The sequence below is a fragment of the Alterinioella sp. genome, assembly GCF_058343375.1.
Window position 1 is genome coordinate 1 of record NZ_JBTUJH010000106.1, and the last position, 56188, is coordinate 56188.

Sequence of the window (56188 nt, forward strand, 5' to 3'; positions counted from 1 at the left end):
GCAGCTTGGCGATGAAGTCACATCCTATTTTGAGCTGCGCTATCTGGCCGAGGGCGCGCCGGGCGGTTGGGATGATGCGACGGTGTTGAGCGCCTATGTTGCGGCCAATCACATCACCTTGCCTGGCGTAAACGGGCGATATTTCATCAAAGCGGTTTCGGTTTTTGGTATCTTGAGCGTCACAGATGCAGAGATTCTTGTGGTGAACGCGGAAGTGATCGGCGGGGTTTTGGGTCTTTCCATCGATGCTGCGCAAACTGCTGCCGATAGCGCCGCCGCCGACGCCACACAGGCTCTGGCGGATGCTGTGACGGTGCAGACCAATCTGGCACAAGAGGTCGTGGACCGCGCTGCCGCCGTGCAATTGGCTCGCGATGAATTGGGGGTTGATATTACGGCGGCGGCTGGCTCTGCCACTGCTGACGTTGTGGCCGCGCAGGACGCACGCGACATCGCACTCGGGGCGGCCTCCTCCGCGACGACCTCAGAGGGCGTCGTGGTAACCGCTCAGGATGCGATCCACTACGAGATCAACACTCTTGGACCATCAAAACTCCGTGCCCCTGAGACTGCCTGGACAGGAAACTCTACCACACAATCCGATCCGGCCTCGAAACCCAGTATCGCAGCGACTTCGCTAAAAACCGGAGATGCGGATTTCGGCGATTGTTTCGAGTTTCCAACCGCGGTCAATACTATTGTTGGACCCGCCAAAATCTACGAGTGGGACTCTGACAAAGTCTATGAGGTGACCGTCACATTCAAAACTATCGATAATGGTGTGGGGGTGTCCAATAATCAGCTCGGAATGACCCTGTATCAAGGGCCTCTGCGTGATGGCACAGTAACCAATAAACAAGCCTCAGTTGGAAGCCACGTGGTGGCTGATGGGGTGCAGAGAAAAACAGTCTGGTTCTACGCAAGCACTCATGAGATTAATGGGTTGGCAATCGAACCGGCTTATGTGGATGTGTCCTATGGGGTCGTGGTGTCGTCCGCCACGAACGCCAACAATAACGGAGCCATGTTTCACCTACGCCAAAACGCTGGCACGGGAAACACCACCCTGCAGCGGGTTTCCTCGTTTGAAGTCAAAGACGTAACCGCCTTGGCCTTGGCCCTGGTTGCTGAACAGGCTGCTTCCGGTAGCGCATTGGCATCCGCCACGTCCGAGACAAACGCTGGAGCCTCCGCCACGACAGCCAGTCAGCAAGCCGCCATAGCCACAACCGAACGTATCGCTGCACAAACTGCACAGGGGGGTGCCGAAACGGCGCAGTCAGCCGCCGCTGCCTCAGTAACAACCGCGGCGGGCCACGCTGCCTCCGCCGGCACACAGGCCACGAACTCAGCCAACAGCGCCACAGCCTCAGGTAACTCTGCTACTGCTTCTGCTGCCAGCGAAGCAGTTGCAACAACCAAGGCTGGAGAAGCCGGTGTATCCGCCGCGGCATCACAAACCTCTGCGGATCTATCGTCACAGATTTCGTCACAAGGGGCAGGCGTTCTCGCCTTCCCGAACCTGACAGTGTCTGATGCCAATAACTGGAACCGATGGGCTGGTGGGGGCACTCTGACTATCACAGATAACCAGGTCTTCCCCTCGGGCAAGAGCTGGCGTTTCAATGTTGCCACTGGTGAAGATACTGGGATTTATACAGCGAGTGACCGCACTGGATGGATCGGTGTAGAGAACGCAGCAGCCTATGCCATCGAGGTCGTGTTTACATTACACTCTGGTTCTTTGACAGGTTCTGGTTTGCGCCTGGATTGGGACAAAACGGGCTCTGTTGATGACGTAAGACATCAAATGAAACTCATAGACATGAACCTGTCGGGGAACACAGGCGGCGTTCAAACTGCCACACATGTTCTGAAGAAGCCCCCAACCGGCAACACATTTTCACGTCATAGTCTTTGGGTTTTTGTAAACTACCAAAACAACTTTGGCACCTCGAGCGCAAAGGATATAGAATTCCATCGAATATTCCTGCGACCCGCTACAGCCGAGGAGCTTGGTAGTGGCGAAGTCGGGGCGGCTGTCCAGGCGACGCTGGATCAAAGTTACTACACGTCCGCGCAGGCAGATAGCGCCATTTCGAACGCAACCACGACGCTTCAATCTACAATGGAAGGCACAGGTGGATCGGTAGAGGCCGCGCAGGATGCTGCACAAGCCGCCCAAGGAACGGCTGATACTGTGACTGCTGATCTGGCCAGTAATTATTTCACCATTGCACAAACCGGTAGCGAGATTGCTGCCGCTTCCGGTGTGTCGCTCGATCTGGCCGCGAAAAGCGCGGCGGCGGGCGTTTCATCGCTACAAACCATTCCTTTGTCAGATGTCGACGCAAATGCGTGGTCGGTCTGGGGCGGTCAAGGCATCCGAACCGTATCCGACAATTCACTGTATCCCTCTGGCAAAGAATGGCGCTTCAACCTGACTGCCCTTGAATTACATGCCATAGAGATGAGATCCAACAGACCGTTCTGGGTCGGTCCAGCAGGAGAACAAGATTATTACATCGAGGTAGAGTTCACCCTACACTCGGGCGTCTTGGATGGTGCCGGAGTTTACATAGCAAACTACAATACCGATGGCAGCATTGTCAGCGGCGCTGTATTTAATACTTTTGCGACCATGGACACCTTGTCTGGAAAAACTGGCGAGGTTCAGAAAGCCACTCACATTCAGAAAGCCCCGCCGCCTTTGGCTGAAACTTATGCCTACACCCGGTGCCTTGTGTTCCTGAATTGGAATTGGTTTCCAAACGATGACATGTCGGCAAAAGATATCACTATTCATTCGGTGATCATCCGTCCAGCCTCACAAACAGGTTTGCTGGATGCTCGTCTGAATGAGCTGCGCAAAGTATCCACAGGTAGTGGTTCGGCCTTCGCCAGCCTGATGTCACAGATGGAAGTCAGCGCTGGTGGAGTGTCCGCGAAGATCACTGATTTCTCCGCGACAAAGGCTGATGTGGATGGCTACGCTGCCGCCTTCACTGGTATGTCAGCGCAGGTCTCAGGTGGCCAGGTAGCAGCCATTAAGTTGACAAGTTGGGCCGACCCGGATGGATCAGGTGGTGCGGTCATTGACATGTCTGGGGATGTTATCGCCCCTGGCACGCTGTCAACAAATCGCCTGACTGTCGGGTTGCAACAGAACCTTATTCAGAATGCTGATTTCGCGGATGGTAAACTCGGGTGGTCCTTCGGTGGACCAGGGGGAGTAGCGGCAGAGAGTAGTCTTAATGTTCGCACCCCACCACAGACCTATTCGGGGCCGAATTATCAGACACTGGGCATGTATCAGAATGGCACAGCAACTGATGGCTATACGGATTGCAATAACTCAGGCTTTGACGCCACCGGGTCTACGGGTTTTGGTATCAGCGTTACGCCGGGGGAGTGGATCTCGGCCTCACTCCGCGCCGCAACAATCCGCTGCAGTGGGCATATCCACCTGCTTTGGTATGACGTCACTGGTGCTTATATCGGCACGTCGGCAACCACAGCTATTCCAGGCCCTACCGTTGGTTCCTCGACCGATCCACGTAGCTGGCCGTCTTTTTCAGTTCCCGCACACCAAGCCCCAGCTGGTGCGGCCTATGTAAAATTGAACATCCGCAAGTTTGGCACGCTATCCTCCACCAGTAGCTGGCTGTTTTGGGTGGAGCCGATGCTGGCCCGGTCGCACGCGGATGCCACCGGGTTCATGCCGTATTCACCACCCGGCACGACCTATATCAATGGTGCCCGTATCATCACCGGGTCGATTACCGCCGATCATATTATGGTTGAGAATCTCGCTGCGCTGAATATTCAGGTTGTCTCCGCTGATATCGCCAATGGGGCTATCACCAATGCCAAGATCGGGTCAGCCGCCATTGATACGGCTAAGATCGCAGATGCTGCCATCACGAATGCAAAGATCGCAGACATACTTCAGTCTGACAATTTTGTGGCAAACACTTCCGGCTGGAATATCAATTACAATGGCGACGCCGAATTCAATAGTCTAGTCGTGCGTGAGTCAAATATTGAGGATGGAGCGGTAACGGAGGCCGACAGCGACACTCGTGCTGATGGCTTATTTAATACAACCATTTGGACCACATTGATGTCTGTGACCATTTTGAGTGACAATCTCTTGACATCAATCATGGCCCAATTCTCAATGGACGTATCTGGTGGGGGAGGCGCTGGTGACTCGGTTTTGGAGGTGAGGGTTTTAGAAGGGGCGAATGTTATTACTCAACCAGAGACCTTCACTGCAACCGATGCCAGTGGAGCCTTATTCTTCCGGATCCGGGGGGATTATATTGGCGCAGGGACTTTTCATTTCCAAATGAAATTTACCAGCGGCCCATCAGCCGATCTTTCGAACACAAAAATGTTCGCCCAAGTGAACAAGAAATAAGTAGGGGAAATAATTTGAAACGCCTGAATATCTACGCAATATCGACCGGCATTATCTAGGCCCATTTGCCTCAAAATGATCCGACTATTCATTGGCTGGAAATCACGGTCATTCTTGCCATGTGGGTATCACAGAATGAAGCAGAAGACGGAAACAGTTAGAAGGGGCAGGCGATGACAGACCCGAAAAGCAATTTTACTCAGGACGAACGCGCGACCCTTCATTCATTGGCCGAGATGTTCCAGGATAAGGAAAGCCGGGACGAACTGCGCAAGCTGGTGCAGTCAGGAACCACCCTGCGCGAGCTGGTGCTGGCCTATAAAGTCAATCGCCGGATGATGATGCTGTTGAAAGCATCTGGCGGATTGATCGTTCTGGTGGCGGCTGTGGTGGCGGCGGTGCGGGGGATGAGTATCTGGCTCTGGCCGCGATAAACATCACGAGAATCAGAATACAGATGCCGCCCCCTGAGGCGGTTTTTTCTTTGAAAGAGAGGAAGGCCTCAAATGAAGATGGTAAAAAACTGGCAGGGCATCCTGCTGCACAGCTTTGCGCTGCACCTGACCTATTGGGGGCTGGTTATCTTGCTGGCGGCCGTGATCGCTGGCCTGGGGTTCGGTCGTCATCTGATCAACCCCGAGGCGCTGCTTTATCTCAGCACCATTCTGCTGGTCCTGACGCCGTTTGGTCGCGTCATCGCGCAAGGGCTTGGCGATGGCACCGCGCGCCCGCGCATCTGGAAAAGCATCATGTTGTCCGGGGGCGTGGTCGCTGTGATCCTTGCGCTCAGCACCGCTGTTGCGCGGGCCCAGGAACCGACCCTGCTGGCAATGTCGGAGTATCCAAGGGGCGACCCTGTGATCTCGCAGGAAATCACATGGGAGGTAACGGCCCCGCTTGCCATCCCGCTGGTCGCCCGGTGGGAAGGGCTGCGAACAACGGCTTATCTCGACACCATTGCAAGCCCGCCGGTCTGGACCATCTGCTACGGCGAAACCGACAACGTGACCCCGAATGAAGTGCGAACCGTCGCCGAATGTGAGGCGGGGCTGAGCACCGGCCTGCGTCAGTATTGGCGCGGCTGGATGAACTCTGTTTCCGAGATTGCGGCCACGCAATATCTGACACCACATCGCAGTGCATCATTTGCGTCGTGGACCTGGAACATCGGCATAGGTGCCGCGCAAAGATCGACTGCCACCCGTCGCCTGAATGCTGGCCGGATCCGTGGGGCCTGTGAGGCCATGACATGGTTCAACCGCGCCGGGGGCATTGTTATTCGTGGCCTCGTAAATCGGCGCGGATTTGAACAGGAATATTGTCTGGTTGGGCTGGCCTGATGTTCGGCCTGAACCTGAAAATCCTTGGCCTTGGCGCAGTCATTGCCGCCGCAGGCTTCGGCTACGGGGCTTTCAAGGACGGGCAGACCCAACGCGCCTTACGCGACAGGGATGCCGCTCAGGCAAGCCTGCTGGCCGTCAGGGGCGAGCTGCGCAACTGCGCGATCCGAATGCTGGATATTAGGGAGGATGCTGCCAGTGACCTTGAGATTGATCAAATCCCCGATGAGCGTCTTTCTGACCGCGTTCCTCCTCACTGGCTGCGCGACCCCGCCGCCGGTGGTCCCGCCAGCGATTGATGGTGTATTCTTCTGCGATGTGGAAGAGCCGCGCCGGTTCAGCCAGGAAGAGATCGACTGGCGGGCAGCCAATGCTGCATGGAATCTGAGGCGGGATTTTCAAACGAACGTGACATGGGACCGTGAATGTGTCGCTGAAACGCCGGAGTGATGCAATGAAAGCTCTGATCCTCGCCATCGCCATCGCATTGGCAACTGCGACCGTATCCAACGCCCAGATCACCCGAACCATCTGCGGCGATCGCGATCAGATCGTTGACACCCTGACGGGCCGGTTTGGCGAGGTGCGGCAAAGCTGGGGCATGGGGCCGAACAATCGCATCGTGGAGGTCTTCGCCTCGGAAGAAACCGGCACCTGGACCATCACCATAACGTCGCCCAATGGCACCACGTGTCTGGTTGCGGCGGGCCAGTTCTGGGAAAACTTGGCGCGGGTTCCGGCGGGGGATCCGCTGTAGATAAATTGGCAAGGTGTCCCACGCCCGAAATTTCGTGGGACACCTTTCACTGTAGCACGTTGAATAATAACGGAAAATTTAGACGGTTGGTAGGCCCGGCAGGACTTGAACCCGCAACCAAAGCGTTATGAGCGCTCTGCTCTAACCAATTGAGCTACAGGCCCGCCTGGGCGGCAGGGATAACAGGATGGCAACCCGGGTCAAGCCGGGAACCGCGGGACCGGAGCCGGAAACAGGATGGGATCGCCCGAAAATTCGGTTCTCACCGGGGCGGTGGCGGTATTGTCCATTGCGGGTTTTTTGCCGCGCGCCCCTTATGGACAGGCTCGCGCCGCGCTGTTAGCAGGGCGCGACAAGGATGGAGCGCGCCATGACACAGAAAACCGACGGGCTGACCTATGCGCAGGCAGGGGTCGATATTGATGCCGGCAACGCGTTGGTGGAGCGCATCAAACCGGCCGCAAAAGCCACCATGCGCCCGGGCGTGATGGCCGGGCTTGGCGGCTTCGGGGCGCTGTTCGATCTCAGGGATGCCGGCTATTCCGATCCGGTTCTGGTGGCCGCGACCGACGGGGTCGGCACCAAGCTGCGGATCGCGATTGATACCGGAAACTATGACACGATCGGCATTGATCTGGTCGCCATGTGTGTCAACGATCTGATCTGCCAGGGGGCAGAGCCTCTGTTTTTCCTCGACTATTTCGCAACCGGAAAGCTGGAACTCGACAGTGCCGCCCGGATCATCGAGGGCATCGCAGAGGGCTGCAAGCTCTCGGCTGTGGCCCTGATCGGTGGTGAGACGGCGGAAATGCCGGGCATGTATGCCAAGGGCGATTTCGACCTTGCGGGCTTTGCCGTGGGCGCGATGGAACGCGGCCAGCATCTGCCGCGCGATATTGGCGCAGGCGATATTCTGCTCGGGCTGGCCTCGGACGGGGTGCATTCCAACGGCTTTTCGCTGGTGCGCCGGATCGTCGAACGCTCGGGGCTGGGCTGGGATGCGGACTGCCCGTTTGGCCCCGGCACGCTTGGCCAGGCCTTGCTGACACCGACGCGGCTCTATGTGACCTCGACATTGGCGGCGCTGCGGGCGGGGGCGGTCAACGGGTTGGCCCATATCACCGGCGGCGGCCTGACCGAGAACCTGCCACGCGTTCTGCCGCAGGGGCTGCGGGCTGAGATCGACCTGGATGGCTGGGATCTGCCGCCGGTATTTGGCTGGCTGGCCAAAACCGGTGCCATGGCCGAGGCCGAGTTGCTGAAAACCTTCAATGCCGGTATCGGCATGGTCGCGGTGGTGCCGGCCGCGCGCGCCGAGCAGGCCGCGGCCATCTTGCGCGAAGGCGGCGAGACGGTCCATGTCATCGGCCGGATCGGCACGGGCGAGGGTCTGACCTACCGGGGCGCGCTTTTGTGACAAAACGGGTCGCCATCCTGATCTCGGGCGGCGGCTCCAACATGGCGGCGCTGGTCGACAGCATGGTGGGCGACCACCCGGCGCGGCCATGCCTGGTGCTGGCCAATTCGGATATGGCGGGGGGGCTGGAAAAGGCCCGCGCGCGCGCCATCCCGACGGCTGTTGTTGACCATCGGCCCTATCGTGGTGACCGCGAGGCATTTCAGGCCGCGCTGGCCCGCGCCCTGGATGCGGCCCGCCCCGATATCATCTGCCTGGCCGGGTTCATGCGTGTCCTGACGGCCAGTTTCACAACCCGCTATGGCGGTCGGATGCTGAATATCCACCCCTCTTTGCTGCCAAAATATCGCGGCCTCGATACCCATGCCCGTGTCTTGCAGGCCGGTGATACGGTCCATGGCTGCACGGTTCATGAGGTGACCGCGGAATTGGATGAGGGCCCCATTCTGGGCCAGGCGCAGGTGCCGGTTCTGCCGGGCGATAGCCCCGAGGATCTGGCGGCGCGGGTTCTGGTTGCCGAACACCGCCTTTACCCCGCCGTGCTGCGCCGTTTTGCGCGCGGGGACAGGAGGCCGGTGATCCTGCCCGTCTGAGCCAAGCCTTTTCATTCCGGCGTGGCTGGCCTATGACGTAAAACCACAGGCCGCAGACACCCCAAGCGTGGCCCAAGAACACCAACAAACACAGGTCCATCCTTCCCGTGCCAAAGACCCTTACAACCACCGACGCGCTGGCCGAGTTTTGCGCCCGTGCAGCCGATGTTCCCTATGTCACCGTCGATACCGAGTTTCTGCGCGAACGCACCTATTATGCGCAGCTCTGCCTGGTGCAACTGGCGCTGCCGGGCACCGATGATGCCGATGCCGTGCTGGTCGATCCGCTGGCCGATACGTTGTCGCTTGATCCGCTGTTTGACCTGTTTCGCAATGAAAACGTGGTCAAGGTGTTCCATGCCGCCCGGCAGGATCTGGAGATCTTCCATGTCGATGGCGATGTGATGCCGACCCCGATATTCGATACCCAGGTTGCGGCCATGGTCTGCGGGTTTGGCGAACAGGTGGGATATGAGACATTGGTGCGCAAGATCGCCAAGGCGGGTCTGGATAAGTCCTCGCGCTTTACCGATTGGTCGCGCAGGCCGCTATCGGATGCGCAGAAAATCTATGCGCTGGCCGATGTCACGCATCTGCGCCAGATCTACGAATATCTCGCGGCCGAACTGGCGCGCACCGGGCGCACGCCCTGGGTTGAGGAAGAGCTGAAAAATCTCACCAATCGCGACGCCTATGTGGTGGAGCCTGAAAACGCCTGGAAACGGCTGAAAACGCGCACCAATTCCGGCAAGTTTCTGGCCATCCTGCGCGAATTGGCACGCTATCGTGAGGAAACCGCGCAAAGCCGCAATGTGCCGCGCAGCCGGATCATGAAAGATGACCTGCTGATGGAGCTGGCCTCGACCAAACCGCGCACCGTGCAGGATCTGGGAAAATCCCGGCTGTTGCAGCGCGAGGGGCGCAAGGGCGATGCGGCCGAGGCGATATTGGCCGCCGTCCGGCGCGGCATGGAGATCGCGCCCGAGGATATGCCGAAAGCGCCCGCGATGCGGGATAAATCACAGCTGAACCCGGCGCTGGCCGATCTGTTACGGGTGCTGTTGAAGGCCAAGGCCGAAAATGCGGGCGTGGCGCAAAAGCTGATCGCCTCCAGCGCCGATCTGGATGATATCGCCTGCGGCGGGCGCGATGGGCTCTGGGCGCATGGCTGGCGCCACGAGGTTTTCGGGGCCGATGCGCTGCGCCTGTGCGACGGTCAGATTGCGCTGTCGGCCAAGGGCCAGAAGGTCACGGTCATTCCGCTGTGATGGTGGGTTACTGACGCCGCACACTGCGCCGGTTCTGCTGCGCAATCACGGTAATGGAGCGGATGCCGGCCAGATCGAATTGCGACAGGGCGGTGCCGGCCAGAATTTCACGCGATCTTTGGGTGCTGACCCGGGTATTGGGCTCGACCGGCTGGTAGACGCGAAACTCGAACACCAATTCGCCATTTTCGCGGCTGACCTCGACCAGATCGGCCTCCCAATAGCCTTGCCGTGGCGGCAGGCCGATGGCGCTGATCACGGCACCGCCGGGATTGGGCACGACATCGAGGCTGACAATTTCGGCGACCAGCGACCGCCCGTCGATCTCTGCCACCGTTTCGACAACCGCGATGCGCTGTTCGCGGTCACCGCCAAACCAGTTCAACGGGTTCAGGCGTGACGCGCAACCGGCCAGGCCAAGCACCACCAGAAGGGGGATCAAAATCCGAAAATTCATCAACGCTCTCCGCATCATTCCCTCATTGCCTAGCGCATTGGCCGGGCGAAGAAAAGCGCCTCTGGACCTTTGCCGCGCCTCATCCTACCTAAAGCGCATTGCGTTTGATGTGAATCATCTTTGCCGCCCGAACGCGATCGGAATCGCGATCGCTGCCTCAGCGGCAAGATGATGCAGTGTCTCGGATAAAACGCAAAACGCTGTAGATTGGCGAATGACGGGAGAGAGCAATGGCCACCGAAGCCTTTGAGGAAATCGCCGAGACCTTTGAATTCCTGGACGATTGGGAAGACCGCTATCGCCATGTGATCGAGTTGGGCAAGGCCATGGCCCCGCTGGAGGAGGCCTTTCGGGTGCCCGCCACCAAGGTCGATGGCTGCGCCTCGCAGGTCTGGCTGTTGCCCGAGATCGAGGGCCGGGGCCCCGAGGCCAGGTTTCGCTTTCGCGGCGAAAGCGATGCCATGATCGTGCGCGGGCTGATCGCGGTGCTGGCCGCACTTTATAACGGGCTCAGCGTGTCTGAAGTGCTGCGGGTGGATGCGGGCGGCGAATTGGCGCGGCTTGGGCTGAACGACCATCTGTCGGCGCAACGCTCCAACGGGCTGCGCGCGATGGTGGAACGGATCCGGGCTTTGGCCGGGCAGGCGGCCGCGGCTTAAGTTTTGGCACGCATCTGGGCGACATCTTCAAGCTCGGTTGCCAGATCCCCGTATCCGGTGTGGCGCAGCTCGAAATCCAACTTCAAGAACGCCGCGCAAGCCTTTGCTTTTTCGATTAAATCCGGATTGTCCGTCTGTGCCTCATAGACCAGTTTGGTGTAGTTTCCAAAATACATGTCACGCAGATCCGGGTGCCGATCAAGCCCCAGGGGTCTGGTCACGAATGCATCAAACTGACGGACCAGAAAATCGGTCAGATAAAAGGCCGTGATCTCATCATCATGGGCGGCAAAGGCGTCATTGCCCTCAAAAAATGAATAACAATGCGGGCCGCGCATCATCGTCACGCCCAGGGCATCGCAACGCGCCTGCAACAGCCCGCCAGTGCCGCAATCGGCGTAGACGACAAAGATATCATCATATCCGGCGCGGTGTTTTCTGACGGTGGCCTCAACCAGATCAGGGATTTTTTCGGGGCTGTTATGCAGGATTGCAGGCAGGCAGTGCAGGTCAAGATGATCCCAGCCGTTCAACCGTTTCAGGGCCAGAATCTCATGCGCCAGCGCGCCGCAGGCCAATAGCAATATCCGCCCCTGGCCAGATGCTGCCAGGCCATCGCCGGTCAGAATGGCGGGGTTAGGCGAACAGGCCATGTTCAGCGCCTCCGCCCGCGCTGCGCAAGCAACAGCACCAGGGCAGCGGCCAGCAGAACGGGGGCCACCAATGATGGGCCGATAATTTGCGGCACGATCAGCGCCGCGATCAGGATCGTGCCCGAAGCAGCCGCAATAACGCCCGCAATCAGGATGAAAATGCGCGTGTTCATGCGCGCAATATGGGCCCGGAGCGCGGGTTTGCCTAGGGTCGGGACCCATTAATCCTGCATCACTGGTTTGACAGATTTTTTCTCTGACAAGGCGCGGGGTGCATGTCAATCTGGTTGATTTTCAAAGCCCTGGAACGCGGTCAGGGGGAAAATCCGTCAAATCCGAAAGGAGGCTGATTTGCCCTCATCTCAGTGTCTCGGCGCGCTTGAAAATGGAGCCACCATTACCGGCGCGCGCCAAACCACTGATGTTTCGGCAAGTAAGGAGGATAAGAAATTGATCCGGGGGATCAATTTCCCGACGAACGCGCCAGTGGCGCAGGATTAATGGGTCCTGACCCTTGGGCTGCGGCGACCCGATCCGGCCCGTGGCCGACTCTCTTGAAACTCGAGCCGGTCATGGTAGGGTTTGCTCAGTTTCACGATGCTCATTCAGGGACAGGAGATATTAATGGAGCGTTTTACGACATTTGACGGGCGCATCGGGCGTCAGGATTGGTGGATTGGCATTGGTATTCTGGTTGTCATCGCGATCGGTCTGGCGCTGATCACCGGCTTTATCTTTGGAGACGGATTTTTCGGACGTCTGATTCAGCTGATTATTTCGCTGGTCCTGTTGGCGCTGTTTGCCGGGCTGTCGGTTCGTCGCCTGCATGATCGCAACAAAGCGGCCAATCCCTGGCTGATCATCTTTGTCGCGCCGTCGCTTTTGTATAATGTGATGAACCTGTTCGGCATCGGATTTACGCGCGTTGAATTCATGGGCGAAAGTCTGATGATGCCGGGATTTCTGGCGCGCGTGGTGATGTTTGCCTCAGCCGTGGTCGGTATCTGGGCGTTGGTTGAGCTTGGTATTCTGAAAGGCTCCGACGGCGAAAATGATTTTGGCCCCGATCCGCTGCAATAACGCCTAGCGCGTCCGCCGCGGCGGAATTTGGGTCAATGCAAGACCGGCAAGAATGATGGCCCCGCCGACCAGATCGCGCGGGGTCAGGCTTTCGCCCAGAACGACCGCCGCCACCGCCATGCCGACAACCGGAATCAGCAAGGCGAAAGGCGTGACCGATGCGGCCGGGTGGCGGGCCAGCAGCGCGCCCCAGATCGAATAGCCCAGAACGGTCGAGGCCAGCGCCACATAGATCACCGCCAGCCAGCCCTGCACCGAGATCGCCGCGATGGTTGCGAAGGGGGAGGGCGATTCCAGCAATAGCGACAGGGCCAGCATCGGAATTGGCGGCACCAGGCTGGCCCAGATGAACAGCGCCAGCGTGTCGAGCCGGCCCACCCGTTTCAGCACCAGATTGCCAAGCGCCCAGGACAGTGCAGCCATCAAGATAAGAAACAGCCCCAGCCCGGTAACCGCGCCGCCCGTAGAGGTGGCAAAAACGCCAAGCCCGGCCAGCGCCATGACAAGGCCCGCAGCCTGCAGGGGCCGCAACCATTCGCCAAGGATAATCAGCGACAGCAGGATCGTCAGCGGCACCTGGATCTGAATCAGCAACGAGGCCAGCCCGGCACTGGCGTCAGACCTGAGGGCGGCGAACAGGAAGGCAAACTGCGCCATATTGATCAGGGCCCCAACGGCGAGGATCTTGCCCCAGCCGATTGCGGGGCGTTTCAGGACCGCCAGCAGCGGCAGCAGGATGGCAAAGCGCAGGGCGACGAACAAAAATGGCGGCACCTCCTCCAAGGCCAGTTTCATGGCGGTGAAATTGCTGCCCCAGGCCAGAATGACCAGCCCAATCAGGGCCAGATCACGCCCCGGCATCGGGGATGATTTCCTGGCGGCCCGCATGCGTCAGCAGCCAGACGCGCCGGCCTTCGATCACCACCGCAGACAAGGCCCCGCCATAGGCCGCCCCGGTGTCGATCGCCAGCCGGTTGCCGTGATGTTCAACCCTGTCCACCGGTGTGTGGCCATGCACGACAAGGGGTCCGTGATCGCGGGTATCATCCAGAAACTCGGCCCGGATCCAGTAGAGATCTTCCGGGTCCTGCCGGTCAAGCGCCACACCGGGGCGGATTCCGGCGTGAACGAACAGGCACTCATCCTGCGCGAAGCTTAGCGGCAGGCCTGCCAGGAAGGTCAGGTGTCGCTCTGGCACCAGCGCCATTGCCTGGGCATGGATATCGGGCAGGGGGGTGTCGATATCGACCCCGTAAGAGGTGAGCGTCTCCTGACCGCCAAGGCGCGGGTTGAGCCATGTCAGATCGGGCCGCAGGCGCCGATCTCGTTGCGGCGGGCTCTGCATGAAGTGCACAAACATGTTGTCATGATTGCCTCGCAGCACGGTGATGCGCGGGTCGGAGCGGGTGAGTTCAATGAAGCGCTCGACGGTGGCGGCACTTTCCGGGCCACGATCAATCAGATCACCGATCTGGACCAGCGGCGCGGTCTGGTCGCGGGTCCGCGCCCGATCTTCCTCGATCAGCGCCAGCGCGGTTTCCAGCTTGGATAGCTGGCCGTGAACGTCTCCGATGGCATAGATTCGCATGTGCGCAGATGACCGGGCGGAGTGTGCAAAGGCAAGGGCGGCATTGGGGGCGCTGCCCCCCGCCGCCTTTGGCGACGCCCCCCGGAGTATTTTCACAAAGAAGAAGGGGGGCGGGGGCGTTAACCTTAATATGTGGCAAACGGCACCCGCCCGGTGGCTGTATCGGGCCAGCGGGCGGGCAAATCGTGGATGGTGATGGGGCTCAGGCCTCGATGGCCATCTGGTTGTGTTTGCGCGCGATGAATTCTTTGGCCGTTTCCACCGCGACGGCGGCGTCCCGGCAATAGGCGTCGGCCCCGATGGCTTTGCCAAATTCCTCGTTCAGCGGCGCGCCGCCAACCAGAACGATGTAATCCCCGCGAATGCCCTGTTCGACCATCGTGTCGATAACGACCTTCATGTAGGGCATCGTTGTCGTCAGCAGCGCCGACATGCCCAAAATGTCGGGCTGTTCGGTTTCCAGCGCCTCCAGATAGCTTTCGACGGCGTTGTTGATGCCCAGATCGACCACTTCAAAACCGGCACCCTCCATCATCATCGACACCAGGTTCTTGCCGATATCGTGGATGTCGCCCTTGACCGTGCCAATTACCATCTTGCCGACGCGCGGCGCGCCGGTTGCGATCAGCAGCGGTTTCAGGATGAACATGCCGCCCTTCATCGCATTGGCCGCAAGCAGCACTTCGGGGACGAAGAGGATACCATCGCGGAAATCCTGACCCACAATGGTCATGCCACCGACCAGGGCTTCGGTCAGGACCCTGTAGGGGGCCCAACCGCGCCCCAGCAGGATGTTCACGCCCTCCTCGATCTCTTCCTTCAACCCGTCATAAAGGTCGTCGAACATTTGCTGCACAAGCTCTTCATCGTCGAGCTCGGACAGGATGATTTCATCTTCGTCAGACATTGTTCATGGCTCCCTGACCTCAGCGGGGTGGTGTGTTGTTGGATGATCATTGGACCTGCGCGGAGCATATGACGCGCCGGATAACGACGCGGTTCCGGTCGGTTCCGACCTTGGCTTGATAATGTTCCATGTTTGTCTCGCATTGGTGGCATGCGCATGGATGATACGATATCGCGGCCCAAGGCGCGCCGGCGCGGGGTGGGGTATGACCCGGCGAACCGGTTCCCTGATCTTGGATTTGACCGTTCCATCAACCCTTCCGGGGGGTGTGAACATGGTTGTATCGACCGTTTCGTGCGGCCGAGCCACGCCTATCTTTGCCTGTCGCTGGAAGTGGTGCCTTTGTTTCGCGACTGGCTGCAGACCCATATGCCGGATCGGGCGGCCGGGTTGGGCCGCGAATTGCCACCGCTCAGATGCGATCTGTTCGCGGTGCCGGCGGGGCCGGGCGAGCAGTTGAGCCTGTTCTGAGCTCACTTTCGGCACCTTGCGCATCAGCTCCGCGCGCGGCGGCGGCTCTGGCGGGTGCGGGTGGGGCCCGCGCCATCGGTGCCGTCGCTGTCCGAGGAAAACCCGCCAAGCGCGCCGGTGATGACATCGAGGGTCGGGGCGGGGCCGCGCGGCGTGGTCTCCAATGCCTGGCGCATGGCGCGCAGATGATCGGTCTGCGTGCCGCAGCAGCCGCCGATGATCTTTGCGCCGCAATCGCGCGCCAATACGGCATAGCGGGCCATCAGTTCGGGCGTGCCGTCATAATGGATATGGCCGTCAACGAATTTCGGGATGCCGGCATTGCCCTTGGCGATGATCGGCAGTTCGGCACCTGCGGCTCGAAACCCCAGGATGGTGCGCAAAAGATCCGACGCCCCGACGCCGCAATTGGCCCCGAAGGCCAGCGGCGGATGATCCAGCCCTGCCACCATCGCAACCATTTCGGCCGAGGTCAGCCCCATCATGGTGCGCCCGGCGGTGTCAAAGCTCATGGTGCCGCACCAGGGCATGCCGGCCAGATGCGCGGCCTCGGCGGCAGCCTTGTATTCCTCGGCTGCCGAAATGGTTTCAACCCAGAGCACATCGGCCCCGCCCGCCTTCAACCCCTCGGCCTGTTCGTGAAACATCTCGACTGCGCCCGAATAGGTCAGCGTGCCCATCGGCTCCATGATTTCGCCGGTCGGGCCCACGGAGCCCGCCACAACAACTTCGCGCCCCGCCTTGTCAGCGACATCGCGGCCGATTTCGGCGGCGGCCCGGTTCAGTTCGAACACGCGGTCCTGGGCGTCATGCAGTTTCAGCCGCGCGGCGGTGCCGCCAAAACTATTGGTCAGAAAGATATCCGAGCCTGCATCGACCGCGCCCTGATAGAGTCTGGCGACGCGATCGGGGTGGTCGGTATTCCAGATTTCGGGCGAGTCGCCCGAGCTGAGCCCCATATTGAACAGCGTTGTGCCGGTGGCCCCATCGGCCATCAGCCAGTCGCGGGTTTCCATGAGACGGGACAGAAGATCGGACATGGGCGCACATGGTCCTTATATTGCACAGCAGAGTCGCCGCCCGGGTGTGATCCGTCCGGCACCATGAGGCAAGCGCATAATCCGCATAATCATCATGAATGCAGCGTGAATTCCGATGCGGAGCGCCAGGGCAGCAAAAAGCCGCTCAAGCAGCCCCCCGGACGGCCGGTTTCGGCGTGGGTCAATGCGATTCAGGCTTCGTCCATCAACTGGCGCTTGGCCTCGATCATCAGTTCGGCCATCTTGGCGCGGATCTGGTCTTGGCCGGCCTTGTCACCCAGGTCGCCCGCGACCTTGCGCACCACATCTTCGTGGCCGGCCTCCTCGAAATCGGATTTCACCACCTCGACGGCGTAAGCCTTGGCATCGTCACCCGATTTGCCCAGAAGCTCCGCCGCCCACAGGCCAAGCAGCTTGTTTCGGCGTGCTTCGGCCTTGAACTGCATCTCGGCGTCATGGGCGAATTTCGATTCAAAGGCGTTTTCGCGATCTTCGAATGTGGTCATTATGGATGTCTCCCTTTGGGCGCAAATTCTCGGCTCCCCCTCAGATACCGCGCCATATGGCCCGGCTGCAAGCCAAACCGGCCCAAAGCCTTGCGACATGGCGCGCTTTCCCCTATAGCGCGCCCAAGTGGCAGTGTGCCGCCGCGAAGGCAGGCCCATTTCATCCCTGGAGAAAACATGGCACGGCGCAAGAAGGTCTATGAAGGCAAGGCCAAGATTTTGTATGAAGGCCCGGAGCCGGGCACGCTTGTTCAATATTTCAAGGATGACACCACCGCCTTCAACGCCGAAAAGCGCGAAGTGATCGAAGGCAAGGGCGTGCTGAACAACCGGCTGTCCGAATATTTCATGACCGGGTTGGGCAATATCGGCGTGCCGACGCATTTCATCCGCCGCCTGAACATGCGCGAACAATTGATCCGCGCCGTCGATATCATCCCGCTGGAAGTCATCGTGCGCAACTATGCCGCCGGATCCATATCAAAGCGTCTGGGGCTGGAGGAGGGCATGCAACTGCCCCGTCCGATCATCGAATTTTCCTACAAGAACGATGAGCTTGGCGACCCGCTGGTGCCTGAGGAATATATCATCGCCTTTGGATGGGCGTCGCAGCAGGATCTCGATGACATCGTGGCGCTGGCGCTGCGGGTCAATGATTTCATGTCCGGGTTGATGATGGGTGTTGGCATCAAGCTGGTTGATTTCAAGATCGAGGTCGGGCGCGTTTTCGACGGTGATTTCATGCGGCTCATCGTGGCCGATGAAATCAGCCCCGATAGCTGCCGATTGTGGGATATCGAAAGCGGCCGCAAGCTGGACAAGGACGTGTTCCGCCGTGATCTGGGCGACCTGAGCGATGCCTATACGGAAGTGGCACGGCGGTTCGGCGTGCTGCCGACCAATAATGCTCCGGTGACGAAGCCGACGCTGATCAACTGAGACCCCGGCGCAGGATGACGCGGAGTTTTTTTGAGTATTTGGACAAAGAAGAAGGGGCCAGGGATGCGCGCCAAAGTGACCGTGATGCTGAAACAGGGTGTTCTGGACCCGCAGGGCGAGGCCGTGCGTCACGCGCTTGGCAATCTGGGTTTTGACGGCGTCAAGGGCGTCCGCCAGGGCAAGGTGATCGAGCTTGAACTGGCCGATGGCACGCCTGAGGCAGAAGTGACCGAGATGTGCGAAAAGCTGCTGGCCAATACGGTGATCGAAAGCTACCGGGTGGAGATGGGCGCGTGAAAGCCGCCGTCATCGTCTTTCCCGGATCAAATTGCGACCGCGATCTGGCGGTGGCCTTCGGCGGTGCCGGGTTTCAGGTCGATATGGTCTGGCACAAGGATCACACCTTGCCGGAAAATGTTGATATCGTTGGAATTCCCGGCGGGTTTTCCTTTGGAGACTATCTGCGTTGCGGGGCCATTGCGGGGCAGTCGCCGGTTATGAAAGCGGTCGCGGCGCATGTGACCCGGGGCGGCTATGCGATTGGCATCTGCAATGGGTTTCAGGTGCTGTGCGAAACCGGCCTGCTGCCTGGTGCGCTGATGCGCAATGCCGGGCTGAAATTCATCTGCCGGATGCAGGCGCTGAATGTCACGACAACCGACAGCGCCTTTACCAGCGGGTATGCGGCCGGAACCGAGATCACCGTGCCACTTGCCCATCATGACGGCAATTACGTCATTGATGATGCCGGTCTGGCTGTCCTGAAGGATCACGATCGCATCGCGTTTCGCTATCAGGGCAACCCCAATGGCGCGGTCGATGGCATCGCGGGCATCCTGTCGGAAAACCGGCGCGTGCTTGGCTTGATGCCACATCCCGAGCGGGTTGTTGACCCGGCCCATGGCGGCACGGATGGCAAGGCGCTGTTTGATGGCTTGGCCTCGGCGCTGGTTGCCGCCTGACGGGCTTGAGCCGGGCGCGCCAACCCCCTAGCATTACATCATGAACCTGCCTTTCATTCCCCCGGCGGCCCTGCGATCGTCACACGGGCGGCGCGCCTGGGTTTTGCGTGCCCTGATGGTCTTGTTCCTGGCCATTGCGGGCGGTGTTATCTGGGTGTCCAACATCTGGCTGACCGAACGGTTTACCGAAAGCACGCGCAACCGGGCCGAATTGCGGCTGGCGCTTTATTCGGGCTCCATCATCTCGGAATTGCAGCGTAATTCGGTGGTGCCGCTTTTGCTGTCGCGTGATCCGACATTGACGCGCGCGCTGTTGGTGAATGATTTCAGCCTGACCTCGCAGCAGCTGATTTCCTACCGCGAAGAGATTGGCGCGGAATCCATCATGCTGCTGAGCCGCGACGGGCGTGTCGTGGCCGCGACCGACCGGGCCCAGATTGGAGAGCTGCACCGGAACGAGCCTTATTTCGTGCAGGCGCTGCGCACGAATGACACGGTGTTTACCACCACCGAGCTGGAAACCGGGGCGTTCAACTTCACCTTCGCCCGCCGGATCGAGGCCGATAACCAACTGGTGGGCGTGATTCTGGTCAAGGTCGATCTGGGTCGGCTGGAGGATCGCTGGCGCGGCACATCCGAGGCCGTTTTCGTGACCAATTCCGAAGGCCGCATCATCTTGTCGACCGAACCGCGCTGGCGCGGCCACGAGGAAGCCGAGGCCATTGCACTGCAATCGCCGCCCTCGGCGATTCAGCGCGTAATCGAGGCCACCGGCGATTGGGCCTTTGCCACGCCGGGGCCGTTCTTTTCCGGCAACTCGACCCTGCGCCTGGAAAGCCGGATCCCATTTCGTGGCTGGCAGCTGGTGTCTTTTACCGCCTTTGCATCCATCCGCGAACGGGTGAACGGCGTTCTGGCACTGGAGATCATGGGATTCGCGCTGCTTTTGGCCGGGGCGTTCTATGTGTTGAGCCGACGGGCGCGGATGCAGTCGGTGTTCTTTCAGCGCGAATCGGCGGAGCTTCGCCGCCTGAACGTGCGCCTGCAGCGGGAAATCGCCGAACGTCAAAGGGTCGAGCGCAACCTGGAAGAGGCCGAGGCAAGCCTTGCGCAAAGCTCGAAACTGGCGGCAATGGGCGAGATGTCGGCGGCCGTCAGTCATGAACTCAATCAGCCGCTGGCGGCGATGAAAACCTATCTGGCCGGCGCGCGGCTGCTGCTGCATCGCAAACGCCCCGAAGAAGCGCTGTCCTCGTTTCAGCGTATCGACGATCTGCTGGAGCGGATGGGAGCCATCACCCGGCAGCTGAAATCCTATGCCAGAAAGGGTGGCGAGGCCTTTGCGCAGGTCGATTTGCGCAGCTCGCTTTCGGCCTCTTTGTCGATGATGGAACCGCAGCTTCGGCAGATGACGGTCGAGATTACCCAGACCATGCCGCGCAACCCGGTCATGGTGATGGCCGACCGGCTGCGGCTGGAACAGGTGATCATCAACCTGTTGCGCAATGCGCTGGATGCGATGAAGTCTGAGCCGCACCGCGAACTGGACCTGATCATTGCCGAGGGCGATGAGGTGGTTCTGACCGTGCGCGACAATGGTCGGGGGATTGACGATCTCGACGCATTGTTCGAGCCATTCTACACCACAAAGAAACCTGGCGAAGGCGTCGGGCTTGGTTTGGCGATCTCGTCGGGGATTGTGAAAGATCTGGGTGGACGGCTGACGGCACGCAATAGCGAAAGAGGCGGTGCGGTATTCGAGATCCGGTTGCCGCGCGCCGATCAAAGCAGTGCTGCGGCAGAGTGAGCAGGTGAAGGGAACGATATGAGAATCGCGATCATTGATGACGAGCAGGATATGCGCCAGTCGATCAGCCAATGGCTGGCGCTGAGCGGGTTCGAGACCGAGACCTATGCCAGCGCCGAAGAGGCATTGAAACATATCGGCGCAGATTACTCCGGCGTCGTGGTCACCGACATCAAGATGCCGGGCATGGATGGGATGGCGTTTCTGAAACGTCTGATGGGCATGGACAGCGCGCTGCCCGTGATCCTGATCACCGGTCACGGCGATGTGCCGATGGCGGTCGAGGCGATGCGGCTCGGGGCCTATGATTTTCTGGAGAAGCCCTTCAACCCTGATCGGATGACCGAGCTTGCCAAACGGGCCGGACAGACCCGGCGGCTGACGCTGGACAACCGCGCATTGCGGCGCGAGCTTTCCGATGGCACCGTCTTGATGCGCAAACTGATCGGGTCATCGCCCGTGATGGAACGGCTGCGCGAGGATATTCTCGATCTGGGCCAGGCTGACGGCCATGTTCTGATCACCGGCGAAACCGGAACCGGCAAGACGCTGGTGGCCCACGCGCTGCATGCGGTGGGGCCGCGCGCGGGCAAGCCTCTGGTCTCGGTCGCCTGCGCCGCGCATGAGCAAAGCGCGCTTTCGGCGATGCTGTTCGGCCCGGTGGGCGAGGGTCAGGATCTGCCGCTGGTGGAACAGGCGCGCGGTGGTTCGCTGCTGCTGGAAGGGGTCGAGGCATTGCCGCAGGCCTTGCAGGCGCGGCTTCTGACCATGATCAACGATATGGGCAACCCGGCCGAAACCCGGGTGGTGGCGATCTGCAATGCGCCCGAGCCGGATACCGGATGCGAAGCGGCGCTGCGCCCGGATCTGTTTTACCGGTTGGCGGCGATGCGGATCGACCTGCCACCGCTCAGGGCACGGGGCGAAGATATCCTGACGCTGTTCAACCGGTTCGGCGAACAATTTGCCGAGGAATACGGCACCGAAAGCCCGCAGGTCACGGCGCAGGAGGCGGCGCAGCTGTTGCAGGCCCCATGGCCCGGCAATGTGCGCCAGCTGATCAACATCTCCGAACGCGCAATTTTGCAGCAACGGCGCGGCTCAGGCTCCATCGCGTCGCTATTGATGAGCGAAGGTGAGGATACCAGCCAGACCCAGGTCGGCGAAGGCAAACCCCTGAAGGAATATGTCGAAGCGTTCGAGCGAATGCTGATTGACAACACCATGCGCAGACATCGCGGCTCGATCGCCAATGTGATGGAGGAGCTGTGCCTGCCACGCCGGACATTGAACGAGAAAATGGCGAAATACGGGCTCAGCCGGTCAGATTATCTTTGACGCCCCGGTGGGCCCGGTGCCCGCATTTCCGAAGCCAGGAAAAGGCCTGAGGGGGCATTGCCAGCCTTCCCTCACCCATTCAAGGGCATTGGGTATATGCAGCGGAGAATGGATATTTGAAGCGCAAAGAAGCGAAGGGTGTTGGCCACCCACCCCGAGCCGATGCGGCACCGGGGCAGGGGCCTTCTTCGCGCACGGTCATCGGCTTCCCAGCCTGTACCGTGCAAAGATGCTACCATCACCGGGGTTACCCTATGGTTAATGTTTCACGCATTAACCATAATGGCCTTCTTTGCGCATCCAAATATCCTGGGGGAGTCGCCTCTGGCGACGGGGGCAAGGCCCCCGGACACGCCCGCCCCGTGTCCGTGGGGTCAGCGGTATTTGCGCCATTCGTTAAGCGAATTGCCATTGTAATCGGTGCGAAACTGCCCTTAATGTCACCTTAGCGGTGCAAAGTGAGAAACTTCGCCGCGAAAAACAGTTTCTCTGACCGACTTCTGGCGCGCAAACGACTGATGCCGCGCGGATATCGGAAAGGTCACGTGGGTCCCAATCATGACCCCAACAGCATTGCTTCCGTAATCGGAGGCTGACGAACGGATGGCGGGCCAGACCTGTCATCGGAGATAAACCGCGATGCAACGCGAGCGCAGATTTGAGGTTCGGCACGGCAGGGCAATTGCCCGCGCCTTGCGTCCCTACGCTCCGCACATCGCCTTTTCAGGATATCATGGCCTTGCTGACGGTGCCCCCCCGGGGCGTTCCATTTCAGGGTCATGCGCAAGGAAAACATGGCAAAGAAAATGCTTATCGACGCCACACATGCGGAAGAGACCCGCGTTGTCGTGGCCGACGGAAATAAGGTCGAGGAATTTGACTTTGAGTCGCTGAACAAGCGGCAATTGGCGGGAAACATCTATCTGGCAAAAGTGACGCGGGTCGAACCGTCGTTGCAGGCGGCCTTTATAGATTACGGCGGCAATCGCCACGGGTTCCTGGCTTTCTCGGAAATTCACCCCGACTATTACCAGATCCCCACAGCCGATCGCGAGGCACTGCTGGCCGAGGAACTGGAATATGCGCGCGCCCAGGCGGAAGCCGAGGCCGAGGCTGAAGCCAAGCCGAAACGCGGGCGTCGCCGGCGCAAGAAACCGGCTGACACGCAGGCAGCGGACAGCAATGGCGATGCAGTTGCAACCGGATCGGTTCAGGGCGACGCTCCTGTCAGCATGCCCGGTTCGATGGATGTGGTCGATCTTGCGGCAGAGGCCGATTCACCGGCTTTGGTAACCGATGCCGCTGATGTTGGCCCTGCCGATGAGGCTGCCGAGGCAAGCGCCGCGGTTGAGGCGGAGGGCATCACCGCCGAGGCGACGTCCAAGGTTGCCGAAACAGCTACTGATAAGGCCGCAGAGCCGGGACAGGACGACACCGCAGAGGAAACCGACACTGCACCCGATCAGCCCGAAGACCCCGATATCTCGACCGTCGCCGATGATGACGATCAGGAAGATATCCGGCCTGTGCGCAAACCCCGCCCGCGCCGCTACAAGATCCAGGAAGTCATAAAAGTTCGCCAGGTCATGCTGGTGCAGGTCGTCAAGGAAGAACGCGGCAACAAGGGGGCCGCGCTGACAACCTATCTCAGCCTTGCCGGTCGCTATTGCGTGCTGATGCCCAATACCGCGCGTGGCGGTGGCATCAGCCGCAAGATCACCAATGCGCCCGACCGCAAGAAGCTCAAGGAGATTGCCACCGCGCTTGATGTGCCGCAGGGCGCGGGGCTGATTGTGCGCACCGCCGGGGCCAAGCGCACCAAATCCGAGATCAAGCGCGACTATGAATATCTGCAACGGCAATGGGAACAGATCCGCGATCTGACGCTGAAATCCAACGCGCCTGCCCCTGTCTATCAGGAAGGCGACCTTATTCACCGTTCGATCCGCGATCTCTATAATCGCGAGATTGACGAGGTGCTGGTCGAAGGCGAGGCCGGCTATCGGCATGCCAAGGACTTCATGAAGATGATCATGCCGTCGCATGCCAAGAACGTGAAGCATTACACCGATCCGATGCCGCTTTTCGCGCGTCATCAGGTCGAGGGGTATCTGGCGGACATGTTCAACCCGGTCGTGCAGCTGAAATCGGGTGGCTACATCGTGATCGGTGTCACCGAGGCGCTGATTGCCATTGACGTGAACTCGGGCCGGTCCACCAAGGAAGGCTCGATCGAGGAGACCGCGACCAAGACCAATCTGGAAGCGTCCGATGAAGTGGCGCGCCAGTTGCGTCTGCGTGACCTGGCCGGCCTCATTGTGATCGACTATATCGACATGGATGAGCGGCGCAATAATGCCGCTGTCGAAAAGCGCCTGAAGGAAAAGCTGAAATCGGATCGTGCCCGCATTCAGGTGGGTCGTATCTCGGGCTTTGGCCTGATGGAGATGAGCCGCCAGCGCCTGCGCCCCGGCATGCTGGAGGCGACGACGCAGCCCTGCCATGCCTGCCACGGCACCGGTCTGGTGCGTTCCGATGACAGTCTGGCGCTGTCCATCCTGCGCCAGCTGGAAGAGGAAGGCACCCGCCGCCGGTCCCGCGAAGTGCTGCTGACGGCCCCCGTCGGCATCGTCAATTTCATCATGAATTCCAAGCGTGAATATCTGGCGGCGATCGAGGCGCGCTATGGTATCTCGATCCGGATCGAGGCCGATCCGATGCTGGTCTCGCCCGATTACAAGGTCGAGAAATTCAAGACAGCGACCCGCCGTGTGCAGGCCGCGGCCCCGGTGATTTCGATGGACAGCGCCTTGATGGACAGCATCGAGGCAGAGACCGAAGAGGCCGAGGCAGAAGCCGCATCGGTTGTGGATTCGCCCGCAGCCATTGTCGCTGCTGACGGCAGCGAAGAGGATGCGCCCCGCAAAAAGCGTCGTCGCAGGCGTGGCGGGCGTGGTCGTCGCAAACCCGAAGGCACGGCTGTGGATGGAAACGGCGCTGCTGAATCCGATAGCAATTCCGAGACCCGGAAAGAGGCGGCCCCGGCATCGGAAACACTGACCCCGGCATCGGAAACAGATGCCGATACGGCCGCCCCTGCCGAGGCCGATATTGCGACGGAACCGGCCCCTGAGCCCGTGGCCGAGATTGCCCCCAGGCCGAAACGCAAACGGGCCAGCCGGGCGCGGAAAAAGCCTGTTGTGGTTGAGGCCGAAGCGCCCGCAGAGGTCACGGCCAACGACGGCTCTGCCTCTGCGGAACAGACCGCCGATCCGGCCCCTGCCGGGGTGCCAGAAGTTGCCGCCCCGGTTGCGCAGGAGGCTGTTCCGGCCGAGGATGCGCCCGTCGAGGAGGTTGTCGTCGCTACGGAGCAAGCCGCGCCGATTGTGGACGCCCCCGCCGAGGTGGTCACGCCGGACCCGGAGCCCGAACCAGAGCCCGAACCCGAACCGGAGCGCGAACCGGCCCTGGTCGAGGAAGCCCCGGCACCCAATGAGCCGGACCGCCCCAAGAAACGCGGCTGGTGGTCAATCGGCTGACGGCAGCAAAATCAGACAGATAAAAAACGCCCCTGATTTCCGGTCGGGGGCGTTTTTTGGTTCGAGAACGCGACACGCTCACGTCAGGCGCGCGGCCGGGGCTTGCGTTTCACCGGCCCCGCCTGCTCAGAGCGGTTTCCGAGACGTCCAGCACATCCTGTGCCCGCAGCCATCCCGGGCTGCCATGTGGCAGCAGGTCGATGGCGCGCGTGGCCAGGTCTTGCGCATCGTCAAACCGCCCGATCAGGGCGTAGCGTTCGGCGGTCGCGGTTGCCGCCAGCCCGGGCTGGCCAAGACGGGCATGGGCCAGCGCCAGATCCCGCAACATGCGTGGATCGAACGGGTCGCGGGCGCGGGCGCGGGTCAGCACGCTCAACGCCTCGCGGTTGCCCGACGCGGTATCGGCGGCCAAGAGCGCCCGGCCATAGCCGGCCAGGATCAGCGCATTGCGCGGGGCCATCGCCACGGCGCGCCCATAGGCCTGCACGGCCCCCCGGTAATTGCGCGCCCCGAACAGGATCTGACCGCGCAATTCCTGATAATAGGGATCATTCGGGCGCATCTGCAGCAATGCGTCAATCTCGGCCATGGCGCGGCCGGTATCGGGCAACCGGTGATAGGCGATGGCGCGGCGCAGGCGGGCAATCTCGGAGCTGTCATTGCGCTCCACACGGCGCAGGGTCCAGCCTGGTGCGCGCTGAAAGGCGGTCAGCTTGGCGATCATGCGTTGATACCAGTAAAGCGTGGTGGCATCGGGTTCCGGCTGGCCTGCCCCCGCGACCAGGGCCCGGATGGATCGCAGCCGGTCCCGGGTCAGCGGGTGGGTGCGCAGATAAGGATCCTGCCGCCCGGCCGAGAGCGCCTCCTGACCGCGGAAAATTTCCAGCACGTCCAGCATCGCGGAAGGGTCGGCACCGGCCGCGATCATATAGCGCAAACCGGCCGCATCGGCGCTGGCCTCTTCGGCGCGACTATGGGCAAAAAGCGCGCGCTGCGCCGAACTGGCCGTGCCCACAGCCACGCCAAGCCCCGCGCCCGGATTATCCGCCGCCACGGCCGCCGCCAGCCCCAATAGCAGGCCAAGCCGGGCCACCGTGTTTGCCTGACCGATATTGGCCGCGCGCCTGGTGTAATGGCCGTTGGCGATATGGGCGGCCTCATGGGCGATGACGGCTTGCAGGGCGGCGGGGTCCTCAAGCTGCATGATCAGGCCCGAATGGATGAAAATGTTGCGCGAATCGACAATGAACGCATTCAGCGACCTGTCATCGACGACGATGATACGCAGCGATGCGGGCAGGCCCGCCGCCTGCAGGATGGGGGCGGCCACGGCGCGAAGCGCCTGTTCGATCTCGGCGTCACGGAGGATGGCCTGCGCCGTCGCGGCCCCGCTCATCATCACAAACCAGGCCAGAAAAGCCCGGGCAAATTGCATCATTGACCTGTCCTTCGCGGGCTGGTTCATGTGGCCTCAGGTTAAGGAGAAGGCGATGCGCGTTTCAAGACGGTCCGAGGTCGATGCCTTTATCGTGATGGATGTGATGGAGGCCGCGCGGGCCGCCGAAGAGGCTGGCCGCCACATCATCCACATGGAAGTGGGCCAGCCCGGCACCGGTGCCCCAAAGGCGGCGCGGGCGCGCCTGGCGGCAGAAATGGAGGCCGGGCCGCTTGGCTATACCGTCGCCCTTGGCCGCCCCGATCTGCGTGCCGCAATCGCCGCAGTTTATGACGAATGGTATGGCATCGATCTTGATCCGGCCCGGGTGGTGGTGACCGCCGGGGCCTCGGGCGCGTTTCTGCTGGCGTTCACGGCGCTTTTTGATGCCGGGGACAAGGTCGGCCTGGGCGAACCCTGCTACCCGAGCTACCGCCAGATCCTGCGCGCCCTCAGCCTTGATCCGGTCGGGTTTCAGACCACCGCCGCGACCCGGTTCCAGCCGGTTGCGGGTGATCTGAGCGATGATCTGGCGGGGCTTGTCGTGGCGTCCCCGGCCAACCCGTCGGGCACCATGCTGGACCGGGATGCCATGACGGCGCTGGTCGAGACCTGCGCGGCGCGCGGCATATCGTTGATTTCAGACGAAATTTACCACGGGCTGCAATATGATGGCCCGGCGGTTTCGGCGCTGGAAATTTCCGATGACCTTTATGTCATCAATTCCTTTTCAAAATATTTCTCCATGACCGGCTGGCGGTTGGGCTGGATGGTGGTGCCCGAGGCTCATATCCGCGTGGTTGAGAGGCTGGCGCAGAACATGTTCATCTGTCCGCCGCATGCCGCCCAGGTCGCCGCGCTTGGGGCGCTGTCGCCTGAGGGCCGGGCCGAGCTGGACCGGCACCGCGAAACCTATGCCGCCAATCGGGAACTGATGCTGGCCGGGCTGGCGCGGGCCGGATTCGACAAGGTGGCCCCGGCGGATGGCGCATTCTATGTCTATGCCGATGCCTCGGACCATACTGATGACAGCCTCGCCTTTGCAGCGGAAATTCTCGAAAAAGCAGGCGTTTCGGTCACGCCCGGTCTCGATTTCGATCCCGTTCGCGGCCACAGCACGCTGCGGTTTTCCTATGCCCGCGCCACGGCTGATATCGAGGAAGGGCTGGCGCGGCTGCAACGCTTCATGGCCGCGCGCTGATGGCTTGGGCTTTGACCCGCAACCTGCTAGCATCCGGCGATCTCAATTTCGGCGGAAGACCGATGATCCGGGCAGGTCTGGCACTTACTTTGACACTCTTTTTTTCCCTGCCCGCGCTGGCGCAGGATTTTCGCGCCATGGCGCGGGTCGAAGCCTCTGAAAGCCACCTGATTGATCAGGGCGATGGGGCGGAATTGCTGCTGGCGCTGACCCAGGCCGTGCCCTTCCGGGTGTTCACATTGCAGGACCCGGACCGGGTGGTGATTGATTTCCGCGAAGTGGCCTGGGGCGATCTGGCGGAGGCGATCGACGAGTCAAACGCGATTTCATCGGTGGCAACGGGCGGGGCCGGGGCCGGGTGGTCGCGCATGGTTTTGACGCTGGCCGCGCCGATGGCGGTGGTCGAGGCCGGGATGGAAACCGAAGCCGGCGATGGCTCGGCCCTGGTTCGGCTGCGCCTTGACCCGGTTGACCGCGCCACATTCGCCGCCAATGCCGGTGCGCCGGCCGCGGCCGGTTTGCCGCCCGAACCTGTGCTGGCCGCGCCCGCGCCGCCACCTGGCACGGATCTGATCATGGTGGCGCTGGATCCGGGTCATGGCGGCGTCGATCCCGGCGCGCAGCGCGATGGCATGGATGAGGCCGAACTGATGCTGGTCTTTGCGCTGGAATTGCGTGAAGTGCTGTTGCGCACGGGGCGGTTCGATGTGGTGCTGACCCGCGAGGGCGATTGGTTCGTGTCGCTGCCGGAACGCGTGACCATCGCGCGTGGGGCCGGGGCCGATGTCTTCGTGTCGCTGCATGCCGATGCGCTGACCGAGGGCCGGGCGCGCGGGGCCACCGTCTACACCCTGTCCGATACCGCCAGCGATGCCGCCTCTGCCGCTCTGGCCGAAGCGCATGACCGCGCCGATCTGCTGGCGGGTGTCGATCTGGCGGGCAATGATGATGAGGTGGCCGGGGTGCTGATCGACCTGGCGCGGCTGGAAACCGCGCCGCGATCAAGCGCTTTGGCCGATCATTTGGTGGCGGGGCTGACCGCCGCCGGGGCCACGCTTTATAATCAGCCCCGTCTCCAGGCCGGGTTTTCCGTGCTCAAGGCCGCCGATATCCCGTCGATCCTGCTGGAGCTTGGCTTCCTGTCCGATTCCGACGATCTGGAGAATCTGCGAAACCCTGACTGGCGTGCCCGCGTGCATGAAGGCATCCGCGACGCGTTGCTGAACTGGGCACTTGAGGATGCCGCGATTTCCGCCCTGCTGCGGCGCTGACGCGGGGCCGGGGGGGGCGATTTTTCTGTTGGTCGGGGCCGTGATCCGGCCCGGCACGTTTGCATCGTGCAAATTCGGGTGACTGGGCAGCGCTGCGTTTTGCCGTGCGTCTGCCTGTGAACGGTCAAGCGAGCTTTGCGGTTTTCGCGGCGGTGAGGCCGCGTCTTCCGGACAATTCACCTGAACAAATCAGTGCATGATTTATGGGGTAAAATAATACCTCTTTTGTAACTGATTGAATTTCAACAAATAACTTAAATTCGATACCCTTGACCTCGGCCAACAATAGGGTAGAACACGCATATCGACGGAGGGCCTGCGCCCTCTGCTTTTTTTCTGATGTCCCGGTGCCACCCTGGCCCGGCAGCCCAAGGAAGCCTGAGATGAAGACCTTCTCTGCCACGCCGGCGGATATCGACAAAGACTGGATCCTGATCGACGCCGAAGGCGTGGTTCTGGGGCGTCTGGCCTCGATCATCGCCATGCGGCTGCGCGGTAAGCACAAGCCGTCCTTCACGCCCCATATGGATATGGGCGACAATGTCATCGTCATCAACGCCGAAAAGGTGCAGGTGACGGGCAACAAGCGCAACAAGCCCAATTACTGGCATACCGGCTATCCGGGCGGCATCAAATCCCGCACCACCGGCCAGATTCTGGAAGGCAAATATCCTGAACGCGTGCTGACACAGGCCGTCAAGCGGATGCTGCCCGGCGGGCCGCTCAGCCGCCAGCAGATGACCAACCTGCGCGTTTATGCAGGGGCCGAGCACCCGCATGAAGCCCAATCGCCCACCGTTCTGGATGTCGCATCCATGAACCCGAAAAACACCCGGAGCGCATGATCATGGCCGAGACTATTTCCTCACTCGATGAGCTGAAAGCCGTGGCTGGTGATGATAGCGCACCCGTCGTTCTGAATATGGGCGAGCCGCGCGAACAGATCCGCGACGCGCTTGGCCGATCCTATGCCACCGGCAAACGGAAAGATGCGGTTGCCCGCGTCTGGATCAAACCGGGGTCTGGTAAAGTGATCGTGAATGGCAAGGACATGTCCGTGTATTTCGCACGGCCCGTGTTGCAGATGATCCTGCGCCAGCCCTTCACTGTTGCAGGGCGCGAAGGCGAGTTCGACGTGATGGCCACCGTCAAGGGTGGCGGTCTGTCGGGGCAGGCCGGTGCCGTCAAGCATGGCATCTCCGTGGCCTTGCAGCGCTATGAGCCGTCTTTGCGTGGCGCGCTGAAAGCGGCGGGTTTCCTGACCCGTGACAGCCGCGTCGTGGAACGCAAGAAATTTGGTCGGGCAAAAGCGCGCAAGAGCTTCCAGTTCTCCAAGCGTTAAGCTTTCCAGAGACCAGACGAGCAAGGGCTGCCCTATTTTGGGCGGCCCTTTTTCGTTGCAGGGAAATTGCGCTGCCTGCGGCATCGCCCGGCGCGGCCATCGCAGACATCGTTCGTTTGGCTCCGGCTATCTGACGGTGCAATTGAGTATTTTTGCAAAGAAGAAGATGGGCAAGGGGCAGGGGGGAATCGTCTGGGCAGCATGGTGCCCGCGCAGGCAGGATGGCAAATGGCTGGCCAGCCTGCTGCATTGCGGCAACGCGGTGGCACCTGTCCGGCGCTAAATGTCGGGTTTACCGCTAACATATTGCGACATATCAGTTTTCCGGGTTCTCACTCCGGAACGCCCCGCCTATAAGCCTGCTCCAAGAGGATAAGGAGCATAGCCATGACCGTCACTGTCGGGATCAACGGATTTGGCCGTATCGGCCGCTGCACGCTGGCCCATATTGCCGAAAGCGCGCGCAATGATGTCTCGGTCGTCAAGATCAATGCCACCGGTCCGATCGAGACCTCGGCGCATCTGTTGCGCTATGATTCCGTGCATGGCCGGTTTGCCGGCACCATCACCACCGATGGCGATACCATGGATCTGGGCCGCGGACCGATGAAGATGTTTTCGACCTATGACCCGCGTGAGCTGGACTGGTCGGGCTGCGATGTTGTGCTGGAATGCACCGGCAAGTTCAACGATGGCGACAAGGCGGCGGTGCATCTGGATCAGGGCGCAAAATCGGTGCTGATCTCGGCCCCGGCAAAGAATGTGCAGAAAACCATCGTCTATGGTGTCAACCACCGGTCCCTGACCGGAGCGGACATCATGGTCTCGAACAGCTCCTGCACCACCAATTGCCTGGCCCCGCTGGCGAAAGTTCTGGATGAGGCCATCGGCATTGAGCGCGGCATCATGACGACGATCCACAGCTATACCGGCGACCAGCCGACGCTGGACCGGCGCCATGACGATCTGTATCGCGCCCGCGCCGCCGCCATGGCGATGATCCCGACCTCGACCGGGGCGGCAAAAGCGATTGGCGAAGTGCTGCCGAACCTCAAGGGCAAGCTGGATGGAACCGCGATGCGGGTGCCGACGCATAATGTTTCGGCTGTCGACCTGACATTTGAAGCGGGGCGCAGTGTGACTGTGGCGGATGTCAACGAGGTGGTGCGCGAAGCCTGCGCCGGACATATGGGAATGGTGATGGCCTATGATCCCGAGCCCAAGGTTTCGATCGACTTCAACCACACGGTGCAAAGCTCCATCTTTGCGCCCGCCCAGACCAAGGTTGTGGGCGGGCGCACCGTGCGGGTGCTGGCCTGGTATGACAATGAATGGGGGTTTTCCGCCCGCATGGCCGATGTCGCCGCCACGATGGGGCGCTTGCAGGGCTGATTTGCCCCGGATACCGGCCAGCACCATGGTGGGCGGGGGCCGCTGTGATCCAGCCGGTCGCGCAGCCATCTTGCGTGCGGACCCGGCCTGCGCCATGCTGCCCGCGACAGCCCTCCGGGACCGCGCCCCATGACCAACACCATCGCCTTCTGGCTTGCGCTGATAATTGCGGGCATATTTGCCGCCGATCTGTTCTTTTTTGACTGGGATCTGCACATTGTTCTCGGCCGCCACGTGCTGCGCCTGATCGAATGGGTGGCCTTCTGGCGCTAAGGATATTTGGGTCGGATGGCGCTTACCTTTTTACGCTTCAAGAGTGCCGACCGGATAAACCGGGGTTGAGCCATATAAACCTCCGGCATAGTCGCGGCATCGCCAACTTTCGGTCTATTCCCGACAGGTCCGGTTTGGTGCCATGCTTGGCCGATATGCTGGGCCAAGGCCGACATGGATTGTCCTCGGACGAAGCCCCTGCAATGATCAACCAAAGGAGGGCAAGGCCTATGAAAAAATACAATATTTGGGATCCGTTGCTGCGGGTCTTTCACTGGGCTCTGGTGGCGGGATTTGTCGCCAATGCCCTGTTTCTGGAAGATGACGGCAGCGCCCATCAGGTGGTCGGTTATATCATTCTGGGTTTGCTGGTGTTTCGACTTGTCTGGGGCTTTGCCGGGTCGCGCTATGCCCGGTTTTCCAGTTTCGTGCCGACGCTCGGCAGCATCAGGGGGCAGATCTCGGACATGGCCGCAGGCCGGCGGCGCGTGCATCTGGGCCACTCACCGCTTGGCGCGCTGATGATCTGGAACATCATTGTCACCCTGCTGGCGATTTCTGTCACCGGCTACATGCTGACGATCAGCGGGTATTCCGATGCGGAGTGGGTCGAGGAAGCCCATGAGGCTTTGGTCATTTGGGCCGAGATTTCTGTGGTGGTCCATATTGTTGCGGTGATCTGGGAAAGCGTCCGCACCGGCGTCAACCTGCCGCGCGCGATGGTGACCGGCGTCAAGACCGTCCCTGCCAAAACCACGATCGTGGAGTAGGTGGCAGATCTGCCGGGGTGGTAACCCTGTGAAGGGCCGCGATCGGGCCGCGCCTGAACTTGGCGCGGCCGTCTTCGTGTGGCCGTTTGCGGTCGATTTTCGCGATCTCGTCAGCTAACCTTGTATCATTCCTGGCTGCCAGGTGCTGCGCCCTGTCGAATGGGTGGCGTTCTGGTTTTGATGCCGCAGGGCACCGGTAGCAGGTTTCATCTTCGCCGAAATTGGCGTAAACCAGCGCTGTTAGCGTTAACATACTGGCTCGACGGAGCCTTCCACCGGGATGCGAGGAATACGATATGAGTGTGAAAGTTGCTATTAACGGGTTCGGGCGGATCGGCCGCCTGGTGCTGCGCGCGCTTGTCGAACAGGGCCGCGACGATATTGAGGTGATCGCGATCAACGATCTGGGCCCGGTGGAAACCAATGCCCATCTGCTGCAATTCGACTCGGTGCATGGCCGGTTTCCGTCGAATGTGACGCATGGCGAGGGCTGGATCGATGCCGGGCGTGGGCGCATTGCGGTGACCGCCATTCGCAATCCCGCTGAACTGCCCTGGGGCGATGTCGATATCGTGCTGGAATGCACCGGCATCTTCAAAGGCGACAAGGCCCTGGTGCACCTGGACAACGGGGCGTCCCGGGTGCTGGTTTCGGCCCCGTCCTCGGGCGCGGACAAGACGATCGTCTATGGCGTGAACCATGGCGAGCTGACGGCAAATGACATTCACGTCTCGAACGCGTCCTGCACCACCAATTGCCTGGCCCCTGTGGTCAAGGTGCTGAATGACGGTATCGGTATCAGGCGCGGTTTCATGACCACGATCCATTCCTATACCGGTGATCAGCCGACGCTGGATACGATGCATTCCGACCTGTATCGCGCCCGCGCGGCGGCGATGAACATGATCCCGACCTCGACCGGGGCGGCACGCGCCGTCGGCCTGGTGCTGCCCGAGCTGCAGGGCAAGCTCGATGGCGTCGCAATCCGGGTGCCGACGCCCAATGTCTCGGCCGTTGATCTGACATTCGAGGCCGCCCGCGACACCAGCGCCGAGGAAATCAACGATCTGATGCGCGCCGCTGCCGCCTCGGGCCCGTTGAAAGGTATCCTGGGCGTGACGGATCGCAAACTGGTATCGATGGATTACAACCACGACCCCCACAGCTCGGGCTTTGCCACCGATCAGACCAAAGTGCTGGAGGGCCGCATGGCGCGTGTGCTCAGCTGGTATGACAATGAATGGGGTTTTTCCTGCCGGATGCTGGATACGGCAGTCGAAATGGGCAAACATCTCTGAGGCGATCACCGCCGTCCCGGCCCGCCGCCGCTCGTTCAGGCGGCGCGCCGGGCAGTCCCGACCGGACAGATTTCCGTGGCCATTTTCTACACGAAAACCGCCCGTCTTCTTCTTTGCAAAAATACTCATTCAGGGCTTGAGACATATGCCAGTCGCCCGAATTTCGGGCGCAGGCCTTTCCATGGGCCGAATACGGCCCGCCGCGGGCGATGGCGTCAGCCAGCGCAATCCCTCTCAAATGCCAATAAGCCCCGCTTTATTTAGCGAAACGGGGCGCGTTACAGCAGCTCACGCGCCTTCGCGGCGACGCTTTCGGCGGTGATGCCGAAATGCGCATAAAGCGCGTCTGCCGGGGCCGAAGCTCCAAAACTGTCCATGCCGATGAACCCGGCCTTGGCCTCGCGCCCGCGTTCGCCCAGAAGCCAGCGGTCCCAGCCTTGCCGCACACCGGCCTCGACCGCGACCCGCACCGCGCCACCGGGCAGAACCCGTTTGCGATAGGCGTCGTCCTGGCTGGCGAAAAGCTCCATGCAGGGCAAGGAGACGACCCGCGTGCCAATGCCCTCGGCCTCAAGAATATCGCGCGCCGCCATGGCGATCGACACTTCCGATCCGGTGGCCAGCAGAATGGCTTGTCGCTTGGATCCGGCATCGGCCAGCACATAGCCGCCGCGCCAGGTCAGGTTGGCGGTCTTGTGTTCGTGGCGCAATGTGGGCAGGCCCTGGCGGCTCAGCGCCAGCACCGACGGCGTCGCCTTCTGGTTCAGCGCCGCTTCCCAGCTTTCCGCCGTTTCCACCGCGTCGGCGGGGCGAAATACCAGCATGTTCGGCGTCGCACGCAACATCGCCAGATGTTCGACCGGCTGATGCGTGGGCCCGTCTTCACCCAGCCCGATACTGTCATGGGTCATCACATATTGCACCGAGACCCCCATCAGCGCGCTCAGCCGCATGGCCCCGCGCGCGTAATCGGTAAAGCACATGAAGGTGCCGCCATAGGGGCGCACGCCGCCATGCAGCGCCATGCCGTTCATCGCCGCCGCCATGCCATGTTCGCGGATACCGTAATAGACGTAGCGGCCCTTGCGGTTCTCCGGCTCGAACGTGCCCATATCCGCCGTCTTGGTGTTGTTCGATCCGGTCAGGTCGGCCGAGCCGCCAAGCGTTTCGGGAAGGATCGGGTTGATCACCTCAAGCGCCATTTCGCTGGCCTTGCGGGTGGCGACCTTGGGTGCGGCCTCGGAAATCTGCTTTTTCAGCGCCTTGATCGTGGCTGACAGTTTTCTGGGCATCTCGCCAGACATGGCGCGGGCAAACTCTGCCTGTTTGGCAGTCGACAGCGTGGCGATGCGGGCGTCCCATGCGGCACGCTCGGCGGCACCGCGGGATCCGATGGCCTCCCATTCCTGCTTCAGGTCGGCAGGGATGTCGAACGGGCCGCTGGTCCAGCCATAGGCGGATTTGGTCTCGGAAATCAGCGTCGCATCGGTCAGCGCGCCATGCCCTTTGGAAGTGTCCTGCGCCGAAGATCCAAGCGCGATATGGGTCTTGCAGGCAATCATCGCGGGGCCGGGGCTGGCCTTGGCCGCCACAATGGCCCGGTCGATATCTGCCGGGTCATGGCCGTCGCATTCAAAGACATCCCACCCCGAGGCCGCGAAGCGCGCCATCTGGTCGGTGCGGTCCGACAGGCTGACCTGGCCGTCGATGGTGATGCCATTATTGTCCCACATCACGATCAGGCGGCTCAGTTCGTGGCGCCCGGCCAGGCCAATGGCCTCTTGGCTGACACCCTCCATCAGGCAGCCATCGCCGGCGATGCAATAGATGTGGTGATCGACCACTTTGCTGCCCCACCGGGCGCGCAGGGATGCTTCGGCCATGGCAAACCCGACGGCATTGGCCAGCCCCTGGCCCAGGGGGCCTGTCGTGGTCTCGATGCCGGTGGCATGGCCATATTCGGGGTGGCCGGCGGTGATTGCGCCCAATTGGCGGAAATTGCGGATCTGGTCCAGCGTCATGTCGGCATATCCGGTCAGATGCAGCAGCGAATACAGCAGCATGGAGCCATGGCCCGCGCTCAGAACAAACCGATCCCGATCAGGCCAATGCGGCGCGCCCGCGTCGAATTTCAGGTGCTTTTCAAACAGGACCGTGGCGACATCGGCCATGCCCATCGGCATCCCGGAATGGCCGGAATTGGCAGCCGCGACGGCGTCCAGCGTCAGGGTGCGGATACAGGCGGCGCGGCGCCAGTGATCGGGGTGCGCGGCGGCAAGGGCGGTCAGGTCCAAGGTCGGTATCCTTCCTGTTGGCGGGGGACGGGCTGTGTCGGCGTGATAGCAGGCCCGCTCCGAAGTGCAAGCAGGCCGCAGGGCATCATCTTGCCATTTTCGGCCGAAAAACCGGGGTCGCGGTCGATTCTGGCCCGGAAACGGTTGCAAATCTGGCCCGGATACGATTCGCTGGACCCAGGGTGGCCGGGCCGGGCAAGGCATGCGCCACATCGGGTAGTGACAAAAACGGCAAAGGGTGTGGCAGGATATGAGCGAACCCACTGATCTGGACCAGATCGCGGCGCTTGAGGGACGGATTACAACTGCGTTGGATCGTATCGCGCAAGGGATGGCGGCGCGCAAGGTTGCGGGCCCCACGGGCACCACCGGCGCGGGCGAGGATGCGGCCGAAATGGCCGAACGGCTGGCCGCGCTCAGCGCTGCGCTGGCGGAAACCCAAGCCACGCTGGCATCCGAGCAGGCCACGCATGCGGAGTTGAGCGATCGGCTGCGCGCGGTTGAGGCCGCCCGCAAGGCCGATGCCGATGAGGCTGCGCGCGAATTGACAAAGGCGCGCGAGGCGGCTGTGCCGGCCAGCGACGGGGCCGCGCCTGATGAAGGGGCGGTGGCCGCGCTGGAAGCCGAGCTTGAGCGCCGTCAAAAGGTCGAAGACGTTCTGCGACGGCGCATTCAGCGATTGCGCAAGGACCGCGACCGCTATCGTGAGGAATGCACCGAGGCTCAGGAACAACTGGATGAAGTGCAGGGAAAGGTCGCCCAATTGGAGGCGATATCAGGCCCCGGCGGTGGCGGTGCCGCCAAGGAGATGACGCGGCTCAGGCAAAGCAACCGGGCGCTGCGCGACACGATCGAGGAAATGCGCGAAGGCATTGGCAATGATGCCATTGCCAACAGCGATCTGGTGACAGCGTCGCTGGCGGCTGAACTGGAAAGCCTGCGCGCCGAACGCGCCGCCGATGCGGCCGAGGCGCGCGCGATATTGGCCGAGATCCGGCCGGTTCTGGATGGGGGTGGGGCCGATGCCTGATATCGAGATCGAAATTGGCGGGCGCAGCTTTGCGGTCTCCTGCCAGCCGGGCGAGGAGCCCTTTCTGCAATCCGCGGCCCGGATGCTGGATACGGAGGCCACGGTCATTCTGGGCCAGATCGGACGCATGGCACCGGAACGGATGTTGCTGATGGCGGGCCTTATGCTGGCCGACAAGACCGCCGGTCTGGAGGAAGATCTGCAACGCGCCGAGGAAGCCCTGCGTGCCCGCGACCGCAGCCTGGCCGAGGCCGAGGCCCGGCTGGAACGCCGCGCCCGGCGCATTGCCGAGCTGGAAGAAGCGCCGCCGCCCGATCCCGAACAGGTCTCGGTCGCGGTTGTGCCAAGTTCGTTGACGGACAGCCTGGCCGAACTGGCCGCGCGCGCCGAGGCGCTGGCGCTGGAGCTCGAAGACGGGGCCGAGGCGGGCTGAGGCCCTGGCGTTGACCTGTTTGATCCGGCGCGGAGTGCCGACGATATGCCGGTATCCGACAGCTTTCACAGTTCCATTTGAGCAAAGATCCACGGGGCCCGCATAATTGCGGGCACCAGCGCCGTCATCGCCACAAATGTCAGGAAACGGGGCGGAGGCATCTGCGCCGAGGCCGGATTGCTGGTCTGGTCCTCGGCTGAATTTGCCGCAATAGCCGAAAAAGCGGCCTGCGCCTGCGTCGCTCAGCTGGTCGGCAGAAGGGCCGTTAGCAAGCGGCTGGCCTCATCATAGGGCGCGGCCAGCAATGTGCGGTCTTCGCCGGGGTAGAACCGGGCCCGGGTTCTTGTGGCCATCGGCGCGGGGCTGAGCAGATGGACATTGGGGCCATGGCGCTGATTCTCGGCCTGCCAGCTTTGCACCAACGCCCGTTGCGCGGCCTTGGACATGGCATAGCTGCCGGCGAACTTGCCGGCCTGGGGATCGTCAAAGAACACGGCCTGCGGGTTTGGCGAAGGCGCAATCAGCGGCTCGATCAGCGCGATGGCCCGGGCCAGAGCGCGGATATTGGTGGCGATATTGGCGTCCAGATCCTTGGGCCGGATATGGCTGGCCGGGGTCAGGGCAGTGACATGGATGGCGGCATGCACCCAGATATCGGCCCGGCCCCATCGGTCATGGATATTGCGGCAAAGATGGGCCACCGCATTCTCATCGGTGATGTCCATCGGGGCCAGCGTGGCGCTGCCACCGCGGGCCTTTATGCGGTCATCGAGCTCTTCCAGGCCGCCCACGGTGCGCGCGACCGCAACGACATGCGCGCCCTGCGCGGCGAGCCATTCGGCGCTGGCCGCGCCGAGGCCGCGCGAGGCCCCGGTGACCAGGGCAATCTGTCCATCAAGCAGTTTCTCAGTCATGCGCGCCTGATGGCCGGTTTGCGCGGAATTGGCAAGGGGCAGAGGCCCGAGGGTGCTTGACTTTGGCCGGGCCGGTGGGGAAAACGGAGCCAAGGGGAAATTTCGATTTCAAAAGGAGACGCGCATGAGCCGCGACATGACCTTGAGCCAAGCCGTGACCGGGACCGACGGCGCATTGAAAAAACTGCTGATGGTGGTTGGAGGCTCGGCCTTTATCGCCATCGCCGCCCAGATTTCGGTGCCGATGCTGCCGGTGCCGATGACCTTGCAGACCCTGGCCATTCTGATGGTCGGCTTTACCTTTGGATCGCGCCTGGGCGCGCTGACATTGCTGGCCTATCTGGCGGAAGGCGCGATGGGGTTGCCGGTATTTGCCAATGGCATGAACGGCGCGGCCTTTGCCGGACCGACCGCAGGGTTCCTGTTTGGCTTTGTCGGCATGGCCTATCTGGCCGGTCTAGCCGCCGAACGTGGTATTGCCCGCGGCTTGCTGGGCACCGGGGCGTCGGCGCTGATGATCTCGGGGCTGTTGTATGTTCCCGGCCTGATCTGGCCTGTGGCGCTGGCCGGTGGGCTTGGCTTTGAGGCCGGATGGGTGGCGCAATCGAGCGGCTTTTACTGGACCTGGTTTGTGGCACCGTTCCTGATTGGCGATGTGGTAAAGGCGGGAATTGCGGCGCTGATCGTGACCGGGGCCTGGAAGGCATTGTCGACCCGCTGAACAAAGCGATAGCGAAGAACATGGCACCGCGCGGGGGCGATCCCCGGGCGGTGTTTTTCATGATGACAGGGATTGCGCTGGCTTGCGCCATCGCCCCGGCAGGCGGCCCGCGTCAGGCCCCTTTGGGGCCCTCCTTGGGCCGCTTGGTGCGCGGTGATGGGTTGGTGGCGTCAGATGGAGCGAGACGTGTGGGGGGGGCGAATGCGCGTGCCACCGGTAAGGTGCGGGCAGGTTGATGGCGCTGGATCTGGATATTTGAGGCGCAAAGAAGCCGGGGGATCGGGTCAGGTTTTCGGTTTGCCATGCAGCCTTGCGAGGGCTGTTTCGCAAAACCCAAGCTCCAGCCATTGGCAGCCCTGGCAGAGGGTTTTCAGATCTCCGGGTGCCACGAATTGGCGGATCCGGGACTGGGCCTGGCCCCATGTCAGGATCTAACGCGGTTTGAGCGACAGGGCTGCGGCATGGGCGCGGTCAAGCTTGGTGATTGCGCTCTGGTTGGTGCACAGATTGCCGCGCCGTTTTGGGCAGGGTGTGCAGATATCATCGGCGTGGCCGGTGACCTGGATGGCGGTTGCATCGCCGTCGGGGCCACGCAGCCGGTCGATCACAATGGCGGACAGATTGGCGGTGAAACTGTCGGAATAGCCTTCGCCCCGGTAGCCGAGAGCGCAGAGGAAATGATGCGGGCGGAAACGCAGCCGGGTGGTCGGCGGTTTCACTCTGCCGGTTCCCGCACCTCGAAGCCTTTGGCGAGCATATCGGTGGGTTGCACCGGATAGTCGCCGGAAAAACAGGCGTCGCAATATTGCGGGCAGGAATTGTTGCGCCCCTTGGCCTCGCCCACGGCCCGGTAGAGCCCGTCAAGCGAGATGAAGCGCAGGCTGTCGACCTGCAAATGGGTCTGCATTTCGGCCTCGGTCATCGTTGCGGCCAGCAGTTTTTCACGCTGTGGAGTGTCGACGCCATAAAAGCAGGGCCAGGCGGTGGGCGGGCTGGCGATACGGAAATGCACTTCGGCGGCACCGGCATCCAGGATCATTTCCTTGATCTTGCGGCTGGTGGTGCCGCGCACCACGCTGTCATCGACCAGAATGACCCGTTTGCCGCGGATCAGCGCCCGGTTCACATTCAGTTTCAGCCGCACCCCCATATTGCGGATCTGTTCGGTCGGCTCGATAAAGGTGCGGCCCATATATTGGTTGCGGATGATCCCCATCGCGTAGGGAATGCCACTTTCCTGGCTGTAGCCGATGGCCGCGGGCGTGCCGCTGTCGGGAACGGGGCAGACCAGATCGGCATCAACCGGGGCTTCGCGGGCCAGTTCCACGCCGATCTGGCGCCGCGTCGAATAAACCGACTGGCCACCCAGAATACTGTCGGGGCGCGAGAAATAGACATATTCAAAGATGCAGAACCGCGGTTTTGCGGGATCGAACGGCATATAGCTTTCGATGCCCTTGGCAGAGATCACCACCATTTCACCCGGTTCGATCTCGCGCACGAAATCGGCCCCGATGATATCAAGCGCGCAGGTTTCCGAGCTGAGCACCCAACCATCGCCCAATTGCCCCAGAACCAGCGGGCGCACGCCCAACCGGTCGCGCACGCCAATCAGCTTGGTGCGTGTCATGGCAACGACGGAGAACGCACCCTCAATCCGGCGCAACGCATCCTTCATCCGTTCGGGAATGTTTTTCTGATAGCTGCGCGCCATCAGATGGATAATGCATTCGCTGTCGGATGAGCTTTGGAAGATCGAGCCTTGCCCGATCAGATCGCGGCGCAATTCCTCGGCATTGGTGATATTGCCATTATGGGCAATCGCCGCGCCGCCCATTGAGAATTCACCGAAAAAGGGCTGCACATCGCGGATCTGGGTCGGGCCCTTGGATCCGGAGGTGGAGTAGCGCACATGCCCGATGCCAAGCGAGCCGGGCAGGGTTTCCATCAATCTGGCAGAGGTGAAATTGTCGCGCACATAGCCAAAGCGGCGGGCCGATTGGAACCCGTGTTCGGGGTCATGGGTGACGATGCCACCGGCCTCCTGACCGCGATGTTGCAAGGCATGCAGACCGAGGGCCACGAAATTGGCGGCATCGCTCACGCCAATGACGCCGAAAACACCGCATTCTTCCTTGAGCTTGTCGTCATCAAACGGGTGGCTCAGGAAGGGGGTCATCTGGGTTTGCATGGGGGGCAGCGCTCCACGTCTCTCCGATTCCCCATGGGCTATAGACAAGCGCCCAGGCAAAGTCACCCGTGACTGTCATGTGATTGTCAAGAATTCGCAGCCCGTGACCATCAGATGGCGAAAGGCAGGGCCATGATGGTGGCCAACCCGGTCAGCGTGACGATCCCAAGGGGGGTGCCCCGGTCGGGATGGCCCGGCTATTCGGTCGGGCGCGATATGGTCCAGATACCGCCGATGCCGTCACCATTGGTATCGCCGACCCGGGCGTCGCCGGAATACAGGTAAAGCGGCCGGCCCTTATAGGCGATCTGCATGGTGCCATCGTCGCGCCGGAACAAGGCGTAATTCTCGCCAAGCTCGGATCCTTCGGGCAACAGCGCCGGCGGCCATGTCTCGGCGCATTGCCCGGTGCAGCCCGAACGGTTCTCGGCGTCGCCATCACGCATGTAAAGCGTCATATGCGTCTGGTTCATCATATAGACGCTGCCGCGGAATTCGCGCGAATGCACCAGATCATTGCCATGGCTGTCGGCGATGGCAGAGGTTGCTGCGACAGACAGCGCCAGGCTGACGATCAGGGTGCCGGTACGGTTCATCGGGGATCACTCGCATTTGCTGTTCAGGGTGGCGGCGACCCTATCGTGGCGATGCCCCGATTGAAAAGGCCATGCGCGAACACAATTCCGTCAGCTTCTGCAATCCTCCGCAGGCCGGTCATAACGCCTGACCATCCGGCCCGCAGCACCGCCACAGGTGCGACCGGCAGAGCGGCGGCGTCGCCGGCCCGGTGCGGTGGTTCTCAAATGGTGAGGGGCAGGACCATGATGGCGGCCAGAACGGTCAGGGCGACGACCCCGAGCGCGGGCAGTCTGGCGCTGGCGCGCCCGGCAAGGTGATGCGCCTGACGGCTGCGCAACTGACGCCCGCGGGCCATGTAATAGGCGGTATCAATGGATCCATCGGGGCGGGTGAGGGGCGTTGTGTGGGGTGCTGTGCGGGTCATCGGGGTATTCCTTTCATCGGGTTTGCGGTGCTGATGTCCTGAGATTGCCCGCTTTGCGCGCGCCCGGCTTGAAGCGCGCCTTTAGAAACCCTTGTGATTGGCTTCTGTTTTGCCCATTTCCCGGTCTTTGCTTGAGAAACCCCGCCTGCATTGTGCAATATGGGCCATGACCTATCGTTTTGGCACCAGTGAGCTGGACCCTGATCGCCACCGGCTCAGCAACGATGGGGCCGAGATTCATACTGAGCCGCAGGTCTTTGCCCTGCTTGCGCTGTTGCTGGCGCGGGCCCCCGATCTGGTCAGCTATGATGATCTGATGACCGAAATCTGGAAGGGCCGCATCGTTTCGGACGCGACGGTTGCGGCGCGGATCAGTGCGGCGCGCGCGGCGGTGGGCGATGATGGCAAGGCGCAGGGCATCATCCGGACCGTGCCGCGCTGTGGTGTGCAGATGGCGGTCGCCGTCACACTGGTCGGACCGGGCGGTGATGCGCCCTTGGCCGCGCCGCAAGCGATTGGCGCGCCGATGCAGCAAACGATTCGCTATACCAAGTCGCGCGACGGCACCGCGATAGCCTGGGCCGAAATTGGCGACGGGCCGCCGCTGCTGCGTGGGGGGCATTGGCTCAGCCATCTGGAACATGACTGGCAAAGCCCGGTCTGGCGGCCATTGCTGGAACGGCTGTCGCACGGGCGGCGGTTGATCCGCTATGATCCGCGCGGCACCGGCCTGTCGGATCGCAATCTGGGCGCGGCGACATTGCCGGAATTTGTCGATGACATGGAGGCGGTGGCCGATGCGGCCGGGCTGGACCGGTTTCCGATCTATGCCACTTCGCAAAGCGTGCCGATCTCGCTCAGCTTTGCCGCGCGCCGGCCTGAACGGGTCAGTCGGCTGATTTTGCTGAACGGGCTGGTTCGCGGATCGACCGCGCGCGGCGACAAGGCCACGACCGATATGATGGTCGCGATGATCAAATCCGGTTGGGGTGTCGCGGGCAGCCCCTTCATGCGCGCCGTGGCGACCCTGTTCATGCCGCGCGCCACGCCTGAAGAACTGGAAAGCCAGGTGCAGATGCAGGCAGTATCGGCCACGCCCGATACGGCGGCCGAGATCCGGCGGCTCGTCGGCGATATCGATGTCAGCGATATTCTGCACAAGGTGCTGGCACCGGCATTGGTGATGCACAGCGCCGGCGACGCGGTGCAATCGCCGGAACAGTCAAAGCTGATCGCCGGTTCGCTGCCCAACGCTGAGTTTTCCCTCTACGATTCGCCCAATCACATGATGGTGCCAAGCGATCCGACCTGGGGGCCTTGCATGGACGCGTTCGACCGGTTCCTGGCGGGCGAGCAGGATGCATGACCGGCGCGCGCCCGGACCGGTCCGCAGTTGCCAGCCATTGGCTTCGGACTTAACCTGAGTTGAGCGGGACGCGCCTTTTGCGCAAAAACAGGAGATTTCCGATGCGCCTGATCATCATTCTGGCCGGGGCCGCGATGGCCGCAAGTGCGTTTTTGAACTGGATGTCCTTGCCCTTTGCGGGCGGATTTACGCCCTGGGAGGCGCTGCGCCCGGTGCTTGGCCCCGATGCCCCGCTGGAGCTTTGGATTTTCGCCGGCACCTTTGCGCTTGGCGCTCTGGCCGCCCTTCTCGCCCTGCTCACAGGAGGCTCGCGACTGATCACGCTATTGGCCGGTCTGGCCCCGTTTGGCGCGGCGATCTGGAACCAGATGCAGGCCAATGACGCGCTTGGGATGGTGGGGATGAACCTGTGGGATTTCAGGGAAGATATCGGAAGCGCAATGGGCCAGATGATGGATCTGGTCGATATCGGTTTTTATGCCTATTGGGTCAGTGCGGTGCTGCTGATCGTGGCCGGGCTGTCCGCGGGCGGAGCCCGGCGCGATCGCGATCATGATGTGTTCTGAGACCGGGATGACCCCGGCGCGATGTTATTCGGCGACCGGGCCACAGCTGTTCACCAGTTCCTCATAGCGCTGCACGATCCAGCCGGGGGCGTCGCTTGGAATTTGTTCCTCGATCGTGCCCTGAATGGATTGGAATACTTCCGCAGACCGGCTGTCGGAGACCACCGCAATCGGCTCGGACCCGACCACACGGTCATAGGCAATCAGCGCGACGGCCACCAGAAGAACCCCGCGCGCGACACCAAAGAGGAACCCCAGGCCGGCATCCAGGCCCCCGATAGCCGAGCGTTGCACGGCAGAGGAAAAGAACGGCGTGAACAGCGAGATGATCACCAGCGCCAGTGCGAATACCGCCGCAAAGCCCGCAATCACCGCCAATTCGCACGATCCGTTCAGGAAATCGCCCAGATAGGGCACTTCGAACATCAGCTCCTTGGCGCGCGGCGCGAAGATAAAGGCCACGATGGCCGCCACGACCCATCCCGCAATGGACAGCGCTTCGCGCACGAAGCCGCGTGAATAGGCCAATATGGCCGAGATTACGATGAGACCGGCCACGACCGCGTCGAATAGGGTGAAGCCTTCCATGTCGGCCCTCTCGTTTTATTGCGGCCTGCGAGCCTACCCCGCGCCGAAAATATCGCCTGTAAACCGAGTCAGATCCGGCATCAGTTTCAAGTCCATACCAGCCCTGTCGGTGATTTTGCATCCCTCGGGGGCGATCGCTGATGAAAAACCAAGTTTCCGGGCTTCTTTCAACCTGTTTTCGGCCTGCGACACCGGTCTGAGCGCGCCAGAGAGAGAAAGTTCCCCAAAAACCACGGATGTGGCAGGCAGGGCGGTGTCTTCGCGCGCACTGAGCAGGGCGGCGGCCACGGCAAGGTCGGCCGCCGGTTCGCTGATCCGCATGCCGCCGGCGATATTGAGATAGACGTCGAGCCCCTGAAACGAGATGCCGACGCGGGCTTCCAGCACCGCGAGAATCATCGAAAGCCGCCCGCCATCCCACCCGACCACGGCGCGCCGCGGCTGGCTGAGCGATGAGGGGGCCACCAGAGCCTGAACCTCGACCAGCACCGGCCGCGTGCCTTCCATGCCCGCAAACACCACCGAGCCCGGCGCGCGTTCGTTGCGGTCACTGAGAAACAGCGCCGACGGGTTCGGAACCTCGGCCAGCCCGGCACCGGTCATCTCGAAAACGCCGATCTCATCTGCCGGGCCAAAGCGGTTCTTGACGCTGCGCAGGATGCGGAACTGGTGGCCGCGTTCGCCTTCGAAATACAGCACCGTATCGACCATGTGTTCGACCACGCGCGGGCCCGCGATCTGGCCGTCCTTGGTGACATGACCCACCAGCATGACCGAGGTGCCCTTGCGCTTGGCAAAACTGACCAGCTCTTGCGCAGTGGCGCGCACCTGAGACACCGAGCCCGGCGCGCTTTCAACGGTATCGAGCCACATGGTCTGAATTGAATCGATGATTGCGAGGTCGGGTTTTTCCGCGTCCAATGTGGTCAGGATATCGCGCAGATTGGTTTCGGCGGCCAGTTTCACCGGCGCATCACCCAGCCCCAGGCGCTGCGCCCGCATCCGGACCTGCGCGGTGGCCTCTTCGCCCGAGATATAGATGACCTTGAGCCCGGCGCGCGCGAAAGAGGCCGCCGCCTGCAGCAGCAGGGTGGATTTGCCGATGCCGGGATCGCCGCCCACAAGGCTGGCCGATGCCGCCACCAGGCCGCCGCCCAGAACGCGGTCAAGTTCGGCCATGCCGGAGCCGACGCGCGGCGGCGGGGCCTCCTGCGTGGTCAGATCGGTCAACACCATGCCCTTGCCCTTCATGCCGCCAAGCGCCTTGGTGCCGGGGCCGGTGGACAGCGGTGCCTCCTCCTGAATGGTGTTCCATTTCCCGCAATCATCGCAGCGCCCGGCCCATTTCTTATGGGCGGTGCCGCAGGCAGAACAGATGAACAGGGTGACAGGTTTGGCCATATCGGTGGCTTAGCTCAGAGCCCCCCGCTTGACCAGTGCCGCCGTGGCAAGGCTGATCCCAAGCGATGTGAGCGTGCAGGCCGTAAAGAGCCAAAGCCCCCAGGCGGTTTCGACGCGTCCCAGACCGATGCCCCTGGCCAGCAGGATATATAGCGCAATGAGAAAGACATCGGCCATGGCAAGCTTGCCAAGGGTGGTGAAGGCGGTGAGCAGCTTTGAAGGGGCCTGACGGAAATGGATCAGCGTCAGGCCGAGGGTTTTGACAATCGGGGCAGCGATGGCGAACAGGGCGATCAGGAGGGCCAGCAGGATGTCCTCCTGCCACAATGTCGAAATGCCCGAGAAGATGGAGATTTCATCAAGGGCAAAGAAGGGCAGAAGCCCCGCGCGCATCAGCGGTGCAGACCAGGAGATCGGGTAGAACACCAGAAGGCTGAGGTTGAGAAGGGTGAGAAATTTCAGAGCCATGGGGGCGAGATTGGAAGGTTCTGCGGGAAAGGCAAGGGGTGGTGGATGTGGACAGGGCAGGGGCGAGGGGCCAGCCCCTCGCGCTCCCCGAGGTATTTTCGCCAAGATGAAGGCGATTTTCGGCAAGTTTCAGAGATAGGCGAGTTGCCAAAGGGCAAAGAGGGACAGCGCGGCGGTCAGGGCGATGCGCAGGCCATGGTCGCGCCATGTCTGACGCCCCAGATCACCAAGGCCGCGATGGGCGGCATAGGCAAGGCCAGCTGCGATCAGGAGAGCTGCGACACCGGTGCTGCCGGGCAATCTGAGGATGCCTCCGGCGATAGCCACGATGAGACCGGCAATTATTGGCGGCGCGGCGCGGCGAAAGAGGTTGAGGATCATGCCCTTGCGGCGGGCGGCGCGTTCGCCGGTGGCGCGGCGCAGCCAGCCAAGGCCGGTGATGATGGCGTAGACGGCCAGGATGATGGCAAGCGGCACTGCGTAGCGGAGGAAGTCCATGGGCGCTGTTCCGATATGGTTGCTATCCGGGTAAGGAATGGAATCTGCGGATTTTGTGATGCGTGGCAAGGGGAAAACCCGCATCTGCCCTGCGACAGTTTTGGGTGGCAGGCCCTATCTGACAGTTTCGATCGGGCCCTCTGCGGCCCCGGTGATGAACTGGCGCAGATAGGGATCCTCGGCGGCATCCATTTCGGCCACCGGCCCTTCCCACCGGATTTTTCCCGCATGCAGCATGGCGACCCGGTCGGCAATGGCGCGCACCGACGACATGTCATGCGTTATGGTCATCGCGGTGGCCCCCATTTCCACCACGATTTCGCGGATCAGATCATTGATGACGCCTGCCATGATCGGGTCGAGTCCGGTGGTGGGTTCGTCAAAGAATATGATCTGCGGATCGGCAGCGATGGCGCGCGCAAGGCTGACGCGTTTTTGCATGCCGCCCGACAGCTCGGCCGGATATATTTCGGCCACCTCCGGCCCAAGCCCCACACGGGCAAGTTTGGCCAGCGCGATCGCGCGCGCCTGCTCTACCGGTTTCTTCAGCGAACCGCGCAACAGGCGAAAGGCGACATTCTGCCAGACCGGCATGGAATCAAACAGCGCGCCGCCCTGAAACAGCATCCCGAATTTGGCGAGAAAGCTGTCACGCTCGGCCCGGGCCACATCCTCGCCATCGAGCAGGATCTGGCCGGAATCGGGCGTGATCAGCCCAAGCACGCATTTCAGCAGCACCGATTTGCCCGTGCCCGATCCGCCGATGATGACGGTGCTGGACCCGGTCGCGACATGCAAATCGAGGCCGCGCAGAACCGCGTTGGACCCGAAGGCTTTATGAAGTCCGGTGATGTCGATCATGCGGTGAAAAAGAACTCCGTCAGCAGGTAATTGGTGGCCAGAATCAGGATCGAGGCGGACACGACGGCATTGGTCGTGGCCCGCCCCACACCACGCGCGCCACGGCCGGAATTCATCCCGTGATAACACCCCATCAGCGCCACGATGAAGCCAAAGAAAGCGCCCTTGACGAGCCCTGAGGCGATATCCCAAAACTCAAGGAAATCAACGGTGTTCTGGATGTAGTTCACCTGATTGAAGCCAAGCCGCGTGGTGCCGACCAGATAGCCGCCGAAGATGCCGATTGAATCGCCCACCGCCACCAGAACGGGCAATGTCAGCGTAGCGGCCAGAATGCGCGGCGCGGTCAGGTATTTCATCGGGTTGGTCGATAACGTGACCAGCGCGTCGATCTGTTCGGTCACCTTCATCGTGGCGATCTCGGCGGCAATGGCCGAGGCAACGCGGCCCGCCACCATGAGACCGCCCAGAACCGGCCCAAGCTCGCGCACCATTCCGATGGCAACGATGGAGGGGACCACGGCTTCGGCATTGAACCGCGACCCGCCGGCATAGATTTGCAGCGCCAGAGCGCCGCCAGTGAAAAGCGCGGTCAGCCCAACCACGGGCAGCGACAGCCAGCCGATCTGAATCAACTGAGTGAGAAATTCGCGCAGATACCAGGGCGGGCGCAGAATATGGGACAGCGCCTGAAAAAAGAACAGAGCCACCCGGCCGATCGCGGCCAGAAGCGTCAGCGAAGAGCGGCCAACAGATGCAACAGGAGAGATCGGGTTCATCATGCCTCGGCCCCGCTATGGATACGGGCGTAGCGCCCCCCGAGCGCGGTCAGAATCTCATACCCGATGGTGCCTGCCGCATCGGCCAGATCATCGACGCCCTGATGCGGGCCAAGAATGTCCAGGTGATCGGGCACGGCGTCCAGATTCGAGACATCGACGGTCAACAGATCCATCGAGACGCGGCCAACCAGAGGGCATGCGACATCGCCGGCAAAAACCCGCGCCCGCCCGCTCATCGCGCGGATAAGCCCGTCAGCGTAACCCGCTGATAACGTGGCGATACGCGATGGTTTCTGCGCCGTCCAGGTGGCCGAATATCCAACCGCTTCGCCACGGGCCAGATCGCGGATCTGAATGACCGGCAGCGACAGGCGCACCACCGGCAGGGCCGCCGTGAACGGCGCGCCGCCATAAAGCCCGATACCCGGACGGCAGAGGTCGAAATGATAGGCGGGGCCAAGCAGGATACCGCCGGTGGCGGACAGGCTGCGCGGCACGGACATGTCTGTGGTCATAGAGCGAAACCGGGTCAGCTGTGCGGCGTTCTGCGGATGGTCGGGATCATCGGCGCAGGCCAGATGGCTGATGACAAGCGTCAGCGCCCCGGCCGCAGCAGTATCGCGGCAGGCGGCCCAGTCGACGGGTGCCATCCCGAGACGGTTCATGCCGGTATCGAGCTGCACGCCAAAGGGCGCATCCTGCAGGCTCTCGCAATGTCGGGCCAATTGTTCGGGGCTGTTCAGCATTGGGGTCAGGAGGGCCTCGCGGATCAGTGGCGCATCCCCTGCCATATGGCCGGAAAACACAAATATATCGGCACCGGTGCCAAGAATTTTGCGCAGATCAGCACCTTCTTCCGCGCTGGCCACGAAAAACCGTCGCGCGCCCGCGCGCGCCAGCCGTCGCGCCGCCGGAGCGATGCCAAGCCCATAGGCGTCGGCCTTGACCACGGCGGCGGTTTCGCATGTGGTCATCGCATCCAGCGCGGCCCAATTGGTGGCCATGGCGTCAAGGTCGATATGAAGCGTTCCGGTTCCCATCGCGCTTTAGTCGGGCCAAGCCGCGCCGGGGTCAAGATGGTGTGTGCGGCAACCGCTGGACAATGAGTATTTTTGCAAAGAAGAAGCGACAATTTGATTAAAATTTGCCTTCTTCTTTGTCCAAATACTCAAATCCAGCGCTATCCACACAAAACCGAGCGGTCAGAACCCTTGATCCGCGCCCTGCTGCCAGGGCTTGACCAGGTTGCCGAATTTGGTGAAACGGCCTTCGAAGCTCAGCTCGATTGCTCCGACGGGCCCGTGACGCTGCTTGCCGATGATGATCTCGGCCTTGCCATGCAGCGCGTCCATATCCTGCTGCCATTTCGCCATGGCCTCCAGGTTTTCCTCACCCGGTTTTTCACGTTCTTTGTAATATTCGCCGCGATAGACGAACATGACCACATCGGCATCCTGCTCGATGGAGCCGGATTCGCGCAGATCGCTGAGTTGCGGGCGCTTATCCTCGCGGCTTTCGACCTGGCGTGAAAGCTGGCTGAGCGCGATGACCGGAATATTCAGCTCCTTGGCGATGGCCTTCAGGCCCTGGGTGATTTCAGAGACTTCGTTGACGCGGTTGTCGGCCTTGCCGGAGCCGCGCAGAAGCTGCAGGTAATCGATGATCAGCAGATCCAGCCCCTGGCGTGACCGTTTCAGCCGCCGGGCGCGGGCCGCGACCTGGGAAATGGGCAGCGCCGGGGTGTCGTCGATATAGAGCGGGCAGGCCTCCAGATCCTGGGCTGCGCGCAGGTAGCGTTGAAACTCCTGCTCATTCAGGTCGCCTTTGCGGATCAGTTCGGATGGCACTTCGGCGGCCTCCGACAGCACCCGCTGCGCCAGTTGGGCCGCCGACATTTCGAGCGAGAAAAAACCCACCACGCCGCCTGCAAGCGTGCCCTCGCTGCCATCGGTTTTCGGCCCGCGTTTCCAGGCCTTGGCGATATTGAAAGCGATATTGGTGGCCAGCGAGGTTTTGCCCATTGAAGGGCGCCCCGCCAGGATCAGAAGGTCGCTGTCATGCAGGCCGCCCAAAATCTTGTCCAAGTCCGCCAGCCCGGTGGAGATCCCCGCCAACCCGCCGTCACGATTATAGGCCGCATTGGCGATATCGACGGCATCGGTCAATGCGCGCAGGAAGCTCTGGAAACCTTTGGATGCGGTGCCGGTCGAGGCAAGCTGGAAAAGTTTTGCCTCTGCCTCGACGATCTGGTCATCGGGGCTGCTGTCATCGCGCACGGCCTGCGCGGTATCGGCGATATCCTTGCCCAGACCGATCAACGACCGGCGCAGGGCCAGATCATGGATCAGCTGCGCATAATCGCGCGCCGCCGTGGTGGCGATGGCGGAAAGCTGCATGCGCAAAAGATATTCCGGGCCGCCAAGGGCTTTGAGTCCGGGATGATCGGCCATGAAGTTTTTCAGCGTCGTGGCGTCGGTCTGCATGCCTTTGGTGATGCGCCCGGATGCCAATGCAAAGATATCGGCATGGACGGGGTCGTAGAAATGATCGGTCTTGACCAGGTCATCGACCCGGTCAAGCACGTCATTGGAGGACAGAATCGCACCAAGCAATTGCTGTTCGGCCTCGACATTATGGGGAAGTTCGGCAATCTCAGCAGGTTGCAGGGTGGCCCCCATCAGTTTTGCGACCTCGTTCATGCCTGCTGCCCTCGTTTTTATGCTGCCCGTTCCGGGGTGTCATAGCCCGGATCGGGGGCGTATCTCAAATTCAATGGAAGGCTTGACCGCATTTTCCTGTGGAGAATCTGGGGACAAGTTTGCCACCGCCTGTGGATAGGGTGCCCGGAGCCACATATAGCACATCCAGCCCCCGATTGTCTGCCCGGAACCAGATATTGTGGAAAACCTGTTGTTTCAGGCCGGGTTGCGCGCCGCGCGCCAGGCTTCGGGATCGGTCAGGAAGGTCTCGACCGAGGTCAGCGTCGCGGCGTCGAAATCGCCCGCGCGCCGCGCCTCTGCCAGCACATCCCACCAGGTGCAAAGGTAATGCAGATCAATTCCGTTTTCGCGAAGCAGCGGGATCGTGTCCTCGAATATGCCATAGTAGAAGATGACGGCCGTGTGGCCGCAGGTGGCCCCGGTCTTGCGGATGGCCTCGACGAATTTCACCTTGGAGCCGCCATCGGTGGTCAGATCCTCGATCAGCACCACACGATCGCCGGCGTTCATCTGGCCTTCGATCTGGGCGTCGCGGCCATAGCCTTTGGGCTTTTTGCGCACATAGGTCATCGGCAGGGCCATGCGTTCGGCGACCAGCGCCGCAAAGGGAATGCCCGCGGTTTCGCCGCCCGCGACATTGTCAAACGCCTCCAGCCCGGCATTGCGCATCAAGGTGCAGGTCAGGAAATCCATCAGCGTTGATCGGATCCGCGGGTAGGAGATCAGCTTGCGGCAATCGACATATGTCGGGGCCTGCTTGCCGTTCGAATGCACGTAAGGCGTGTCCGTATTGAAATGCACGGCCCCGATATCGAGCAGCATCCGCGCGGTCATCTGGGCCATGTCGGGCGCGGCGGGGTAGGTGCTTGGGATCATGGGGGGCCTCTTGTGGTGACCGGGGGAGCCTCCGGCGGGGATATTTGGTTGCGCAAAGAAGGCGGGGTCAGGTGACACGCCAATAGAGCGGGTGTCCGGGATCGAACAGGGTAACGGGGCCGTCATCGGTGGCGATCTGCGGTGGGTAGGCGAGCGCTGTGGCGCTTTTGACCATTGTGATGGTGTCTGTGTTGGGGGCCAGCCCGTAATGGGCCGGACCATTGAGTGAGGTGAAACCCTCGAGCCGGTCGAGCGCGCCTTCCTCCTCGAAGACATGGGCCAGGCAAGACAGCGTGTTGGTTGCGGTGAAGCAGCCGGCGCAGCCGCAGGCGGTTTCCTTGTTGGCATCGGTATGCGGCGCAGAATCGGTGCCCAGGAAAAAGCGTGGATTGCCCGAGGCGGCGGCGGCGCGCAGGGCTTTTTGATGGGTGGCGCGTTTGGCCACCGGCAGGCAATAGTAATGCGGTTTGATGCCCCCGACCAGGATATGGTTGCGGTTGATCATCAGGTGATGTGTGGTGATGCTGCCTGCGATCTGGCCGTCGGCCGCCGCGACATAATCGATGCCATGGCTGGTCGTGACATGTTCCAGCGTGACTTTCAGCCCCGGTGTGGCGCGGCGCAGCGGATCCAGCACGGTGTCGATGAACACCTGTTCGCGGTCGAAGATATCGACCTCGGGGTCGGTCACCTCGCCATGGATGCACAAGGGCAGGCCGATCTCGGCCATTGTCTCCAGCACATTGCGCACGCGGTCGACATCGGCAACGCCGGAGGCGGAGTTGGTGGTAGCCCCGGCCGGGTAGAGCTTGACCGCCGTGATCAGCCCATCAGCATGGGCGGCGGCCACATCTACCGGGTCGGTCTCTTCCGTCAGATAGAGCGTCATCAGGGGCGTGAAGCGGCTGCCATCGGGCAAGGCGTCCATGATCCGGTCGCGATAGGCGGCGGCCTGGCACCCGGTCACCACCGGCGGGATCAGATTGGGCATGATGATGGCGCGGGCGAAATCGCGGGCGGTTTCCGGCAACACGGCCCGGAGCATTGCGCCATCGCGCAGGTGCAGGTGCCAGTCATCGGGGCGGCGGAGCGTCAGCGTGTCTGTCATGGGCAAGGGGGCTACACGAGGGGGCGTGCCCTTGCAAAGCCGAAATATGCCCGCGCCGAGCGAATACGCCGAAAATCGCGCTGTCTGGCGGTTCCTGGGCGTGTGGCGGCGGCACCATGACGGGGCCGCCTGCAACCCCGGATATGGGGATCAACCCGGTCATGGTCCGGCGCAGTCTTCCGGCACCTTTTGGCCGGATAGCTCGAACCCCCGGGCCGAACCGCAGGCCGCAAAGACCTGTGCCTGATTGAACGATCCCGTGCCATGCGACGTCTAATAATGGCAATCGCGCGCGCCCTGGCGGCCCGATCTCGACCGGAAGGGCTGGTCAGATGGGGCGTTGCGCGCAAGTATGTCACATAGAAGGGGGCGGGCCGATTTGCCTTGCGCGCCGTTTTGTCTTTGCCGGAAAACCGATTTTCAAAGGAGTTCACCATGTTTCAGATCAAGGCCTTTACCGCCGCCCTTGTGCCTGCCCTTGTCCTTGGCGCAGGTGCGGCGCTTGCCGAATGTCCCCGCTCGACCGCCGATAGCGCCGACAGCATCTATGTCACATTCAACGAGTTTCACGTCCGCTATGACCTGTTGGCCGACGGCACCGTGATGGAAGAGGAAATACGTTTCGAGGATGGCACGGGGTTCCGCGTCAACAGCTGGCGCGGTGCCTTTGTATTGCAATCCTGGTCAACCGAAAACGGCCTGTTGCTGGCCGAAACCTCTGAGATCACGACCTGGGATGTGGGGGCCACCAACCTGCCGGTGCTGGCGACGGGGCAGACATGGTCCGGCAACTCGGTCCGGGTGCATGATGATGGGGACACGAATTACGAGACCGTGACCGTGGCCATAGACCCTGCGCGCGTGATGTCGATCGGCCCTTGCAGCTATGAGTCCTGGCCGATGAGCGTGACCACCGCCGCCGGTGGCGATGTGCCCGATTTCATTGATTACCTGACTTACCTGCCGTCGCTTGGCATCGCCATCTATCATGGCGGGGCCGAAGAGGGCGAACAGTTTACCCGCGCTGAGCCGACCAGCATCTCGACCACGCCGCCGGTGCGGGGCGATGGCACCTATCTGTTGCCGGATGCGCCGGTCAATGCGGACAACCCGACACCTGCGCAACCCAGCAAGTAAAGCCGTTGGAGATCAAGACAGTCACATTCATTTGCAGGTATTATATTTGTTATCAGTGGCATGGGGGCGGTATTGAACTAGGGGCTGACCCAGATAACTACCTTAGATGACGTCTAACCCATTGTCTTAGCTGTAATAACTGCGTTGATGGGTCACTGTTGTTAAATCTCCACTCGCATTCCTTCAAATATAGTCCGAATTGGGCTTTGGGAACACCGTTGAATTTACGCATATGGCGCTTGGCTTGGTTCCAGAAATTTTCAATGCCATTGATGTGATTGTGACGATCTGCAAAGAGCTTAGAATGGTTGATCCTGAAATGGTGGAAGTCCGAGACATCCAGCGTGTTGTAGCCCTGCCAGCAGTCGGAATAGACGATTGAATCGGGCACCACCTTGCGCTTGATAATTGGCACCAATGTAGCCCCTGATGCGTCTGGGATAATCTTGGCGTAGACCTTCCCACCCCTGTTTAACAGGCCAAAAACCGGCACCTTACCCGCTGC

General features: G+C 61.6%; 56 protein-coding genes, 1 tRNA gene and 1 pseudogene (1 of these 58 cut by a window edge). 31 read left to right on the forward strand and 27 right to left on the reverse strand.

What is annotated here, in order from left to right; all coding sequences use genetic code 11:
* Positions 1-85 precede the first annotated feature (85 nt).
* The 5 genes from ACW8PS_RS14195 to ACW8PS_RS14215 all read left to right on the forward strand — a co-directional run bounded on the left by ACW8PS_RS14195 (position 86) and on the right by ACW8PS_RS14215 (position 6520).
* On the forward strand, positions 86-4423 hold the full coding sequence (locus tag ACW8PS_RS14195; RefSeq protein ID WP_491528149.1) for a phage tail tip fiber protein: 4338 nt from the start codon (positions 86-88) through the stop codon (positions 4421-4423).
* 173 nt (positions 4424-4596) lie between these two features.
* Positions 4597-4857, forward strand: coding sequence for a hypothetical protein (locus ACW8PS_RS14200; protein ID WP_491528150.1), 261 nt, complete (start codon positions 4597-4599; stop codon positions 4855-4857).
* A gap of 72 nt (positions 4858-4929) precedes the next feature.
* The gene (locus tag ACW8PS_RS14205; protein WP_491528151.1) at positions 4930-5763 is read left to right on the forward strand and encodes a lysozyme; all 834 of its coding nucleotides are present in this window, start codon (positions 4930-4932) and stop codon (positions 5761-5763) included.
* Entirely contained in the window at positions 5763-6062 is a 300-nt protein-coding gene (locus ACW8PS_RS14210; RefSeq protein WP_491528152.1) for a hypothetical protein, read from the forward strand. Before ACW8PS_RS14205 ends, ACW8PS_RS14210 begins: the two co-directional genes overlap by 1 nt.
* Positions 6063-6217: 155 nt before the next feature.
* Positions 6218-6520 (forward strand): hypothetical protein, encoded by a 303-nt coding sequence (locus tag ACW8PS_RS14215; protein ID WP_491528153.1) that lies wholly within the window; start codon positions 6218-6220, stop codon positions 6518-6520.
* Positions 6521-6607: 87 nt separating this feature from the next.
* Here ACW8PS_RS14215 and ACW8PS_RS14220 read toward each other — a convergent pair.
* A tRNA-Ile gene (locus tag ACW8PS_RS14220) sits at positions 6608-6684 on the reverse strand.
* A gap of 206 nt (positions 6685-6890) precedes the next feature.
* On the opposite strand from ACW8PS_RS14220, the gene purM reads away from it, so the two are divergent.
* From purM to rnd, 3 genes are all read left to right on the forward strand, one after another.
* A complete protein-coding gene (gene purM / locus ACW8PS_RS14225; RefSeq protein WP_491528155.1) occupies positions 6891-7937 on the forward strand; it encodes a phosphoribosylformylglycinamidine cyclo-ligase in 1047 nt (348 codons plus the stop codon).
* On the forward strand, positions 7934-8530 hold the full coding sequence (gene purN / locus ACW8PS_RS14230; protein ID WP_491528156.1) for a phosphoribosylglycinamide formyltransferase: 597 nt from the start codon (positions 7934-7936) through the stop codon (positions 8528-8530). Before purM ends, purN begins: the two co-directional genes overlap by 4 nt.
* A gap of 107 nt (positions 8531-8637) precedes the next feature.
* Positions 8638-9798 carry a ribonuclease D gene (gene rnd, locus ACW8PS_RS14235; RefSeq protein ID WP_491528158.1) on the forward strand — a complete coding sequence of 387 codons (1161 nt, stop codon included), beginning with the start codon at positions 8638-8640 and terminating at the stop codon, positions 9796-9798.
* A 7-nt stretch (positions 9799-9805) separates the two neighbouring features.
* On the opposite strand, the gene ACW8PS_RS14240 is transcribed toward rnd, so the two are convergent.
* Positions 9806-10255 carry a hypothetical protein gene (locus tag ACW8PS_RS14240; protein WP_491528159.1) on the reverse strand — a complete coding sequence of 150 codons (450 nt, stop codon included), beginning with the start codon at positions 10253-10255 and terminating at the stop codon, positions 9806-9808.
* A 230-nt stretch (positions 10256-10485) separates the two neighbouring features.
* Here ACW8PS_RS14240 and ACW8PS_RS14245 point away from each other — a divergent pair, with 230 nt between their 5' ends.
* Positions 10486-10914 carry a SufE family protein gene (locus ACW8PS_RS14245; RefSeq protein WP_491528160.1) on the forward strand — a complete coding sequence of 143 codons (429 nt, stop codon included), beginning with the start codon at positions 10486-10488 and terminating at the stop codon, positions 10912-10914.
* Here the strand turns inward: ACW8PS_RS14245 and ACW8PS_RS14250 are convergent.
* Positions 10911-11567 (reverse strand): DUF1638 domain-containing protein, encoded by a 657-nt coding sequence (locus ACW8PS_RS14250; RefSeq protein ID WP_491528161.1) that lies wholly within the window; start codon positions 11565-11567, stop codon positions 10911-10913. The two genes, ACW8PS_RS14245 and ACW8PS_RS14250, sit on opposite strands and share 4 nt — an antisense overlap.
* A gap of 2 nt (positions 11568-11569) precedes the next feature.
* Positions 11570-11740: a hypothetical protein gene (locus tag ACW8PS_RS14255; RefSeq protein ID WP_491528162.1), complete on the reverse strand. Its 171-nt coding sequence runs from the start codon at positions 11738-11740 to the stop codon at positions 11570-11572.
* Between the two features lie 451 nt (positions 11741-12191).
* On the opposite strand from ACW8PS_RS14255, the gene ACW8PS_RS14260 reads away from it, so the two are divergent.
* The gene (locus tag ACW8PS_RS14260; protein ID WP_491528163.1) at positions 12192-12647 is read left to right on the forward strand and encodes a DUF805 domain-containing protein; all 456 of its coding nucleotides are present in this window, start codon (positions 12192-12194) and stop codon (positions 12645-12647) included.
* Between the two features lie 3 nt (positions 12648-12650).
* Here ACW8PS_RS14260 and ACW8PS_RS14265 read toward each other — a convergent pair whose 3' ends face one another.
* From ACW8PS_RS14265 to ACW8PS_RS14275, 3 genes are all read right to left on the reverse strand, one after another.
* A complete protein-coding gene (locus tag ACW8PS_RS14265) occupies positions 12651-13508 on the reverse strand; it encodes an EamA family transporter (RefSeq protein WP_491528164.1) in 858 nt (285 codons plus the stop codon).
* A complete protein-coding gene (locus tag ACW8PS_RS14270; RefSeq protein WP_491528165.1) occupies positions 13495-14235 on the reverse strand; it encodes a metallophosphoesterase family protein in 741 nt (246 codons plus the stop codon). The genes ACW8PS_RS14265 and ACW8PS_RS14270 overlap by 14 nt, the downstream gene beginning before the upstream one ends.
* A gap of 202 nt (positions 14236-14437) precedes the next feature.
* Positions 14438-15142: a corrinoid protein gene (locus tag ACW8PS_RS14275; protein WP_491528166.1), complete on the reverse strand. Its 705-nt coding sequence runs from the start codon at positions 15140-15142 to the stop codon at positions 14438-14440.
* Positions 15143-15358: 216 nt separating this feature from the next.
* Between ACW8PS_RS14275 and ACW8PS_RS14280 the strand changes: the two are divergent.
* Positions 15359-15469, forward strand: a pseudogene (locus ACW8PS_RS14280) (PA0069 family radical SAM protein); the annotation flags it as partial.
* Between the two features lie 167 nt (positions 15470-15636).
* Here ACW8PS_RS14280 and bmt read toward each other — a convergent pair.
* Together bmt and ACW8PS_RS14290 are read right to left on the reverse strand one after the other, a co-directional pair.
* A complete protein-coding gene (gene bmt / locus ACW8PS_RS14285; protein WP_491528168.1) occupies positions 15637-16653 on the reverse strand; it encodes a betaine--homocysteine S-methyltransferase in 1017 nt (338 codons plus the stop codon).
* 191 nt (positions 16654-16844) lie between these two features.
* On the reverse strand, positions 16845-17159 hold the full coding sequence (locus tag ACW8PS_RS14290) for a DUF1476 domain-containing protein (RefSeq protein WP_491528169.1): 315 nt from the start codon (positions 17157-17159) through the stop codon (positions 16845-16847).
* Between the two features lie 177 nt (positions 17160-17336).
* On the opposite strand from ACW8PS_RS14290, the gene purC reads away from it, so the two are divergent.
* The 6 genes from purC (at position 17337) to ACW8PS_RS14320 (ending at position 25744) form a co-directional block, all read left to right on the forward strand.
* Entirely contained in the window at positions 17337-18098 is a 762-nt protein-coding gene (gene purC / locus ACW8PS_RS14295; protein ID WP_491528170.1) for a phosphoribosylaminoimidazolesuccinocarboxamide synthase, read from the forward strand.
* Between the two features lie 63 nt (positions 18099-18161).
* The gene (gene purS, locus ACW8PS_RS14300; RefSeq protein WP_491528171.1) at positions 18162-18395 is read left to right on the forward strand and encodes a phosphoribosylformylglycinamidine synthase subunit PurS; all 234 of its coding nucleotides are present in this window, start codon (positions 18162-18164) and stop codon (positions 18393-18395) included.
* Entirely contained in the window at positions 18392-19060 is a 669-nt protein-coding gene (gene purQ / locus ACW8PS_RS14305; protein WP_491528172.1) for a phosphoribosylformylglycinamidine synthase subunit PurQ, read from the forward strand. Before purS ends, purQ begins: the two co-directional genes overlap by 4 nt.
* A 40-nt stretch (positions 19061-19100) precedes the next feature.
* A complete protein-coding gene (locus ACW8PS_RS14310) occupies positions 19101-20867 on the forward strand; it encodes a sensor histidine kinase (protein ID WP_491528173.1) in 1767 nt (588 codons plus the stop codon).
* 18 nt (positions 20868-20885) lie between these two features.
* Positions 20886-22205 carry a sigma-54-dependent transcriptional regulator gene (locus tag ACW8PS_RS14315; RefSeq protein ID WP_491528174.1) on the forward strand — a complete coding sequence of 440 codons (1320 nt, stop codon included), beginning with the start codon at positions 20886-20888 and terminating at the stop codon, positions 22203-22205.
* Positions 22206-22999: 794 nt separating this feature from the next.
* Positions 23000-25744, forward strand: coding sequence for an Rne/Rng family ribonuclease (locus ACW8PS_RS14320; protein ID WP_491528175.1), 2745 nt, complete (start codon positions 23000-23002; stop codon positions 25742-25744).
* Positions 25745-25853: 109 nt separating this feature from the next.
* On the opposite strand, the gene ACW8PS_RS14325 is transcribed toward ACW8PS_RS14320, so the two are convergent.
* The gene (locus tag ACW8PS_RS14325) at positions 25854-27182 is read right to left on the reverse strand and encodes a M48 family metalloprotease (RefSeq protein WP_491528176.1); all 1329 of its coding nucleotides are present in this window, start codon (positions 27180-27182) and stop codon (positions 25854-25856) included.
* A gap of 52 nt (positions 27183-27234) precedes the next feature.
* Between ACW8PS_RS14325 and ACW8PS_RS14330 the strand changes: the two genes are divergently transcribed.
* The 8 genes from ACW8PS_RS14330 (at position 27235) to gap (ACW8PS_RS14365) (ending at position 34726) form a co-directional block, all read left to right on the forward strand.
* The gene (locus ACW8PS_RS14330) at positions 27235-28380 is read left to right on the forward strand and encodes a pyridoxal phosphate-dependent aminotransferase (protein WP_491528177.1); all 1146 of its coding nucleotides are present in this window, start codon (positions 27235-27237) and stop codon (positions 28378-28380) included.
* A gap of 89 nt (positions 28381-28469) precedes the next feature.
* A complete protein-coding gene (locus tag ACW8PS_RS14335) occupies positions 28470-29651 on the forward strand; it encodes an N-acetylmuramoyl-L-alanine amidase (RefSeq protein ID WP_491528178.1) in 1182 nt (393 codons plus the stop codon).
* Positions 29652-30034: 383 nt separating this feature from the next.
* Complete coding sequence (gene rplM / locus ACW8PS_RS14340; protein ID WP_491528179.1) at positions 30035-30496, forward strand: 50S ribosomal protein L13; 462 nt, start codon at positions 30035-30037, stop codon at positions 30494-30496.
* Between the two features lie 2 nt (positions 30497-30498).
* Positions 30499-30993: a 30S ribosomal protein S9 gene (rpsI, locus tag ACW8PS_RS14345; protein ID WP_491528180.1), complete on the forward strand. Its 495-nt coding sequence runs from the start codon at positions 30499-30501 to the stop codon at positions 30991-30993.
* 387 nt (positions 30994-31380) lie between these two features.
* A complete protein-coding gene (gap, locus tag ACW8PS_RS14350) occupies positions 31381-32385 on the forward strand; it encodes a type I glyceraldehyde-3-phosphate dehydrogenase (RefSeq protein ID WP_491528181.1) in 1005 nt (334 codons plus the stop codon).
* Between the two features lie 129 nt (positions 32386-32514).
* The gene (locus tag ACW8PS_RS14355; RefSeq protein WP_491528182.1) at positions 32515-32658 is read left to right on the forward strand and encodes a hypothetical protein; all 144 of its coding nucleotides are present in this window, start codon (positions 32515-32517) and stop codon (positions 32656-32658) included.
* A 230-nt stretch (positions 32659-32888) separates the two neighbouring features.
* A complete protein-coding gene (locus tag ACW8PS_RS14360; RefSeq protein ID WP_491528183.1) occupies positions 32889-33428 on the forward strand; it encodes a cytochrome b/b6 domain-containing protein in 540 nt (179 codons plus the stop codon).
* Positions 33429-33724: 296 nt separating this feature from the next.
* On the forward strand, positions 33725-34726 hold the full coding sequence (gap, locus tag ACW8PS_RS14365; protein ID WP_491528184.1) for a type I glyceraldehyde-3-phosphate dehydrogenase: 1002 nt from the start codon (positions 33725-33727) through the stop codon (positions 34724-34726).
* A gap of 278 nt (positions 34727-35004) precedes the next feature.
* Here the strand turns inward: gap (ACW8PS_RS14365) and tkt are convergent, their stop codons facing one another.
* Entirely contained in the window at positions 35005-37020 is a 2016-nt protein-coding gene (gene tkt, locus ACW8PS_RS14370; protein ID WP_491528186.1) for a transketolase, read from the reverse strand.
* 250 nt (positions 37021-37270) lie between these two features.
* Between tkt and ACW8PS_RS14375 the strand changes: the two genes are divergently transcribed.
* Both ACW8PS_RS14375 and ACW8PS_RS14380 read left to right on the forward strand, forming a co-directional pair.
* On the forward strand, positions 37271-38050 hold the full coding sequence (locus ACW8PS_RS14375) for a hypothetical protein (RefSeq protein ID WP_491528187.1): 780 nt from the start codon (positions 37271-37273) through the stop codon (positions 38048-38050).
* Positions 38043-38483: a cell division protein ZapA gene (locus ACW8PS_RS14380; protein WP_491528188.1), complete on the forward strand. Its 441-nt coding sequence runs from the start codon at positions 38043-38045 to the stop codon at positions 38481-38483. Before ACW8PS_RS14375 ends, ACW8PS_RS14380 begins: the two co-directional genes overlap by 8 nt.
* A 242-nt stretch (positions 38484-38725) precedes the next feature.
* On the opposite strand, the gene ACW8PS_RS14385 is transcribed toward ACW8PS_RS14380, so the two are convergent.
* Positions 38726-39397 (reverse strand): SDR family NAD(P)-dependent oxidoreductase, encoded by a 672-nt coding sequence (locus ACW8PS_RS14385; protein ID WP_491528189.1) that lies wholly within the window; start codon positions 39395-39397, stop codon positions 38726-38728.
* Between the two features lie 124 nt (positions 39398-39521).
* On the opposite strand from ACW8PS_RS14385, the gene ACW8PS_RS14390 reads away from it, so the two are divergent.
* The gene (locus tag ACW8PS_RS14390) at positions 39522-40118 is read left to right on the forward strand and encodes a biotin transporter BioY (RefSeq protein WP_491528190.1); all 597 of its coding nucleotides are present in this window, start codon (positions 39522-39524) and stop codon (positions 40116-40118) included.
* 431 nt (positions 40119-40549) lie between these two features.
* Here ACW8PS_RS14390 and ACW8PS_RS14395 read toward each other — a convergent pair whose 3' ends face one another.
* The 4 genes from ACW8PS_RS14395 to ACW8PS_RS14410 all read right to left on the reverse strand — a co-directional run bounded on the left by ACW8PS_RS14395 (position 40550) and on the right by ACW8PS_RS14410 (position 43312).
* Complete coding sequence (locus ACW8PS_RS14395; protein WP_491528191.1) at positions 40550-40837, reverse strand: DUF1284 domain-containing protein; 288 nt, start codon at positions 40835-40837, stop codon at positions 40550-40552.
* The gene (gene purF / locus ACW8PS_RS14400; RefSeq protein ID WP_491528208.1) at positions 40834-42297 is read right to left on the reverse strand and encodes an amidophosphoribosyltransferase; all 1464 of its coding nucleotides are present in this window, start codon (positions 42295-42297) and stop codon (positions 40834-40836) included. The genes ACW8PS_RS14395 and purF overlap by 4 nt, the downstream gene beginning before the upstream one ends.
* Positions 42298-42506: 209 nt before the next feature.
* On the reverse strand, positions 42507-42905 hold the full coding sequence (locus ACW8PS_RS14405) for a COG4315 family predicted lipoprotein (protein WP_491528192.1): 399 nt from the start codon (positions 42903-42905) through the stop codon (positions 42507-42509).
* A gap of 203 nt (positions 42906-43108) precedes the next feature.
* A complete protein-coding gene (locus ACW8PS_RS14410; RefSeq protein ID WP_491528193.1) occupies positions 43109-43312 on the reverse strand; it encodes a hypothetical protein in 204 nt (67 codons plus the stop codon).
* A 166-nt stretch (positions 43313-43478) separates the two neighbouring features.
* Here ACW8PS_RS14410 and ACW8PS_RS14415 point away from each other — a divergent pair, with 166 nt between their 5' ends.
* Positions 43479-44678 carry an alpha/beta hydrolase gene (locus ACW8PS_RS14415; RefSeq protein ID WP_491528194.1) on the forward strand — a complete coding sequence of 400 codons (1200 nt, stop codon included), beginning with the start codon at positions 43479-43481 and terminating at the stop codon, positions 44676-44678.
* Positions 44679-44779: 101 nt separating this feature from the next.
* Complete coding sequence (locus ACW8PS_RS14420) at positions 44780-45244, forward strand: hypothetical protein (protein ID WP_491528195.1); 465 nt, start codon at positions 44780-44782, stop codon at positions 45242-45244.
* 24 nt (positions 45245-45268) lie between these two features.
* On the opposite strand, the gene ACW8PS_RS14425 is transcribed toward ACW8PS_RS14420, so the two are convergent.
* The 10 genes from ACW8PS_RS14425 to pyrC form a co-directional block, all read right to left on the reverse strand.
* On the reverse strand, positions 45269-45832 hold the full coding sequence (locus tag ACW8PS_RS14425) for a CvpA family protein (RefSeq protein WP_491528196.1): 564 nt from the start codon (positions 45830-45832) through the stop codon (positions 45269-45271).
* Between the two features lie 33 nt (positions 45833-45865).
* The gene (radA, locus tag ACW8PS_RS14430; protein WP_491528197.1) at positions 45866-47233 is read right to left on the reverse strand and encodes a DNA repair protein RadA; all 1368 of its coding nucleotides are present in this window, start codon (positions 47231-47233) and stop codon (positions 45866-45868) included.
* A 9-nt stretch (positions 47234-47242) separates the two neighbouring features.
* The gene (locus ACW8PS_RS14435) at positions 47243-47701 is read right to left on the reverse strand and encodes a paraquat-inducible protein A (protein ID WP_491528198.1); all 459 of its coding nucleotides are present in this window, start codon (positions 47699-47701) and stop codon (positions 47243-47245) included.
* A gap of 129 nt (positions 47702-47830) precedes the next feature.
* Positions 47831-48199, reverse strand: a complete 369-nt coding sequence (locus ACW8PS_RS14440; RefSeq protein ID WP_491528199.1) for a hypothetical protein — start codon at positions 48197-48199, stop codon at positions 47831-47833.
* Between the two features lie 114 nt (positions 48200-48313).
* Entirely contained in the window at positions 48314-49060 is a 747-nt protein-coding gene (locus tag ACW8PS_RS14445) for an ABC transporter ATP-binding protein (protein ID WP_491528200.1), read from the reverse strand.
* Positions 49057-49839, reverse strand: a complete 783-nt coding sequence (locus tag ACW8PS_RS14450) for an MlaE family ABC transporter permease (RefSeq protein ID WP_491528209.1) — start codon at positions 49837-49839, stop codon at positions 49057-49059. The genes ACW8PS_RS14445 and ACW8PS_RS14450 overlap by 4 nt, the downstream gene beginning before the upstream one ends.
* Positions 49839-50882: an alanine racemase gene (gene alr, locus ACW8PS_RS14455; protein WP_491528202.1), complete on the reverse strand. Its 1044-nt coding sequence runs from the start codon at positions 50880-50882 to the stop codon at positions 49839-49841. Before alr ends, ACW8PS_RS14450 begins: the two co-directional genes overlap by 1 nt.
* A 162-nt stretch (positions 50883-51044) precedes the next feature.
* The gene (locus ACW8PS_RS14460) at positions 51045-52541 is read right to left on the reverse strand and encodes a replicative DNA helicase (protein ID WP_491528203.1); all 1497 of its coding nucleotides are present in this window, start codon (positions 52539-52541) and stop codon (positions 51045-51047) included.
* Positions 52542-52757: 216 nt separating this feature from the next.
* Positions 52758-53438, reverse strand: a complete 681-nt coding sequence (locus ACW8PS_RS14465; protein ID WP_491528204.1) for an orotate phosphoribosyltransferase — start codon at positions 53436-53438, stop codon at positions 52758-52760.
* A gap of 67 nt (positions 53439-53505) precedes the next feature.
* Positions 53506-54546: a dihydroorotase gene (gene pyrC, locus ACW8PS_RS14470; RefSeq protein WP_491528205.1), complete on the reverse strand. Its 1041-nt coding sequence runs from the start codon at positions 54544-54546 to the stop codon at positions 53506-53508.
* A gap of 435 nt (positions 54547-54981) precedes the next feature.
* On the opposite strand from pyrC, the gene ACW8PS_RS14475 reads away from it, so the two are divergent.
* The gene (locus ACW8PS_RS14475) at positions 54982-55683 is read left to right on the forward strand and encodes a hypothetical protein (RefSeq protein ID WP_491528206.1); all 702 of its coding nucleotides are present in this window, start codon (positions 54982-54984) and stop codon (positions 55681-55683) included.
* A 97-nt stretch (positions 55684-55780) separates the two neighbouring features.
* Here ACW8PS_RS14475 and ACW8PS_RS14480 read toward each other — a convergent pair whose 3' ends face one another.
* Positions 55781-56188: the 3' portion of an IS1595 family transposase gene (locus ACW8PS_RS14480; protein ID WP_491528210.1), read on the reverse strand. It continues 249 nt past the right edge of the window; the window shows 408 of its 657 coding nt (coding positions 250-657); the start codon falls outside the window, past its right edge; its stop codon occupies positions 55781-55783.

Excerpts from the sequence above, each read along its gene's own strand:
- ACW8PS_RS14275 (WP_491528166.1), bottom strand. The coding sequence starts at position 15,142 with ATGTCTGACGAAGATGAAATCATCCTGTCCGAGCTCGACGATGAAGAG.
- ACW8PS_RS14315 (WP_491528174.1), top strand. The coding sequence starts at position 20,886 with ATGAGAATCGCGATCATTGATGACGAGCAGGATATGCGCCAGTCGATC.
- purM (WP_491528155.1), top strand. The coding sequence starts at position 6,891 with ATGACACAGAAAACCGACGGGCTGACCTATGCGCAGGCAGGGGTCGAT.
- ACW8PS_RS14390 (WP_491528190.1), top strand. The coding sequence starts at position 39,522 with ATGAGCCGCGACATGACCTTGAGCCAAGCCGTGACCGGGACCGACGGC.
- ACW8PS_RS14410 (WP_491528193.1), bottom strand. The coding sequence starts at position 43,312 with ATGACCCGCACAGCACCCCACACAACGCCCCTCACCCGCCCCGATGGA.
- ACW8PS_RS14460 (WP_491528203.1), bottom strand. The coding sequence starts at position 52,541 with ATGAACGAGGTCGCAAAACTGATGGGGGCCACCCTGCAACCTGCTGAG.
- purF (WP_491528208.1), bottom strand. The coding sequence starts at position 42,297 with ATGACCCCCTTCCTGAGCCACCCGTTTGATGACGACAAGCTCAAGGAA.
- ACW8PS_RS14265 (WP_491528164.1), bottom strand. The coding sequence starts at position 13,508 with ATGCCGGGGCGTGATCTGGCCCTGATTGGGCTGGTCATTCTGGCCTGG.
- ACW8PS_RS14330 (WP_491528177.1), top strand. The coding sequence starts at position 27,235 with ATGCGCGTTTCAAGACGGTCCGAGGTCGATGCCTTTATCGTGATGGAT.
- ACW8PS_RS14270 (WP_491528165.1), bottom strand. The coding sequence starts at position 14,235 with ATGCGAATCTATGCCATCGGAGACGTTCACGGCCAGCTATCCAAGCTG.
- gap (WP_491528184.1), top strand. The coding sequence starts at position 33,725 with ATGAGTGTGAAAGTTGCTATTAACGGGTTCGGGCGGATCGGCCGCCTG.
- ACW8PS_RS14355 (WP_491528182.1), top strand. The coding sequence starts at position 32,515 with ATGACCAACACCATCGCCTTCTGGCTTGCGCTGATAATTGCGGGCATA.
- ACW8PS_RS14465 (WP_491528204.1), bottom strand. The coding sequence starts at position 53,438 with ATGATCCCAAGCACCTACCCCGCCGCGCCCGACATGGCCCAGATGACC.
- rpsI (WP_491528180.1), top strand. The coding sequence starts at position 30,499 with ATGGCCGAGACTATTTCCTCACTCGATGAGCTGAAAGCCGTGGCTGGT.
- bmt (WP_491528168.1), bottom strand. The coding sequence starts at position 16,653 with ATGTCCGATCTTCTGTCCCGTCTCATGGAAACCCGCGACTGGCTGATG.
- alr (WP_491528202.1), bottom strand. The coding sequence starts at position 50,882 with ATGGGAACCGGAACGCTTCATATCGACCTTGACGCCATGGCCACCAAT.
- ACW8PS_RS14255 (WP_491528162.1), bottom strand. The coding sequence starts at position 11,740 with ATGAACACGCGCATTTTCATCCTGATTGCGGGCGTTATTGCGGCTGCT.
- ACW8PS_RS14205 (WP_491528151.1), top strand. The coding sequence starts at position 4,930 with ATGAAGATGGTAAAAAACTGGCAGGGCATCCTGCTGCACAGCTTTGCG.
- ACW8PS_RS14310 (WP_491528173.1), top strand. The coding sequence starts at position 19,101 with ATGAACCTGCCTTTCATTCCCCCGGCGGCCCTGCGATCGTCACACGGG.
- ACW8PS_RS14425 (WP_491528196.1), bottom strand. The coding sequence starts at position 45,832 with ATGGAAGGCTTCACCCTATTCGACGCGGTCGTGGCCGGTCTCATCGTA.
- ACW8PS_RS14475 (WP_491528206.1), top strand. The coding sequence starts at position 54,982 with ATGTTTCAGATCAAGGCCTTTACCGCCGCCCTTGTGCCTGCCCTTGTC.
- ACW8PS_RS14415 (WP_491528194.1), top strand. The coding sequence starts at position 43,479 with ATGACCTATCGTTTTGGCACCAGTGAGCTGGACCCTGATCGCCACCGG.
- ACW8PS_RS14215 (WP_491528153.1), top strand. The coding sequence starts at position 6,218 with ATGAAAGCTCTGATCCTCGCCATCGCCATCGCATTGGCAACTGCGACC.
- rplM (WP_491528179.1), top strand. The coding sequence starts at position 30,035 with ATGAAGACCTTCTCTGCCACGCCGGCGGATATCGACAAAGACTGGATC.
- ACW8PS_RS14380 (WP_491528188.1), top strand. The coding sequence starts at position 38,043 with ATGCCTGATATCGAGATCGAAATTGGCGGGCGCAGCTTTGCGGTCTCC.
- ACW8PS_RS14290 (WP_491528169.1), bottom strand. The coding sequence starts at position 17,159 with ATGACCACATTCGAAGATCGCGAAAACGCCTTTGAATCGAAATTCGCC.
- ACW8PS_RS14240 (WP_491528159.1), bottom strand. The coding sequence starts at position 10,255 with ATGAATTTTCGGATTTTGATCCCCCTTCTGGTGGTGCTTGGCCTGGCC.
- pyrC (WP_491528205.1), bottom strand. The coding sequence starts at position 54,546 with ATGACAGACACGCTGACGCTCCGCCGCCCCGATGACTGGCACCTGCAC.
- ACW8PS_RS14375 (WP_491528187.1), top strand. The coding sequence starts at position 37,271 with ATGAGCGAACCCACTGATCTGGACCAGATCGCGGCGCTTGAGGGACGG.
- ACW8PS_RS14420 (WP_491528195.1), top strand. The coding sequence starts at position 44,780 with ATGCGCCTGATCATCATTCTGGCCGGGGCCGCGATGGCCGCAAGTGCG.
- ACW8PS_RS14450 (WP_491528209.1), bottom strand. The coding sequence starts at position 49,839 with ATGAACCCGATCTCTCCTGTTGCATCTGTTGGCCGCTCTTCGCTGACG.
- ACW8PS_RS14210 (WP_491528152.1), top strand. The coding sequence starts at position 5,763 with ATGTTCGGCCTGAACCTGAAAATCCTTGGCCTTGGCGCAGTCATTGCC.
- ACW8PS_RS14245 (WP_491528160.1), top strand. The coding sequence starts at position 10,486 with ATGGCCACCGAAGCCTTTGAGGAAATCGCCGAGACCTTTGAATTCCTG.
- ACW8PS_RS14405 (WP_491528192.1), bottom strand. The coding sequence starts at position 42,905 with ATGAACCGTACCGGCACCCTGATCGTCAGCCTGGCGCTGTCTGTCGCA.
- ACW8PS_RS14325 (WP_491528176.1), bottom strand. The coding sequence starts at position 27,182 with ATGATGCAATTTGCCCGGGCTTTTCTGGCCTGGTTTGTGATGATGAGC.
- ACW8PS_RS14385 (WP_491528189.1), bottom strand. The coding sequence starts at position 39,397 with ATGACTGAGAAACTGCTTGATGGACAGATTGCCCTGGTCACCGGGGCC.
- radA (WP_491528197.1), bottom strand. The coding sequence starts at position 47,233 with ATGGCCAAACCTGTCACCCTGTTCATCTGTTCTGCCTGCGGCACCGCC.
- ACW8PS_RS14320 (WP_491528175.1), top strand. The coding sequence starts at position 23,000 with ATGGCAAAGAAAATGCTTATCGACGCCACACATGCGGAAGAGACCCGC.
- ACW8PS_RS14440 (WP_491528199.1), bottom strand. The coding sequence starts at position 48,199 with ATGGACTTCCTCCGCTACGCAGTGCCGCTTGCCATCATCCTGGCCGTC.
- ACW8PS_RS14445 (WP_491528200.1), bottom strand. The coding sequence starts at position 49,060 with ATGATCGACATCACCGGACTTCATAAAGCCTTCGGGTCCAACGCGGTT.
- ACW8PS_RS14200 (WP_491528150.1), top strand. The coding sequence starts at position 4,597 with ATGACAGACCCGAAAAGCAATTTTACTCAGGACGAACGCGCGACCCTT.
- gap (WP_491528181.1), top strand. The coding sequence starts at position 31,381 with ATGACCGTCACTGTCGGGATCAACGGATTTGGCCGTATCGGCCGCTGC.
- purC (WP_491528170.1), top strand. The coding sequence starts at position 17,337 with ATGGCACGGCGCAAGAAGGTCTATGAAGGCAAGGCCAAGATTTTGTAT.
- ACW8PS_RS14360 (WP_491528183.1), top strand. The coding sequence starts at position 32,889 with ATGAAAAAATACAATATTTGGGATCCGTTGCTGCGGGTCTTTCACTGG.
- ACW8PS_RS14260 (WP_491528163.1), top strand. The coding sequence starts at position 12,192 with ATGGAGCGTTTTACGACATTTGACGGGCGCATCGGGCGTCAGGATTGG.
- ACW8PS_RS14250 (WP_491528161.1), bottom strand. The coding sequence starts at position 11,567 with ATGGCCTGTTCGCCTAACCCCGCCATTCTGACCGGCGATGGCCTGGCA.
- purS (WP_491528171.1), top strand. The coding sequence starts at position 18,162 with ATGCGCGCCAAAGTGACCGTGATGCTGAAACAGGGTGTTCTGGACCCG.
- ACW8PS_RS14435 (WP_491528198.1), bottom strand. The coding sequence starts at position 47,701 with ATGGCTCTGAAATTTCTCACCCTTCTCAACCTCAGCCTTCTGGTGTTC.